Below are 56,214 nucleotides of genomic sequence, written 5' to 3' on the forward strand. Positions count from 1 at the left end.
GCGCACGACGCGCTGCGCGCCGCCGCGGTACGCCTCGCCGAGGCGGCCGGCTTCCGCAGCGGCATGCTGCACAGCGAGTGGATCCTCGCCGACGGCGTGCCGACGCTGGTGGAGTGCGCGGCCCGGATGCCCGGCGACATGATCACGGCGCTCATCTCGATCGCCTACGAGCGCGACGTCATCGAGGCGTACCTGCGGATCCTGCGCGGCGAACGGCCGGCGCTGCCGGCGCGGGCGACCGGCGCGGCGGCGATCGAGTTCCTGATCGCGCCGCCCGGCCGGGTCACCGCCGTGGACGGCAGGCGCGACGCGCTGCGCGTGCCCGGCGTGCTCGACGTGCAGGTGGAGACGAAGGTCGGGCAGACCGTCCCGGAGCTGCTCTCCTCCGCGCACCGCAGCGGGCACCTGATGGCCTGGGGGGCAACCCCGGACGAGGCCGCGAACGCCGCGCGCCGCGCCGCCGGGCAGATCCGCATCTCCGTCGACTAGAGCGTGCGGCCGTACGACAGGCAGCCCGGGGCGTCCTTGTAGAAGCCGAAGTTCGGGATCCGCTCGTAGCCCGCCGAGGTGTACATGGCGATCGCCTCGGGTTGCTTGTCGCCGCACTCCAGCACGATCCGCTTGCGGCCGTGGTCGCGGGCGGACCGCTCGACCGCGGCGAGCACCGAGCGGGCCACGCCCCGGCCCCGGGCCGCCGGGTCGGTGTACATCCGCTTCAGCTCGGCCGTGTCGCCGTCCTCGCCGTGGCTGCGCCAGCCGCCGCAGCCCACCGGCCGCCCGTCCAGGTGGCGACGAGGAACGTGCCCTCCGGCGGGGTGAACTCGGCCGCGTCGACCGGGGTCTCGTCGCCGCTGCCGCCGTACCGGGCGCCGAGGTCGGCCAGTGCCGCCCGGATCAGCGCCTGCGACTCGGGCGCGTCGAAGCGCCGCTCCCGGATCTCGATCTCGCTCACCGTGCCAGGTTACGACCGCCGCCGGTCCCGGCCCGGCCCGGCGGCCCGGGGTCGGACGCAGATCACTCCGGGCCGCTATTCCGCTCTGCGGAAGTGGTCCCAGCCGCGCGGGCCGCTGTAGGCGGCGCCGTCGACGGTGACCCCGGCGCCGGCCGCCACCCGCCCGACCGGCCGCCAGCCGTCCGGCAGCGCGGCGTCCGCCGGGAACGTCGCCGCCAGCGCGTGGTCCTCGCCACCGGCCAGGATCCAGGTGTACGGGTCGACGCCGAGCGCCTGCGCCGCGTCCCGCATCTGCCGGGGCACCTCGAACGCGTCCCGGCTCAGGTCGATCGCCACGCCGCTGGCGGTCGCCACGTGCCCGAGGTCGGCCAGCAGCCCGTCCGACACGTCGATCATGGCGGTGGCCCCTGCCGCGGCGGCAGCGGGTCCGGCGGCGTACGGCACCTCGGGGCGGCGGAACGCCTCGACCAGCAGCCGGGGCGTTCGGAAACCCCGGGACAGCACGGTGTAGCCGGCCGCCGACCAGCCGGTACGTCCGGCCAGCGCCACCACTTCGCCGGGGCGGGCGCCGGAGCGCACCACCGGGGCACGGCCGGCCAGGTCGCCGAGCGCGGTGACCGCGACGGTGAGCGTCGGGCTGCCGGACATGTCCCCGCCGACCACGCTCGCGCCGACGAGCGCGGCCTCCGCGCCCAGCCCGTCGGCCAGTTCCTCGGCCCAGGCCGGGTCCAGCTCGGCCGGCATGCAGAGCGCGACGAGCAGCGCGGTCGGGGTGGCGCCCATGGCGGCGATGTCGGCGAGGTTCGCCGCGGCGGCCCGGTGTCCCACGTCCCGCGCCGACGACCAGTCCCGGCGGAAGTGCCGGCCCTCCACCAGCACGTCGGTCGAGGCGACCACCCGCCGGTCCGGCGCCGCCACCACCGCGCCGTCGTCGCCGGGGCCGAGCAGGCAGCTCTGTCCCTGCGCCAGCCGGGCGGTCACCCGGTCGATCAGGCCGAACTCACCGACATCAGTGACCGTCATTCCGTCCCCTCGCTCCGCTGCGTCGTTCCGCACGTCCCACCCCTGTCCGCACCGGCGTGTGCTCGCTCACCGCGTCCGACCGGCGACCGATAGGGATCACGGCCGCTCAGTACGGTAGTTTCACCCTTCGGGTCGCCCGGAGGCGACGGACGGAGGTCGAGTCGTGGTACAGGCGTACATCCTCATCCAGACCGAGGTCGGCCGGGCGCGTGACGTGGCCGGTCTGATCGCGGACCTGGCCGGCGTGGTACGGGTCGACGCCGTCACCGGGCCGTACGACGTGGTCGTGCTCACCGAGGCGAACACCGTCGACGAGCTCGGCAAACTCATCGTCAGCAAGGTGCAGATGGTGCCCGGCATCACCCGCACCCTCACGTGTTCGGTGGTGCGGCTGTAAGTGGACGAGAAGGACACCTCCCCCCGCCGGGACGGCGCCACCCGCCGTGCCGCGCTCTGGGCGACGCTCGTCGCGGTGCCGGTGACCCTGGCGGTGGCCGGGTTCACGTTCGCCAAGCTGGCCCCGGAGTCGCCGAAGGCCGAGCCGAGCGCGTCGGCGAGTCCCCGGGCGCAGTCCAGCGCGCCGGTCGAGATGCCCGCCCCGGCGCTGGCCGAGCGCCCGACCATCCTCTGCCGGGCCCTGATGTCGCAGCTCCCGGACAGCGTGCGTGACCTGCCGCAGCGCCCGGTCACCGCGGGCCCGGAGCAGAACGCCGCGTACGGCGACCCGGCGCTGACTGTGGCCTGCGGCGGCAGCCCGGCGCAGTTCCCGCCCACCGACGAGGTGTGGACGGTCAACAAGGTCTGCTGGCACGCGGCCGAGGAGGCCGACGCCACGGTGCTGACCACCGTCGACCGGGAGACCCCGATCCGGGTCCGGGTGCCGAAGTCGTACGAGCCGCCGCTCCAGTGGGTGACCTCGATCTCCGACACGATCGTCAGCTCGGTCCCCTCGGCGAAGCAGGCCCCCTCGGGCTGCTCCGCCTGACGCCCGCCGGCTCAGCGGCCGGCGCGGCGGTGCAGGCGGTCAGCGGCCGGCGCGGCGGTGCAGGGCGGTACGGATCAGGCGGTTGACCAGCTTCGGGTACTCCAGCCCGCTGGCCGACCACATCCGCGGGAACATCGACGTCGGGGTGAAGCCCGGCATCGTGTTGATCTCGTTGAGGTAGACGTCCATCTGCGGGGTCACGAAGAAGTCGACCCGGGCCAGGCCGGAGCAGTCGAGCGCGGTGAAGGCCCGGGTGGCGTAGTCGCGCACCTGCCGGGCCACCGGCTCGGGCAGGTCGGCCGGTACGTCGTACTCGCAGACCTCGTCGGCGAAGATGTACTTGGCCTCGAAGTCGTACCAGTCGCGGTCGCCGATCATCCGCACCTCGGCGAGCACGGAGGCCTCCGGCGCGCCGCCGGCCTCACCCTCCAGCACGCCGCACTCGATCTCGCGGCCGACCACCGCGCCCTCGACGAGCACCTTGCTGTCGATCTCGCGTGCGGTGACGAGCGCGGCGTCCAGGTCCGCCCAGTCGTCGACCTTGGTGATGCCGAACGAGGAACCGGCCCGGGACGGCTTGACGAAGACGGGCAGCCCGAGGCGTTCCTTGTCCTCCTCGCTCAGCGACATCCCGGCGCGCAGCACCGCGTACGGGCCGACCGGGATGCCCTCGGCGGCGCAGAGCTTCTTGGTGAACTCCTTGTCCATGGCCGCGGCGGAGGCGAAGACGTTCGCGCCGACGTAGGGGATGTCGGCCATCTCCAGCATGCCCTGGATGGTGCCGTCCTCGCCGTACGCGCCGTGCAGCACCGGGAAGACGACGTCCACGTCGGCCAGCGCGACCGGCCCCTGGGCCGGGTCGAGCACCATCAGGCCGCCGACGGCGGGGTCGGCGCGCAGCACCAGTTCGGCGCCGGAGCCGGCGGTGATCTCGGGGAGCTTGCGGTCGGCGATGGCGAGCCCGCTCGGGTCGCCGCTGGCGAGCACCCACTGGCCCTGCCGGGTGATGCCGACCGGGACCACCTCGAACTCGTCGGGGTCGAGCGCGGCCAGCACGCTGCCCGCGCTGACGCAGGAGATGCCGTGCTCGGGGCTGCGGCCGCCGAAGACGATCGCCACACGGGTCTTGCCTGGGGTGGTCATGGTCACCTCATCGTTCGCGACTGCGGCTGGCCGTGCTCGCCGGTGGCGCTCACCCGACTGACCTTACTGTGCGTTGCCGCAAGCGGTGGTCGTTACCCGGGGAGACGCGGAGTCGCGTGGCAAACGGTCAAGGTGACATATACGGGGAGTAACGGAACGGTGTGCCTCAGAAGGCCGGGTGCCGGGGCCGGCGGCCGACCGCGATGACCTTCACCCGTTGCCGGCCGGCCCGCACCATGCCCAGCGCCATGAACGCGCCGGCGATCCGGTCGGCCGCCTCCCGGCTGCTCGCGCCGACGACCTGGCGGCGGCGTTCCGGGCTGGTCCGTTCGTCGCGCCGGGCGCCGTCCGGTGGACGCACGTCGGTCAGGACCACCAGGAACCTGGTCACCGCGGAACCCCTCCCCGTCTCGTGAACCGGCAGGGGCACGCGGCGGTCGGATCGTGGGGGAGTGAAGAATCCGACCACCGCGCGCCCCATCCCCTCCGGTCGCTCACCACCACCGTCGCCACGACAACCGGCGGTGAGGACGCCGTCACACATTGACAGGTTCACCGGCGTGAATGCAACTCTCATCGACTTTCTCTCATGCCCATTTTCCCGCGGGATGTGCGACCATCGATGCATGGCGCCGAAGACCGCCCGGGCCCGACGGCTCGGCATCGCCCTGCGGACCCACCGGGAGGCCGCCGGCCTCACCCTGGAGGCCGCGGCCGACGAGATCAACAGCACCCGGAGCACGCTGTCCCGCTACGAGAACGCGCAGACGCTCGTCAGTCCCGCCACCGTGCGTGCGCTGCTGACCAGCTACGGCGTGGGCCCGGCGGACATCGCCGCGGCGGTGCAGCTCGCGAAGGACGCCCGCAAGCCCGGCTGGTGGGTGTCCTACTCGTACCTGCTGGACCAGCGCACCATCGACTTCATCGCGCTGGAGGCCGAGGCCACCGGCATCGCGAACTTCGAGCCGTCGGTGGTGCCCGGTCTGCTCCAGACCGCCGACTACATCCGCGGGGTGATGCGCGGCGGGCCGCACACGCTCACCGACGAGCAGGTGGAGCAGCGGGTCCAGCTACGGCTGGACCGCCAGCAGCGGCTCTCCGGCGCCGAGCCGCCGATCCTCGACGCCATCATCGACGAGGGCGCGCTGCTGCGCCCGGTCGGTGACCGCTCGGTCATGTCCGGCCAGCTCCAGCACCTGCTGAAGATGGCCGAGCTGCCGAACGTCACGGTGCAGGTGATCCCGCTGGCCGCCGGCTACCACCGGGGCACGCGTGGATCGCTGCACATCCTGGAGTTCGCCGACCCGGAGGACCCGATCATCGCCTCGGTGGAGACCGTCGCCGGGCAGATGGTCCTCGACCGGCCGGGTGACCTGCGAACCTGCGCCAAGATCATGGAGCACCTGCGGACCGTGGCGCTGAGCCCGGCGGCCAGTCGGGACCAGCTCCTCCGCCTGCTGAACGAGAGGTGACCAGATGAACGGCACGAACCGCACGAACCCCGCACCGGCCGGCTGGCGCAAGAGCAGCCACAGTGGCGACGAGGGCGCATGCGTGGAGATGGCGCCGCTGCCCGGCGCGGTGGCGGTCCGCGACTCGAAGGACCCGGCCGGCCCGGTGCTGGTGTTCCCGCCGCACGCCTGGGCCGCGTTCACCGCGGCGCCGCCCCACGCCTGAGCGGCCCGTCGGCGGGCGGCGATCAGCCGAGTGGGGCGGCGGCGGCGACTGCGCCGCGCACCGCCTCCAGCGCCGCGATGGCCACCCCGCGCGCCCCGGCCATGTCCCGGTCCGGCACCAGCGCGAAGGTGGCCACCGCCCGCTGCTCCTCCCGGAGCACCGTGTGCTCGGCGACCGCGGCGAGGAACCAGTCCCGGAACTCCGGTGCCGCCTCCACCACGCCCCCGCCGACGAAGTACGCGTGCGGGTCGGTGAAGTTGGCCGCGATGGTGAACAGCCGGCCCAGCGCCTTGGCCTGCTGGGCGAACACCAGGCGGGCCAGCGGGTCGCCGCGTTCGCCGTAGCCGCGCAGCAGCTTCGCCGCCCGGTCCGGCTCCTCCGCCGCGAGCGGATGCTCCGGATGCCGGGCCAGCCAGTACGGCAGCAGGTTGCGCCGGATCGCGGTGAGCGAGGCGACGCTCTCCGCGTCCCCGGTGAAGCCGCAGGCGCAGACCGGCGCCGCCTGGTCCGGCTCGACCAGGCCGTCCAGCGGGATGTGCACGTGCCCGAACTCGCCGGCCATGCCGGCCGCGCCGCCGACCACCCGGCCGGACTCCACCACGCCGCCGCCGAGGCCGGTGCCGACGATCGCGGACACCGACGACCGGGCCATCGCCTCGGCGCCGAAGTGCACGTGGTGGGCGTAGAGCGCGGCGGCGTTGCCGTCGTTGGCGTAGACCACCGGCAGGCCCAGCCGCCGTTCCAGCGCGGTGCGCACGTCGAAGCCCCGCCAGGCGGGCTGGGAGAAGTTCGTCGAGCCGCGGGACGAGATCACGCCGGTGGCGCTGGCCGGGCCGGGCGTGTCCAGCCCGACCGCGCGGACCAGGTCACGCGGCACGCCGGTGTGGGCCAGGACGCCGTCGAACGCCCGCGACAGCGCCTCCACCGCCGCCTCCGGGCCGTCGCCGACCTCGCTCGGGATCTCCAGCAGCCCGTCCACCAGGAACCGGCCGTCGACGGTCAGCACGGTGGCGTTGTCGCTCGTGCCCCCGTTGTCCAGCCCCACCACCACCGGCACACCTGAGCCGCCCACCGCCACCGCCTCCCGCCGCGCCTGACCCGAGGCTAGTTCCCGCCCGGCCCACCCGCCACGCCCCCGCGTGGACTCCCCCGGCCTCGGTCAGCCGGGACGGCGGGCGGTCACCGCCGTGGCCTCCCGCTCCTCGTCGCGGACCACGGCCGGGTCCAGCCCGGCGGCGGTGAACACGGCCGACAGCTCCGGGGCCTGCGCGGCGCTCGCCTCGACCACGACGTGCCCGCCCGGCGCGAGCCACTCGGCCGCGCCGGAGGCGACCCGGCGCAGCACGGCCAGGCCGTCCGTGCCGCCGTCCAGCGCCACCGGCGCCTCGTAGAGACGCGCCTCGGCCGGCAACGAGGCCACCGCACCGGTCGGCACGTACGGCGCGTTCGCCACCACCAGGTCCAGCTCTCCGCGCCGCCCGGCCGGCAGCGCGTCGAACAGGTCGCCCTGGTAGACCGGGACGCCGAGCGGTTCGAGGTTGCGCCGGGCGCAGGCCACCGCCACCGGGTCGATGTCGGCGGCGGCCAGCCAGCGGGGCGCCAGCCGCTCGTGCAGCACCACGGCCGCGGCGCCGGAGCCGCAGCACAGGTCGAGCACCGCCGGCGCCGGCCCGGCCAGCGCCGTCGCCGCCTCGACGAGCAGCGCGGTCCGGCCGCGCGGCACGAAGACCCCCGGGTGTACGGCGATGCGCCGGCCGCAGAACTCGGCCCAGCCGAGCAGGTGCTCCAGCGGCAGGCCGGCGACGCGACGGTCGGCCAGCCGGGTCAGCGACTGCGCCGAGTCGGCGGCGGCGATCAGCAGTTCCGCCTCGTCCTCGGCGAAGACGCAACCGGCGGCGCGCAGCCGCCGGACGAGGGCGGGACGGTCGGGGGTGAACACGGTGGGTGCCATGGCAAGCCTTTCGGGAAGCGCTCGTCGGCGCCCCCGGCGTCGCCTCAGCCCCGAAGCGACGCGGACTCGGAGGGAGCGCCGGTCCTCTGCTGGTGGATCGGACTCACCTCCTCGGGTCGGGGCCGCACGGGCCGTGGCTGCCCGTCACGATAGCCCAGCGGGCGATACGCCGTCAGCCCGCCGCGTCCAGCGCCGCCGTCACGTCGGCGAGCAGGTCGGCGGTGTCCTCGACGCCGCAGGAGAACCGCACGAAGCCCGGCAAGGTGTCGTCGCCCCACTGGGCCCGCCGGTCGGCGGTGCTGTGCAGGCCGCCGAACGAGGTGGCGGCGGCCACCAGCCGGGAGGCGGCGAGGAACCGGGCCACCCGGCGCTCGTCACCCAGGTCGAACGAGAGCACACCCGGCACGCGCCGCATCTGGGCCGACGCGACCGGATACGCCGGGTCGTCCGGCCGTCCGGGCCAGCGCAGGCCGGTGACGTCCGGGCGGCCCGCGAGCACGTCGGCCAGCGCCCGCGCGTTCGCGGTCTGCCGGGCCAGCCGCAGGTCGAGCGTGGCCAGCGACCGGTGGGCCAGCCAGCAGTCGAACGCGCCCGGCACGCCGCCGGTGGCGTTGCGCCAGGTGGTCGTCGCGTCCCGCAGCCCGGCGTCGCGGGTGGCCAGGTAGCCCAGCAACAGGTCGGAGTGGCCGGTCAGCGCCTTGGTGCCGGAGGCGACCACCACGTCCGCGCCGAGGTCCAGCGGGCGCTGCCCGAGCGGCGTCGCGGTGGTGTTGTCCACCGCCACCAGCGCACCCGCGGCGCGCGCGGCGGTGGCCACCGCCCGCACGTCGACGACGTCCAGGCCGGGGTTCGCCGGAGTCTCCAGCAGCACCAGCCGGACACCGTCGAACGACGGGTACGGCCCGGCCGTCGGCACGAGCACCACGCGTACGCCGAGCTGCTCCAGCGCGCCGGAGGCGAACGCGCGCACCGAGTAGTAGCCGTCGGCGGGCAGCAGCACGGTGTCGCCGGGACGCAGCACGGTCAGCAGCAGCCCGGTGATGGCTGCCTGGCCGCTGGCGAAGACCCGGCAGTCACCGCCCTCCAGCTCGCCGATCGCGGTCTCCAGCAGCCGCCGGGTGGGGTTGTCGGGCCGCCCGTACCCGTCCACCGCCGCCGACGGGCCGCGCTCCGGGTCGAGGTGGTACGGCGCGGCGAAGACCGGGCCGGGCAGGAACGGCTGACCGGGTACCGCGTCCGGCAGACCGGCGTGCACGCTGCGCGTGCCGTCACCCCAGTGCTCGCTGCTCATCCCGGCTCCGCTCACTCGTACGACTCGGGCTTGGCGGTACGGCTCATCAGCGCGTCCACCGCCAGGCGCGGATCCATCCCCTCGTGGCAGATCCGCTCGATCTGCTCGGTGATCGGCATCTCCACCCCGTGCGCGCGGGCCAGGTCACGGATGGCCAGGCAGCTCTTGACGCCCTCGGCGGTCTGCCGGGTGGCCGCCTGGGCCTGCTCCAGCGTCTCCCCCCGGCCCAGGTGCTCGCCGAAGGTGCGGTTGCGGGCCATCGGCGACGAGCAGGAGGCGACCAGGTCACCCATGCCGGCCAGCCCGGCGAACGTGATCGGGTCGGCGCCGAGCGCCACGCCCAGCCGGGCGGTCTCGGCCAGGCCGCGGGTCATCAGCATGGCCCGGGTGTTGTCGCCGAAGCCCATCGCGGTGGCGATGCCGTACGCCAGCGCGATCACGTTCTTCACCGCCCCGCCCAGCTCGCAGCCGATCACGTCGTCGTTCGTGTACGGGCGGAAGTACGGCGTGCGGATGGACGCCTGCACCAGCGCGGTACGCCGGCTGTCGGTGCCGGCCACCACCGTCGCGGCCGGCTGCTCGGCGGCGATCTCCGGGGCCAGGTTGGGCCCGGAGACGACCACCACCCGGTCGGCGGGCACGCCGGCGGTCTCCGTGATCACCTGGCTCATCCGCTTGGTGGTGCCCAGCTCGATGCCCTTCATCAGCGACACGAGCGTGGCGTCCGGCGCCAGGTACGGCGTCCAGTCGGCGAGGTTGCCGCGCAGCGTCTGCGACGGCACCGAGAGCACCACCACCTCGGCGCCCTCGATCGCCTCGGCGGCGTCACCGGTGGCTGTCACCCGCTCGGGCAGGCGTACGCCCGGCAGGTACTCCGGGTTGTGCCGCCCGGTCCGGATCGCCTCGGCCACGGCGGCCCGGCGGGCCAGGACCGTCACGTCCCGCCCGGCGTCGGCGAGGATCTTGGCGAACGCGGTCCCCCAGGAACCGGCGCCCAGCACGGCGACGTGCCCGCTCATTCGGTGACCTCCCGGGTGCCGGTGCGGGCCGGCCGCTGCCAGAGCGGCGGTGGTGTGCCGCCGCGGATCTCCGCGACCAGATCCCGGATGCGCAGCATGATGGTGTCCGTCATCTCCTCCAGGATCGGCCGGGTCGGTGTGGCGCCGGCCCAGCGGCTCAGGTCCACCGGCGGCCCGGCGACCACAGTCACCGGGGTACGCGGGCGCAGCCCGAACCGGGCCGTACGCGGGTCGAACATCCGTTCCGGGCCGACCATGGCGATCGGGACCACCGGGGCGCCGGTGGCCAGCGCCAGCCGGGCCGCGCCGGTCTTGCCCTTCATCGGCCACAGGTCCGGCTCCCGGGTGGTGGTGCCCTCCGGGTAGATCACCACGGCGCCGCCCTCGGCCAGCGCGGCGATCAGCTTGTCCAGCGACTTGACCGCCTCGACGGTGCCGCGCTCGACCGGGATCTGCTGGCAGCGGTGCAGGATCCCGCCGACCACCGGCACCCGGAACACGCTGGCCTTGCCGAGGAAGCGCGGCCAGCGCCCGGCGTCGTAGATGTAGTGCGCGACCACGAGCGGGTCGGCGTGCGAGATGTGGTTCGGCACGAGGATCACGCCGCCGTCGCGGCGCAGGTGCTCCATGCCCCGCCAGGTGCGCCGGGTCCAGACCGTCATCAGCGGCTTCACCAGCACCACGGCGAGCCGTCGCCAGAACCCCAGCCTGCGCCGTGCCACAGTGCCTCCTCGATCCGCCCTCGCGCCCCGGCACAGAATCATGCCTGTTCGCCCCCGCTGCGGCCAGTGCGGGTACCGGCGCCCTCGCTGGCAGGATGGTCGGCGTGTCTGAGGCCCGCTGGACCGTGGTGATGCCGGTGAAGCGCCTTCCGGCGGCGAAGAGCCGTCTGCGGGGCGCGCTGCCTGGCGTACCCCACGAGGAGCTGGCGCTGGCCCTGGCGGCCGACACGCTGCGCGCGGTGCGGGCGTGCCCGGCGGTCGCCGGGGTGCTCGTGGTCACCGACGACCCGCGGGTGACCGCGGCGGCCGGCGCGGCGGGGGCCCGCGTCGCCGCCGACCCCGGCGGCGGGCTGAACGCGGCGTTCCGGCACGGCGCGGCCGTCGCCGGGCCGCGCGCCGCCGTGGCCGGCCTGACCGCCGACCTGCCGGCGCTGCGACCGGCCGACCTGGCCGCCGCACTGCGTGCCACCCAGGGGGTACGCGGGTTCGTGGCGGACGCACCGGGCGGAGGCACCGTGCTGCTCGCCGCGCCGGCCGGGGCGCCGCTGGCGCCGCAGTTCGGGCCGGGCTCGGCGGCGGCGCACGCGGCGAGCGGGGCGCTGCCGCTCGCCGGCGACTGGCCCAGCCTGCGCCGGGACGTGGACACCCCGGCGGACCTGGCCGACGCTGCCGGGCTGGGCGTGGGGCCGCGCACCGCCGCGCTGCTGGCCCGGGTCGCCGCAGCGGTGGAGTACGGTGCTGGCATGCAGGGGACGGTGGCGACCTACGACGCGTCGACCCGCAGCGGTGTGCTGCTGCTCGACGACGGCACCGAGCTGGCGTTCCCGGCCCGCGCGTTCGACGCCTCCGGGCTGCGGCTGCTCCGATTGGGGCAGCGTGTCCGGATCGAGCGGGACGCCGACGGCGAGGTGGTCCGGGTGACCTTGCCGACGATGGCGTGAACAACCTGGCCCGAGTTCATTTTCCGTTCACCCTTATCGGGGAATCATGAGGTGGTGAGCACCCCTCGCGAGCACCCCGACGGCCCGCCGCCGATCCTCGACCCCGGCACGCCCCGCAACGGCCGCCCCGCCCGCGGCCCGGACGGGCGGTTCCGCCAGCCCCGGCCTCCGGAGGAGCGCCTCGGCGCCGACCCGGACGCGGCCGGCGCGACCGGGCTGGACGAGCCGCTCGACCCGGTGGAGGGCCCCGGCCCGGCCGACGAGACAGCCGCGGACGCCGGGCCGCAGGCCGCGCCGCCGCTGCCGGAGGACCGCTTCCTCAACCGGGAGCTGTCCTGGCTCGACTTCAACGCCCGGGTCCTGGCGCTCGCCGAGGATCCGCGCACCCCGCTGCTGGAACGGGCGAAGTTCCTGGCCATCTTCGCCAGCAACCTGGACGAGTTCTACATGGTCCGGGTCGCCGGGCTGAAGCGGCGGCTCTCCGCCGGCCTGCCGGTACGCGGCGGTGACCGGCTGCCGCTGCGCACCCAGCTCGACCTCATCACCGAGAAGGGCGCCGGCCTGGTCGCCCGCCACGCCACCTGCCTGGTCGACGACGTGCTGCCGAAGCTCGCCGCCGAGGACATCCGCATACTGCGCTGGAGCGACCTGGACGACGCCGAGCGGGAGCGGCTGCGCACCTGGTTCCGGGAGCACATCTTCCCGGTGCTCACCCCGCTGGCGGTCGACCCGGCGCACCCGTTTCCGTACATCTCCGGCCGGTCGCTGAACCTGGCCGTGTCGGTACGCGACCCGGACGGCGGCTCGGAGCTGTTCGCGCGGGTCAAGGTGCCGAACAACGTGCCCCGGTTCGTCCGGGTGCACCGCGACCAGCCGGGTGTGCGGTTCCTGCCGGTCGAGGACCTCATCTCGGTGCACCTCGGCCAGCTGTTCTCCGGCATGCAGGTGGTCGAGTGCCACCTGTTCCGGGTGACCCGCAACGCCGAGGTGGAGGTGGACGAGGACCGCGACGAGGACCTGCTCCAGGCACTGGAACGGGAGCTGGCCCGCCGCCGGTTCGGCCCGCCGGTACGCCTGGAGGTCGCCGCCTCCATCTCCGACCACATGCTGGAGCTGCTGGTCCGCGAGCTGGACATGGACGGCCACGACGTGCTGCGCGTGCGGGGCCTGCTCGACCTGTCCGCGCTCTGGCAGGTCTACGGCGAGGCCGACCGGCCCGACCTGAAGGACCCGTCGTTCGTGCCGGCCACCCATCCGCGCCTGGCCGAGGGTGAGGTGCCGCGCAGCGTCTTCGCGACGCTGCGCGACGGCGACGTGCTGGTGCACCACCCGTACCACTCGTTCGCGACCAGCGTGCAGCGCTTCGTCGAGCAGGCGGCGGCCGACCCGAACGTGCTCGCCATCAAGCAGACGCTCTACCGCACCAGCGGCGACTCCCCGATCGTGGACGCGCTCGTCGACGCGGCCGCCGCCGGCAAGCAGGTGGTGGTGCTGGTCGAGCTGAAGGCGCGCTTCGACGAGGTGGCGAACATCGGCTGGGCCCGCACGCTGGAACGGGCCGGCTGCCACGTGGTGTACGGCCTGGTGGGGCTCAAGACGCACTGCAAGACCGCGCTGGTGGTACGCCAGGAGGGCAACCAGATCCGCCGCTACTGCCACATCGGCACCGGCAACTACCACCCGAAGACGGCCCGGCTCTACGAGGACTTCGGCATGCTCACCGCCGACCCGGAGATCGGGGCCGACCTGACCGACCTGTTCAACGTGCTCACCGGCTACAGCCGGCAGACCGCGTACCGGCGGCTGCTGGTGGCGCCGCAGGGCATCCGCAGCGGCCTGATCGAGCGCATCGACCGGGAGATCGAACACGTCCGGCTGGGCATGCCGGGGCTGGTGCAGTTCAAGGTGAACTCCCTGGTGGACGAGGAGATCACCGACGCGCTCTACCGGGCGTCGCGGGCCGGCGTGCACGTGGACCTGCTGATCCGCGGCATGTGCACGCTGCGGCCGGGCGTGCCGGGCCTGTCGGAGAACATCCGGGTCCGCTCGATCCTCGGCCGGTTCCTGGAACACTCCCGGATCTTCCGGTTCGGCAACAACGGCGACGCCGAGTTCTGGATGGGTTCGGCCGACCTGATGCACCGCAACCTGGACCGCCGGGTGGAGGCGCTGGTGCAGGTGAGCGACCCGGTGGCCCGGGCCGAGCTGGACCACGTCCTCACCGCCGCGTTCGATCCCGACGTGGACGCGTTCGAGCTGGCCGCCGACGGCACCTGGCACCGGCGTACCGGCGACGGCGACGTGCCGCTGACCCACCTTCAGGATCTGTTGCTGCGCCGGGTCGGCGGGCGGGCGGACTGACCGGGCCGTGGCGCGTGCCGGGCGGGCATACGGTGGGCGGGTGAGCGACGACGAACCGGTGCGGATCCGGGCCGCGGGTGGCGTGGTGTGGCGCCCGGGTCCGGCCGGCGTCGAGGTCTGCCTCGTGCACCGCCCCCGGTACGGCGACTGGTCGCTGCCGAAGGGCAAGCTCGACCGCGGCGAGCACCCGCTCGTGGCCGCCGTCCGCGAGGTGGCCGAGGAGACCGACGTCCGCGCCGTGCCGCAGGTACGCCTGCCCACCGTCCGCTACCGCAGCGAGGGTCTCGCCAAGGCGGTCGACTACTGGTCCATGCGGGCGGCGGGCACCGGCGGGTTCCAGCCCGGCACCGAGGTCGACGACGTGGCCTGGTTCCCGGTCGACGACGCGGTACGCCGGGTCAGCTACCCGCACGACGCCGAGGTGATCGCCGCGTTCGCGGCGCTGCCTCCGGTCACCGCGACGGTGCTGCTGGTCCGGCACGCGCACGCCGGCAAGCGCGGCACCTGGACCGGCCCGGACCACGGCCGCCCGCTGGACGAGCAGGGGTGGGCGCAGGCACGTCTGCTGGTCCCGCTGGTGGTGCTGGTCCGCCCGGCCCGCCTGTTCTCCGCCTCGGCCCGCCGGTGCGTGCAGACGCTGGACCCGGCGGCGGCCCTGCTGGACCTGCCGATCGAGGTCTGCGGCGACTTCGACGAACCGGCGCCGGGCCAGCAGGCGGAGGAGTGCGCGCTCGCCGCCGCGGCCCGGCTGACCGCGCTGGCACAGGCCGTCGGGACGGTCGCGGTGTGCAGCCAGGGCAAGGTGATCCCGGGCGCGCTGGAACGTCTCACCGGCCGCGTGGACGAGGACTTCACCACCGCCAAGGGCGGCGGCTGGCTGCTGCCGTTCTCCGGTGACCGGCTGGTCCTTCCCGACCGGTTGTAGTCGCGGCTCTCCCGCCGCCTGTGGCGTCCTCGCCGGACCGTGCGCTCAGGGCAGCGTGACGGTGAGCGTCACCGGGAGGTGGTCGCTGGCCTCGGTGCGCGGCGCGCGTACCTCGCCGGCGGTCAGCCCCGGAGACACGAAGACGTGGTCGATCTGGGTGCGCGGATCGTCGGCCGGGCTGGTCCGCAGCGGCCGGGCCGGGGCCAGCGCGTCCACCAGCCCGGAGCGGGTGAACTCGGCGAACGCCGGGTCGTCCGGCTCGGTGTTCAGGTCGCCGCCGAGCACCAGTGGACGGCCGTTCGCGTACCGGCCGGCGAATTCGGCCACCTCGCCCGCCTGCTCGACCGGATCCCGGCCGGGCGGCGGTTGCAGGTGCGTGGCCACCACCGCCAGCTCCCGGCCGCCGAGGTCGAGCGTGACGCCGAGGGCCTGCGCACCGGTCGGCGCGCCGTGCGCGGTCAGCCGCCGGGTCTGCCCGGAGCGCATCGGGAAGCGGCTGAGCACCGCGTCGCCCCAGACCGGGTCGGCGGCGGGCGCGAAGACGTACGGCATCCCCAGCCGCCCGGCCAGCAACGCCAGCGTGTCGTGGCCGCCGTTGAGCCACCAGCCCCGGTCGACCTCGCTGAGCAGCACCACGTCCGCGCCGCGCAACACCCGCGCCACCGCGTCCAGGTCCAGCCGGCCGTCCAGGCCGAACCCCATCCGGATGTTGTACGCGGCCACCCGTACCGCCGCCGGTGCGGTGGTGGCCCGGGCCTGCGCGGGCGGCACGTGCAGCGCGGCGGCGAGCCCGGCCAGCACGGTGAGCACCGCCAGGGCCGCGAGCCGGACCGTGGCGGGCAGCACCGGGCCGGGTGACGCCGCGCCGGACGGCGTCGGGGCGGGTGACGTCGGGGCGGGACCGAGTGGCGCGGTAGCCGCCACCAGAGCCACCAGGACGGCCGTGGCGACCGGTGCCCAACCGTTGGGGTACCCCAGGTCGTAGGCGGCGTAGTAGGCCACCGTGGCCACCGCGAACACCAGCATCCCGAGCACCGCCGCACGTCCGCGCCGCGCCCCCGCCCGCCCGCCGTCGCCGGTCCCGGCCGCGCCGGCGCCGGTTTCCCCTTCGGCGGCGGCCCGGTCGTCGTCGGCGGCCGTGTCGGTGAGCGCCAGGCAGCCACCGAGACCGGCGGCGGTGAGCAGGTACGCCGGGACGAGACGCCCGGTCACGAACAGCACCGACCCGGCCAGCAGCGCCAACGGCCACAGCGCCCGGGCCACGCGCGCCGGCGCCCGGAACAGCGCCGCCGCGAGGAACAGCAGCACCGCGAGCGCGCCCGGCAGGTAGCCGCCGGCCGGGCGGGCGAGGCCGGGGAAGTCAGGCGATCCGGTGCCGGCGGCGGCGCTCCAGATCGCCGGGGCGAGCGCCACCTGACCGGCAAGCAACAGCGCCGGCCCGCACAGCAACCAGGCTCTACGGCCCGGGGTGGGCACACGCGGCCCGGCGTCGCCGTCCCGCACACCAGCCACCGGGGCGGCCGTCCGCGCCGGGTCGCCGCTGCCCGGAGCGGCCGTCCGCTCCCTCCGGACCGCGGTTGAGGCGGCCAGGAACGCCGCCACCAGCAGGGCGCTCAGGCTCCAGGCGAGCACGCCGCCGCGCCACACCAGGTCCTCGGTGGCGAGCAGGGCGTGCCCGACCGCGTTCCCGGCCAGGCCGAGCGCCAGCCCGGCGACCGGCCGCGGCACGGACGCCGCGACGGCGGCGAGCCAGACCAGACCGGCGAGCAGCCCGGCGCAGGCCAGCCAGAGCTGGGCCGGGCCGCCGGGTTGCGCGGCGAGCGCCAGCCGGGCCACCGCCAGCACACCCGCGGCGACGAGTCCGACCGGGCCGGCACCGATGCGGCGTACGAGCGTGGGCGCGGCGAGGGCGAGCAGGAACCAGCCGAGCGCGAACGCGCCGAGCAGTTCGGCCGGTGTCTCGGCGGCCTGGCCGAACAGGGTGATGATCGACGGGAGCCAGACCCGCAGCACGTCCAGCAGAATCGCGATGCCCAGCGCGAGCGCCAGGGTGGAGAGGTGACGGTGCCGCACGGGGCGCCTCTTCTCGTGACCGACAGGGGTTTTCGGCACGGCGATTCTGCGGGGCGCGACGGTGGGCGGTCAACGCGTACCCATGCGAGAGGGCGCCCACCGCGAACGGTGGGCGCCCTCTCGTGGGCCGTCCGGTCAGCGCCGGGTGGCGGCCTTCTTGGCCGGCGCCTTCTTCGCGGGCGCCTTCTTCGCCGCCGTGGTCTTCTTGGCCGTGGCGGACTTCGCCGCGGTCGTCTTCTTGGCGGTGGTGGTCTTCTTCGCCGCGGTGGACTTCGCCGCGGTCGTCTTCTTCGCCGCCGTAGTCTTGGTCGCGGCGGCCTTCTTCGCCGGCGCGGCCTTCTTGGTCGCGGTGGTCTTGGTGGCCTTCGCCGCCGTGGTCTTCTTGGCGGCGGCGGTGGTCTTCGCCGCGGTGGTCTTCTTCGCGGCGCCGGTGGTCTTCTTCGCGGCGGCGGTGTCCTTCGGCACCTTGCCGCTGGCCACCATCTCCTTGAAGCCCGCGCCCGCCCGGAACGTCGGGACGGAGGTCTTCTTGACCTTCACCGCCTCGCCGGTCCGCGGATTGCGCGCTGTTCGGGCTCCCCGGACGCGCTTCTCGAACGCTCCGAAACCGGTGATCGCCACCTTCTCGCCCTTGGTGACCGCCGCCTGGACCTCAGCGAGAACCGCGTCGAGCGCGGCCGTCGCCGTCTTCCGGTCCCCCAGGCGAACGGCGAGCGCCTCGATGAGCTCGGCCTTGTTCACGACTTCCTCCCGATTGTGCAACTGACTCGACGCGAGCCATTCTGCGCGCACGGTATGCCCTGTGCTGCCTGGACACAAACATTCGGTGGAAAAAAGCCCTTGTGTCGCAACGGATTCGCCCCCACCGGATGCACCGGTGGGGGCGAATAGCGCTGGGAGTCAGGCGATCGAGGGCAGGAACGCCGGCCGGGCGGCCTCGTACGCGCTGATCTCGGCCTCGTGCCGGAGGGTGAGTCCAATGTCGTCCAAGCCTTCCATCAGCCGCCAGCGGCTGTGGTCGTCCAGCGGGAACGCCCAGGTGGCGTCACCGGCGTGGACCTGGCGGGCGGCGAGGTCGACAGTGATCGGCGTGGTCGGCTCGGATTCCACGAGATCCCACAGTTCTTCCACGGCTTTCAATTCCAGCTCGACCGGAAGGAGACCTTCCTTGAGCGCGTTGCCGCGGAAGATGTCACCGAAGCGAGGCGAGATGACGGCCCGGAAGCCCCAGTCCCGCAGCGCCCACACGGCGTGCTCCCGGGAGGATCCGGTGCCGAACTCGGGACCGGCGATCAGAATCGACGCACCCGAATGGACGGGATCGTTGAGGACGAATGACGGGTCCTCCCGCCACGCGTTGAACAGACCGTCGGCGAATCCGGTCCGGGTCACCCGCTTGAGGTACACGGCGGGGATGATCTGGTCGGTGTCCACGTTGGATCGGCGCAGCGGCACGGCCGTGCCGGTGTGGGTGGTGAACTTGTCCATCTGTCGGCTGCCCTTCTTACAGGTCTGCGGGGGCGGCCAGCCGGCCGACCACGGCGGTGGCGGCGGCGACCGGCGGGGACACCAGGTGGGTACGCCCGCCCCGGCCCTGACGGCCCTCGAAGTTGCGGTTGGAGGTCGAGGCGGAACGCTCGCCCGGCTTCAGCGTGTCCGGGTTCATGCCCAGGCACATGGAGCAGCCGGCGAAGCGCCACTCGGCGCCGGCGTCGGTGAAGACCTTGTCCAGCCCCTCGATCTCGGCCGCCTCGCGGACCGCGGCGGAGCCGGGGACCACGAGCATGCGTACGCCGTCGGCGACCCGCCGCCCGCGCAGCACCTCGGCGGCGGCCCGCAGGTCCTCCAGGCGGCCGTTGGTGCACGAGCCGACGAACACCACGTCCACCGCGAGGTCGCGCAGCGGGGTGCCCGGGGTGAGGTCCATGTACTCCAGCGCCCGGCGGGCGGCGACCCGCTCCGGCTCGGTGACGAACTCCTCCGGGTCCGGGACGGTGGCGCCCAGCGGCACGCCCTGCCCGGGGTTGGTGCCCCAGGTGACGAACGGCGTGATCCGGCTCGCGTCGAGCGTCACCTCGGTGTCGAAGGTCGCGCCCTCGTCGGTGGGCAGCGTCCGCCAGTACTCCAGCGCCGCGTCCCAGTCGTCGCCCTGGGGCGCGTTGGGCCGGCCCTTCAGGTACGCGAACGTGGTCTCGTCCGGCGCGATCATGCCGGCCTTGGCGCCCCACTCGATGGACATGTTGGCGATCGTCATCCGCCCCTCCATCGAGAGGTCGCGGATCGCCTCGCCCCGGTACTCGACGATGTGACCGCGCCCACCGCCGGTGCCTACCTGCGCGATCAGCGCGAGCACCAGATCCTTGGCGGTGACGCCGGGCGCCAGCTCGCCGACGACGTTCACGGCCATGGTCCTCGGGCGGGCCTGCGGCAGCGTCTGCGTGGCCAGGACGTGTTCGACCTCACTGGTGCCGATGCCGAACGCCAGCGCCCCGAACGCGCCGTGGGTGGCGGTGTGCGAGTCGCCGCAGACGATCGTCATGCCGGGCTGGGTGAGGCCGAGCTGCGGGCCGATGACGTGCACGATGCCCTGGTTCTCGTCGCCCAGCGGGTGCAGGCGGACGCCGAACTCGGCGCAGTTGCGACGCAGCGTCTCGATCTGGGTGCGGGAGGTGGGGTCCGCGATCGTGAGCAGGTCGCCGCGCCGGGAACGGAACGCCGGGTCGTCGTACCCGGTCGGGGTGTTGTGGTCCTCGGTCGCGATCGTCAGGTCGGTACGGCGGACCCCGCGCCCGGCCAGACGCAGCCCGTCGAACGCCTGCGGGCTGGTCACCTCGTGCAGCAGGTGCAGGTCGATGAAGAGCAGGTCCGGCTCGCCGGCGGCGGAGCGGACCACGTGTGCGTCCCAGACCTTCTCGGCCAGGGTCCTCGGTCGAGTGACTCCCACCATCTGGACATCCTAAATTCTGGGAGGTAAATTTCGGCTTGTGGGACACAGTATGAGCGGTGTCGGCGTTCTCGACAAGGCGGTGGTCATCCTGGCCGCCTGTGTCGACGGCGCCAGCCTGGCCGAACTCGTTGAACGCACCAAGCTGCCCCGGGCCACCGCGCACCGGCTGGCACAGGCGCTGGAGATCCACCGGATGCTCGTCCGGGACACCCAGGGGCGCTGGCGCCCGGGTCCACGCCTGGGCGAGCTGGCCAACGCGGCCCCGGACGTGCTCCTGACCGCCGCCGAGCCGCTGCTCGCCGCGCTACGGGACGCCACCGGCGAAAGCGCCCAGCTCTACCTGCGCCGCGCCGACGAGCGGATCTGCGTGGCCGCCGCCGAGCGTGCCAGCGGCCTGCGGGACACCGTCCCGGTCGGCTCGGTGCTGCCGATGACCGCCGGTTCGGCGGCGCAGATCCTGCTCGCCTGGGAGCCACCGGAGGCGGTCATGCCGCTGCTCCCCCGCTCCAAGTTCACCGGCCGCACGCTGGCCGAGGTGCGGCGGCGCGGCTGGGCGCAGAGCGTCGCCGAGCGGGAGGCGGGTGTGGCGAGCGTCTCGGCGCCGATCCGTGACCGGACCGGGCGGGTGATCGCCGCGATCAGCATCTCCGGCCCGATCGAGCGCCTCGGCCGCCGCCCCGGCGAACGCCACGCCATGGCGGTTGTCCGAGCCGGCCAACGCCTCTCCGGCCTCTGACCCACCCCAAGGCTGCGCCCGCCCACCCCCACCCCTCCGTTGATCATGAAGTTGGCGGCAATTTTGATCTCCCCGACTGCCGCCAGCTTCATGATCAACGGGGCGGGCACGGGGCGGGGCGGGGCGGGCACGGGGCGGGGAGAGGCGGGGAGAGGCGCGCAAGGGAATGACGAACGGCCCGCCTCGCGTGGCGAGACGGGCCGTTCGTGGGTGTAGCCCCGACCGGATTCGAACCGGCGCTACCGCCTTGAGAGGGCGGCGTCCTGGGCCGCTAGACGACGGGGCCAGGCACTTTTCCTGCTTCACCACCCTGCCGGGCGATGTGGCAGTAGTCTAGCGGCATCCCGTCCGGCACCACGGAGGGGGGTCACCCCCTGCGCACGTGGGCAGGACAGCAGAAAGCCCGCCCCGGAAGACGGGACGGGCTGTCGGTGCTGTAGCCCCGACCGGATTCGAACCGGCGCTACCGCCTTGAGAGGGCGGCGTCCTGGGCCGCTAGACGACGGGGCCAGAACCTTCATTGCACTCCGTCAGCGTGAGCTGCCGGAATCCAGCGTCCGAGGGTTCTCGCGAACCCTCGGTTGCGCTGGGGTACCAGGACTCGAACCTAGACTAACTGAACCAGAATCAGTCGGGCTGCCAATTACCCCATACCCCATTGGCCCCTTGCGGCGCCGGGAATGAACTTTACCCTCCCGGTGCCGACAGGCCAAATCCAACCCCTCGAAACCCCCCTGACCAGCGGAAACGAGACGCCGGAGCGAATCAGGCGACAGGGACGACCGGGTTGCTCAGCTCCCCGATGCCCTGGATCCGCACGGTGACCGTATCCCCCTCGGTGAGCGGGCTAACCCCCGCCGGCGTGCCGGTCAGGACCACGTCGCCGGGCAGCAGCGTCATCACGTGCGAGATGTACGACACCAGGCCCGGCACGTCGAAGACCATGTCCTTGGTCCGGCCGAGCTGGCGTACCTCCATCTCCTCCGGGTTGCGGCCCACCTCGCACCGGATCTCCAGGTCGCTGACGTCGAGCCCGGTGGTGATCCACGGCCCGATCGGGCAGAACGAGTCGAAGCCCTTGGCGCGGGTCCACTGCCCGTCGGAGCGCTGGAGGTCCCGCGCGGTGACGTCGTTGGCGCAGGTGTAGCCGAAGACGGCCCGCTCGGCGGCGGCCCGGTCGGCCCGGCGGGCGCCCGGGGCGCCGATCACCACGGCGAGTTCCGCCTCGTGCTCGACCTGCTTGGAGAAGATCGGCAGCCGGATGGCGTCGCGCGGGCCGATCACCGAGGTGGACGGCTTGAGGAAGAGCAACGGCTCCTTCGGCACCTCGCTGCCGTGCTCGGCGGCGTGCTCGGCGTAGTTACGGCCGACACACACCACCTTGCTGGGCAGGATCGGCGACAGCAGCCGGACGTCGGAGAGCGCCCAGCGGGCGCCGGAGAACTGGATCTGCCCGAACGGGTGGCCCTCGATCTCGGCGATGGTCAGGCCCTGCGGCCCGGCCTCCGGCTCGCCCTCGACGACCCCGAACGACATTCCCTTGGCATGAGCGAAACGAGCGATACGCACCCGGCCAATCTATCCCCGCCCGCGGGCCGACCGGCGGACACCGGCAGGCGGCACGCCCCGGCGGCCGCGCGACCCACCCTCGCGGGCCGCCGGAGGCGCCGGCCGGCAGGAGCCGCACAGGGTACGCGCGATCGCGCCGGACGGGGCGGGAATGGCGGCTTCGTACCCGCCCGGCGGTCCCCGGCCCATAGCTTCGGGTCCGGAGGTTCGTTGGTATGCCTGCATCGAGACGACACCACAGGGCCCTGGCAGTGTTCGTGAACTGTCTGGGCGTCATCGCCGCCGTACCGGCGCTGTCCCCGGCGACGCCCCGCGCGGCCGCCGCCCCCGCCCATCCGGCCCCACCACCGGCAGCCGCACCGGTCGCCCTGCCCGGTGCCGCGGCCACCCCGATCCCGACCGGCGTGCCGGCGGTGCCCCCGGCGGTGCCGACCACCGGCCCGGCCCCGGTCCGGCCGTCGATGCCCCCGGTCAGCGTGGCGGTGGGCGCGTCGGGCACCCCGGCGCCGGGTTACCGGATCGAGGTCCGCAACGCCGGCTCGGCACCCGTCGACACGATGGTCCGGCAGGAGCTGCCGAACGGGTCGCGGGCCACCACGGTGACCGGCGGTGGCCGGGCCAGCCGGCCCGCCGGGATGAGCGCCGGTGAGGTGACCTGGCGGCTGCGGCTGCCGGCCAAGAGCACCACCACGCTGCACACCGCGCTGTCGGTCCCCGGTCCCGACCGGTCGGTGACCGCACCCACCTGCGTCTACGGCACGGACGGCACCCGCCCGTTCGACTGCGCCACCGCCACCTGGGTGGGCGCCGCGACAGCCCCGGCGGCGCAGGTCACCGCCGCCCCGGCCTGGCGGCGGCCGCCGGTGCTGCTCGCCGCGTTCACCGCGCTGCTGGTGCTCACCGCCGGTGTGGTGTGGTGGGCGGTGTGGCGCCGCCGCCGGCGCACGGCCGCGGGAGGCGCCGCGCCCATGGCCCGCGGCGCAACCGGCGGGACGACGGCCGCCGGCGCCTCCGGAAGCGCCGCGACGCCCACGGGTACGCCGGGAGGCGGCGCCGTGCACACCGGCGCCCCCGAAGGCGGCGTGCCCGGCCTGGGCATGCCGGGCGGAGCCGGCCCCGTCCAGGGCGGACCGGGCCGAAGCGGGCCGGCCGAGCGCGGCACCGTCTATCCGCGTACGGCAGTGCCGTCGCCCGCGAGCCGCCGGCGCCGGCCGCCGGTCTGGCTCGTGGTCGGCGTCGCGGCGGCGGTGCTCGCCGGCGTGGTCGGCGCGGCGGCCTGGTCGGCCACGCAGCGGGTGGCCGCGATGGACACCACCAAGCAGCCGACGAGCGGCGCGTGGGTGGGCAGCAGCGTCACCGGCGCGCTGGGCCAGCCGCTGCGCGAGACCGCGTTCGAGTTCACCGTCTACCGGGTGAGCTGCGGCGCCGACGTCCTGCCGCCGTCGCCCGGGGGCGGCCGGCCGTGCCTGGCCACGGTCGGGGTGCGCAACCTCACCAACGAGGACCAGACCTGGCACGGGCAGTTGCAGCGGGCGTACCTGCCGAGCGGCAACTGGGTGGCAGCCGACGAGGACGCGACCCGGGTGGCGAACCTGGGCCGCGACGTCTTCTCCCAGCCGGTGGCCGCCGGGCGGCGGGTGCTGCTGCCGCTGGTGTTCACCATGCGCGGCGACGAGCCGCCGAAGCGGTTGGAGCTGCGCAGCGGCGTCTTCTCCGCGGGCGTGCGGGTGGACGTGGCGTGATCCGGGCACGGGCGGCGGTCGTACCCTGGGGTGTGTGACCGCCGCCCTCGCCCCCGCGCTCGACCTGGCCGACTGGCAGGCGCGTCGGCACGCCCACGAGGCGCGGGTGGACGCCTGGCTGACGCCGCACCTGGCCCGCCGCCGCACCGGGGTGAAGCATCCGGTGGAGGACTTCCTCTTCACCTACTACTCCCACCGCCCGGCGCAGTTGCGCCGCTGGCACCCGGGCGCGGGCGTGGTGCTGCGCGACGCCGACCCGGCCGGTTTCGGCCCGGACTACACAGCGGCCTCCGCCGGGCTCACTCTCGACACCGATCGGGTACGCGCGCGGCGCGCCGAGTCGATCGCCTGGATCCGTACGCTGCTCGCGGCGACCGCCGGGCGCCCGGCGCAGTTCGGCTGTTTCGGCATGCACGAGTGGGCGATGGTCTACCGGCAGACGCAGGAGCAGGTGCGGCACAACGCCTGGCCGTTGCGGCTGAGCCCGGCGGCGACGGCGGCGGTGGTCGAGGAGCGCGGCGTGCGGTGCAGCCACTTCGACGCGTTCCGGTTCTTCACCGCGCCGGCCCGGCCGCTCAACGTGCTCCAGCCGACCCGCGAGGGTCAGCACGCGCTGGAGCAGCCGGGCTGCCTGCACGCCAACATGGATCTCTACAAGTGGGCGTACAAGCTGTCGCCGCTGGTGCCGTCGGAGCTGGTGGCGGACTGTTTCGCGCTGGCCCGGGAGATCCGGGCGCTGGACATGCGGGCCAGCCCGTACGACCTGGCCGACCTGGGCTACCCGCCGGTACGGGTGGAGACGCCGGAGGGCCGGGCCGAGTACGCGGCCGCCCAGCGCGGGTTCGCCGAGCGCGCCGCCGGGTTGCGGGCCCGGCTGCTGGCCGCGCTGGACCTGGCCGCGCCGGCCCACAGGCGCTGAGCGCCGGACCGGGCCGCGCGGGTGACGCGGTGGTCGGTGACGGCCCCGAAGCTCCCGTACGCATTGAAGCGCTTCGACACCTCCGGCTCAACCCTCCGGGTGCCCCCGATGCCGGTTCCACTCCGGGGCGAGGATCGACATGACAGTGGCGTCGACCCAGTCGTCGCCGTCGCGCAGCACCTGCCGCAGCGTCCCCTCGGCGACGAAGCCCACCTTCTCGTAGGCGCGCCGGGCACGAGGGTTGAACGCGAACACCTCCAGGCCGATGCGGTGCAGGCCGAGCTGCTCGAAGCCGTACCCGACGATCAGCCGGACCGCCTCGGTGCCGAGGCCGCGGTCGCGGCCGCCGGGGCCGATGAGCGTGCGGAAGTTGCAGCTCGCGTTGGCCCGGTCCCACTCGTTGAGGACCACCTCGCCGACGCAGGCGCCGCCGGCCCGGTCCACCACCGCGAGGTCGAGCCGGTCGTCCTGGCTGTTGCGGGTGCCGTACCAGGCGCGCAGCCGGGACGGCTCGAACGTCTCTCCGGCCGGGCTGCCGGTCAGCCGGGCCACCTCCGGGTCGGCCAGGATCTCGGCGAGCGCCGGCAGGTCGTCGTCCTGGAACGGGCGCAGGACCACCCGCTCGCCGGTGAGCGTGGGCTTGACGGAGAAGTCGATCACGTGGCGGAATTCTCCGGGCGGCGCGCGTGGCGGCTCAACGGATTTTCGGTCAGTCGCCGTCCACCCGGCGGTCGCGTTTGCGCTGTGACTGGCGCTTCTTCTCGGCCAGGCGGCGCTCCTTCGCACCACGGGAGGGGCGGGTCGGGCGGCGCGCCTTCGGCGGCGGGGCGACGGCCTCGCGCAGCAGCGCGGCCATCCGCTCGCGTGCCGCCTCCCGGTTCGCCAGCTGGGCGCGGTGCTCGCTGGCGGTGACGGTGAGCACGCCGCCGACCAGGCGGCCGGCGAGCCGGGCCAGCGCCCGTTCCCGCAGCGTCTCCGGCACGCTCGGCGAGCCGCCCAGGTCGAAGCTCAGCTCCACCCGGGAGTCGGTGGTGTTCACTCCCTGCCCACCCGGCCCGGACGAGCGGGAGAACCGTTCCCGCAGCTCGGCGGCGGGCACCACGAACCGATCGGTGACCCGCAGTCCGTCGTCCACCCCCCGAGGCTAGCGCCCGGCGCGGTGACTCGGGGTGGGTGTGGCGCTCGGCGTGGGACCGGCCCGTTCCTCGCCGCCGCCGGACGCCGCGTACGCGGCCGCGCCGACGAGCAGCAGGGCGATCACCGCGAGCTTGACGACCACGCCCCGGATCGCGAGCCAGGCGTTGCGCCGGGCACCGGGGACGCTGGTCCGGATCGTCTGGTAATCCGTCCAGCCGCGTTTCGCACGCGCGTAGGACGCGCCGACACCGGCGCCGATGATCAGGCCCACCACGAGGAGGGCCGCAATGACAGCTTGCTCCACCTCCGCCAGTATCCATACTCAGCGTAATATTTCTATGCCCCAATGATCCCACGCCGGATATCCGACACTTCGCACCGATCTTGCGACGCTTGTGCAGGTCAGCGCCACGCCGGCGGCTCAGCCGCCCCGGCCGATGATGGTGTCGGCGGTCTGCTGGACCTGGTCGATCGGGATGGCGAAGCCGATGCCGATCGAGCCGTTGCCGTCGATGGTGGCGATCGCGGTGTTCACGCCGACCACCTCACCGCGCGCGTTCACCAGTGGCCCGCCGGAGTTGCCCGGGTTGATGGAGGCGTCGGTCTGCACCGCCGTGTGCCGGCCGTTGCCGATCCGTACCTGCCGGTTGAGCGCGCTGACGATGCCCGCGGTGACCGTCCCGGCGAGCCCGAGCGGCGACCCGACCGCGAGCACCGGCTCACCCACCCTGGTCGAGTTCGCCTTGGCCAGCGGCAACGGCGGCAACCCGGCCGAGGCGGGCACCTTCAGCACGGCCAGGTCGCTGGCCGGTTCCCGGCCCACCACCTCGGCCGGGAAACGCCGCCCGTCCGAGGTCTCCACCGTCACCGCGCCGGAACCGCCCCGGGCCAGAATGTGGTCGTTGGTGACGATGTGCTGTTCGTTGTCGATGGCGAACCCGGAGCCGGACGCGGACGCGCCGGAGCGGCCCCCGACCATCACCGACACCACCCCGGGCACCGTCTTGCCGGCGGCGGTGACCAGCTCGGCCGGCACCGGCGCGGCGGACGCCGCCGTCGGTCCCGGCGCGCCCCGGTCGGCCGCCCAGGTGCCGGCGGCCGCGCCGGAGACGGTGGACAGCGCCACCACCGCCGCCACGCTCAGCAGCCGGTGCCGCAGGCTGCGCCGCCCGGCCTCCGGCCCACCCCCGGGTACGTCCCGGTGGCCGCGCCCGTCCGGGTCCAGCTCCGGCGAGACGAACCACGGTCCGCGTGGCTCGCCGAGTCCGGTCTGCACTGCCATGCCTGGCTCCTCACATGTCGTGCGGTAGTGGTGTGCGGGTCAGGGCAGCCGGGAGAACCACCGCAGCGAGCCGGCCGCGGCGCCCATCGCCAGGACCAGCCCGAGGCCGATGAAGCGGGCCGAGACGTCCTGCCGCTCGGTGCGGTAGCCGACCGACGTGCCGATGTCCTCGTAGACGTCCTTCAGCTCGGCGGTGGTGGACGCCTCGTGGAAGCCGCCGCCGGTCTGCTCGGCGACCGCCCGCAGCGTCTGGCCGTCCACCGGCACCTGGATCGCCCGGCCGCCGCGGTCGACCGAGCCGCCGGGCGTGCCGAAGGAGATGGTGTGCACCGGCACCTTCGCGGCGACCGCCTGGTCGGCGGCCTCCATCGGGTCCATGCCGGAGGTGTTCGCGCCGTCGGAGAGGATGATGATCCGGGCCGGCGGCGGATCCTTGGCGGCGGTGGCGTCCAGGCTCTTGACCGCGCCGAGCGAGGTGCTGATCGCCTCGCCGATGGCGGTGCCCTGCACGCCGGTGATGCCCTCGGCCAGCCGCCCGATGCCGTCGTGCAGCGCCTCCCGGTCGGTGCTCGGCGGCACCAGCACCGCCGCGCTGCCGGCGAACGCGACGAGGCCGACGTTGAACTCGTCCGGCAGCCCGTCGACGAACCGCCGGCCCGCCTCCTTGGCCGCCGTCAACCGGTCCGGGTCCACGTCACCGGCGAGCATCGAGGTGGAGACGTCCACCGCGACCATCACCGTGGCCCGTTCCCGGGGCACCCGCACCTCCGCCTCGGGCCGGGCGAACCCGACCACCAGCAGAGCGAGCATGGCGAGGAACAGGCCCGCCGGGACGTGCCGCCGCCAGGCCGGGCGGCGCGGGGCCACCCGGTCGAGCAGGCGCAGGTTGGTGAAGCGCACCGCGTACCGGCTCTGCCGCCGTTGCAGCACCAGATAGCCGACGACCAGGGCGACGACCGCGAGCAGCAGCCAGAGGCGGGCGGGTGACTGCCAGGTCATGCGACACCTCCGCGGGCGGCGGCCGGCACCATGGCCAGCCGGCGCTGCTCGTGCACGTACCGGACGACGTCCGCGCACCAGTCCCGGTCGGTGCGCAGCGCCAGGTGGGTCGCGCCGGCCCGGCGCAACGTGCGGCGTACCTGGTCGCGCTGCTCGGCGGCGGCGCGCGCGTACCGCTCGCGCAGGCCCGGGTCGCCGGTCCACACCTCGCGACGCCGGCCGCTCTCCGGGTCGACGAGCGTGATCAGGCCGACGTCGGGCAGTTCCAACTCGCGCGGGTCGGTCACCTCGACCGCGAGCACCTGGTGCCGTACCGCGAGGCGGCGCAGCGCCGCGGCCCAGGGCGGCGGCGCGGCGTCCGGGTCGTCGGGCAGCTCGTCGAGGAAGTCGGAGACGATCACCACGAGGCCACGCCGGGTGGCGACGCGCTGGAGGCCGTCCAGCCCGTCGACCAGGCCCGGCACAGCGTCCCGCGGGCCCGCGGCGGCCGCGCCCGCGCCGTCGGAGTCCGGCAGACCGCCGGTACGCGGGGCGCCGAGCAGCGCGCGGAGCAGACCGAGCAGGTGGGTACGCCCGCTGCGGGCCGGGAACCGGCGCAGCCCGTCCGGCGTGAGCACCTGGGCGCCGAGCCGGTTGCCGACTCCGGCGGTGAGGAAGCCGACCGCCGCCACGGCCGCCACCGCCAGTTCCCGTTTGTCCAGCGTGGACGTGCCGTACTCCATGCTGGGGCTGGCGTCGACGAGCAGCCAGGTGGTCAGTTCCCGGTCCGCGTCGACCTCGCGGACGTGCGGGACTGTGGTCCGGGCGGTGACCGCCCAGTCCATCCGGCGTACCTCGTCCTCGCCGGGGCGGTACTCGCGGCTGCCTGCCGCCTCGCTGCCGGGTCCGGGCAGGAGTCCGCGGTAGCGGCCGTGCAGCAGGCCGTCGAGCCGTCGGGTTACTGTCAGCTCCAGCCGGCGCAGCCGCTGGTCCGGGGCGAGGTCGGCGAGCCCGGGTTCGGCTGCGCCGGTCATGCCGCCGCCAGGTCGTTCACCGTCTCGGTGGGCCCGTTCACCAGCCGGGGCGGCGGCACCGCCTCGATCACGCGGCGCACCACGTCCTCGCCGGAGATCCCGTCGGCGATCGCGTCGAAGGAGAGCACGAGCCGGTGCGCCAGCACGTCCACCGCCAGTTCCCGGATGTCCTCGGGGAGCACGTAGTCCCGTCCGTGGATGAGCGCCTGCGCGCGGGCGGCGGCCACCAGGCCGAGCGTGGCCCGGGGGCTGGCCCCGTACGCCAGCAGGGGCGCGACGTCGGGCAGGCCGAAGCGCTCCGGGTCACGGGTGGCGAGGATGAGGCGGACCACGTACTCGGCGAGCGCGTGGTGGACGAACACGTCGGTGGCGCGGCGCTGGAGTTCGCGCAGCCGGACCGGGTCGAGCACGGTACGCGCGGTGGGGCGCTCGGTGCTCATCCGGTAGAGGATGGCCAGCTCGTCGGCGTCGCTCGGGTAGTCGACCACGACCTTCATCAGGAAGCGGTCGCGTTGCGCCTCGGGGAGCTGGTAGACGCCCTCGGACTCGATCGGGTTCTGGGTGGCCAGGACCAGGAACGGGTCCGGTACCGGCCAGCTCCGGCCGGCGATGGAGACCTGCCGCTCGGCCATCGCCTCGAGCAGCGCCGACTGCACCTTGGCCGGGGCCCGGTTGATCTCGTCGGCGAGCACCAGGTTCGCCATGATCGGCCCCAGCTCCACGTCGAACTGCTCGGTGGAGGCGCGGTAGATGCGTGTGCCGACGATGTCGGAGGGGACCAGGTCGGGGGTGAACTGGATGCGGGAGAACGTGCCACCGACCACTGTGGCCAGCGTCTGCGCGGCCAGCGTCTTGGCCACCCCCGGTACGCCCTCCAGCAGGCAGTGCCCGTCGGCGATCAGGGCGGTGAGCAGGCGGTCGACGAGCCGATCCTGCCCGACGATCACGCGTTTGACCTCGACGAGGGTCTGTTCCAGCTCGACGCCGCTCGCGTCGGCGTCGACCGGGCTGAGCACGCTGGCCGGGGTGTCCGAGATGTCCGTCACGGTGCTTGCTTCCCGTGCCGGACCGGCGACAAACGTCGGATTATCGGCCCCTGGACGGTGGTGCGCGGGCCGGACCGGCAGCATCTCCCCAGCCGGGCGGGAACGTCACGAAGCGGCGCGGCACCGGCCGGACCGGTACGGAACACGACACCGGCCCCCGCCGGAGCGGGGGCCGGTGCGGGCCGGACGGGTCAGTTGGCGACCAAGATGTGGAACGGCCGGTCCGAGGCGCCGCCGGTGGAGTTGCGCGTCTGCACGAAGACCGCGTTCGGGGTCAGTGTGCGCGGCGCGGCCGAGATCTCGCCGCCCGGCGGGACGTTCGCTGAGTCGTTCGTGCCGATGGACACGTGGTACGCCTTGGCGGAGACGTTGTAGTCGAACAGCACCTGGTACTGCCCGGCGGTGACGCCGGTGCCCGGGGTGAACCGGAACGAGGACACCACGTTGCCGGAGTGCTGCAACAGCGTCCCGTTGGCCGCCACGACAGCCCAGGCGACCTGGCCGGGTGCCGGTGGGGCCAGGGTGGCCCGCATGGCGGTCCGGGCGGCCTGCCGCTCGGCGGCGGTCACCGGCGGCTGCGCCGTCGAATGCCGGGCGCCGGGCTGCGGTCTCGCCTCCGACTGGGCGGCCGCGGCGATCCCGCCACCGGCCAGGCTGAGCGACAGCGCGGCGAGCGCCACCACCGTCGCCTTGCGCTTGAGGAATGTGGCCATGAGTTCTCCCTTGGTAGACCGTGGTGATACGGCGACTGCGCGCGTCAAATTGCGGATCATCGGGTATCCGCCGGGAGCGCACCGCTCGTGAGCTGGCCTTACTACAGAGAGTCGCGACGTCTCAACCAGGTGGAACCTAGCACCGGAAAATGGGGGCGGTCAATAGTGTTATTGCGTGTCCGACCGATTCGCAAAGATGCCCGAAAACTGCGAGGAACAATTCACGAAATTGTTTCGGAGGGCATCATGCCACCCCGGATCCGGGTAGCCTCACCGCCATGATCACCCTGCCACGCCTGCCCCGGACCGGCACCCGGGGCGGCCGTCCGGCCACCGTCGCGTGCTGGCTCGCGGTCGCGCCGGTCGCCGCGTGGGCGCTCGTGCGCCTGACCGGCCTCGAACGCGGCCCGCTGGTACAGGCGATCGCGTTCACGCCGTACGCCGCCGCCGTGGCGCCGGTCGTGGCGGTGACCGCGCTCGCCCTGCGGCGCCGCGCCCCGGCGGTGGTCGCGGCCCTTGCCGCGGTGGCGCTGATCGGCGCGGTGGCGCCCCGCGCGATTCCCGGCGACCGGCCCGCCACCGACGGGCCGGCGCTGCGGCTGCTCACCGCCAACCTGCGCCTCGGCTCGGCCGACCCGGCGGCGCTGGTCGACCTGGTCCGGACGCGGCGGGTGGACGTGCTCACGGTGCAGGAACTCACCCCGCCGCTGGCCGCCGAGCTGGACCGGCTCGGCCTGGCCACGCTGCTGCCGCACCGGTCGCTGACCCCCGAGGTCGGCTCCACCGGCTCCGGTGTGTACGCCCGGCACCCGCTGCGCGACACCGGTCACCGGCGCAACCGGGGGTTCTTCTTCACCCAGGCGTACGCGACGGTGACGGTGCCGGGGGCACCGCCGCTGCGGGTGGAGTCGGCGCACCCGGCCGCGCCGTACGCCCTCGACGTGGTGCCGGACTGGTGGACCGACCAGCGCGCCCAGCCGCCGGCCACCCCGGACGGCGCGCTGAGCGTGCTGGCCGGCGACTTCAACGCCACGCTCGACCACGCGGCGCTGCGGGACCTGATCGCCACCGGCTACACCGACGCGGCGGACGCGGCCGGAGCCGGCTTCGGCGGCACCTGGGGCCCGTACGACGGCGACCCGATCCCGCCGGTCACCATCGACCACGTCCTGGTGGACCGGCGCATCGCGGTGCGCGCCGCCGGAACCTTCCCGGTGCCGGGCAGCGACCACCGCGCGCTGCTGGCCGAACTGCGCCTGCCGGCCGGCTGAGTCAGGCCGCCGTCCCGCCCGGCACCCGGGCCCGGTCCAGGCCGTAGGTGAGCGCGTCGACAAGCGCGTGCCAGCTCGCCTCGACCACGTTCGGGTGCACGCCCACTGTGGTCCAGTCGCGGCCGGCGCCGGCGGTCTCCACGAGCACGCGCGTCACAGCGCCGGTGCCGTGACTGCCCTCCAGGATGCGGACCTTGTAGTCGGCCAGCTCGAACTCGCGCAGCTCCGGGTAGTGCCGGGCCAGTCCCACCCGTAGCGCCTCGTCCAGCGCGTTGACCGGGCCGTTGCCCTCGGCGGTGGCGATCACCCGCTCGCCGCGTACCCGGATCTTCACGGTCGCCTCGGAGACCACGGAGCCGTCCTCGCGGTGCTCGACGATCACCCGGTACGACTCCAGCGCGAACGGCCGGGCCGGCGCGGCGTCCGGCAGCTCGGAGCGGACCAGCAGCTCGAACGAGGCGTCGGCGGCCTCGAACGACCAGCCGTCGGCCTCCAGCTCCTTCACCCGCCCGGTGACCCGGGACAGGGCGTCCGGATGGCCGGCCAGGTCCAGACCGAGCTCACGGCTCTTGAGCTCGATGCTGGCCCGGCCGGCCATCTCGGTCACCAGGATCCGCATGTCGTTGCCCACCACTGTGGGTTCCACGTGGTTGTAGAGCAACGGGTCGACCTTGATCGCGCTCGCGTGCAGCCCCGCCTTGTGAGCGAAGGCGGCGGCCCCGACGTAGGCCTGGTGGGTGTCGGGGGCGATGTTGGCGATCTCGGCGATGGCGTGCGAGACCCGCACCATCTGCTCCAGGCAGCCCTCCGGTAGGACGGGCATGCCCAGCTTGAGCTGGAGGTTGGCGACGATCGCGAAGATGTCGGCGTTGCCGGGGCGCTCGCCGTACCCGTTGGCGGTGCCCTGCACGTGCCGGACGCCGGCCTCGACCGCGGCGATCGTGTTCGCCACGGCGCAGGCGGTGTCGTTCTGCGCGTGCATGCCGAGGCGTTCCGGCGCGATGCCGGTCCGCGCCACCAGTCCCTCGATCACGGCGGTGACCTGGGAGGGCAGCATGCCGCCGTTGGTGTCGCAGAGCACGAAGCGCTCGGCGCCGGCGGCCAGCGCGGTCTCCGCCACGGCGGAGGTGTAGCCGCTGTCGAACCGGAAACCGTCGAAGCAGTGCTCCCCGTCGACGAAGACGCGCCGCCCCTGCGCCACCAGGTACGAGACGGTGTCCCGGATCATGGCGAGGTTCTCCTCGGCGGTGGTGCGCAGCGCCCGTTCCACGTGCCGCAGGTCCGCCTTGGCGACCAGGGCCACGGCCGGGGTCTGCGCGTCGAGCAGGCCGCGCACCTGCGGGTCGTCCTCGACCGCGAGGCCGGCCTTGCGGGTGGCGCCGAAGGCGACCAGGATCGCGTGCCGCAGCTCCAGCTCGGTACGGGCGCGGCGGAAGAACTCGGTGTCCTTGGGCACCGCGCCGGGCCAGCCGCCCTCGACGAAGCCGACTCCGAGGTCGTCCAGCAGGCGGGCCACCGCCAGCTTGTCGACCACCGAGTACGTGAGCCCTTCGCGCTGCGCGCCGTCGCGCAGCGTCGTGTCGTACACCTGGAACGTCATCGGAGTCCTCTTCTCGTGCCCTGGGGGAGCAAACAAAAAGACCCCCCGCGGATGCGGGAGGTCTGCGCGCTCGGCGAGGGAAGGGCCGGCGCGCTAGCTGCTAATGATCAGGACGAAGCTGGTCACGACCCGTACTCTGCCACCCCGCCCCCGGTTTTGGGAGGCGAAACCCATATTCCGGGACGACGACCCGCCTGGTGATCGTCTTCACACCCGGGCACGCCCGCCACGAGCGCAAACGGGGCTACGGAAGAATCTTGAACAGATCCAGTTACTGGCCCGGCGGTGTTGCCGGGTCACACTCAAGGAGGACCCGTGCTCACTGTCGGTGACCACTTCCCCGAGTACGAACTCACCGCCTGCGTGTCGCTCGACGCCGACAAGGCGTTCGAGACGATCAACCACAAGTCCCACGAGGGCCAGTGGCGCGTCGTGTTCTTCTGGCCGAAGGACTTCACCTTCATCTGCCCGACCGAGATCGCCGAGTTCGGCCGCCTCAACGGCGAGTTCGCCGACCGGGACGCCCAGGTGCTCGGCGTCTCCGTCGACAACGAGTTCGTCCACTACGCCTGGCGCAAGGACCACCCGGACCTGCGCGAGCTGCCCTTCCCGATGCTCAGCGACATCAAGCGCGAGCTGACCTCCGCCTGCGGCGTGCTGGGCGAGGACGGTGTCGCGCAGCGGGCCACCTTCATCGTGGACCCGAACAACGAGATCCAGTTCGCCATGGTGACCGCCGGTTCGGTCGGCCGCAACGTCTCCGAGGTGCTGCGGGTGCTCGACGCGCTCCAGACCGACGAGCTGTGCCCGTGCAACTGGAACAAGGGTGCGGCGACGCTCGACGCCAACGCGCTCCTCGCCGGCGCCGGGGCCTGACCATGGGCCTGGACGCGATCAAGGCGGGCCTGCCCGAGTACGCCAAGGACATCCGGCTCAACCTCGGCTCCACCATCACCACCTCGACGCTGAAGCCGGAGCAGGCGTGGGGCACCGCGCTGGCCTGCGCGGTGGTGGCCCGCAACCCGGTGGTCCTGCGGGAGATCGCCGCCGAGGCGGCCGGTCACCTCGCGCCCGAGGCGGTCGAGGCGGCCAAGGGCGCCGCGGCGGTCATGGCGATGAACAACGTCTACTACCGGGCCAAGCACCTGATCGGCGACGAGCAGTACGCGTCGCTGCCGGCCCGGCTGCGGATGCAGATCATCGCCCGCCCCGGCGTGGAGAAGACCGACTTCGAGCTGTGGTGCCTCGCCGTCTCGGCGATCACCGGCTGCGGCGTCTGCCTGGAGTCGCACGAGAAGACGCTGCGCGCCGCCGGGTTCAGCCGCGAGCAGGTGCACGAGGGGCTGCGGATCGCCGCCGTCGTACACGCCGCCGCGGTGACCCTGGACGCGGAGGCCGCGCTGGCCTGATCCACCGGCCCGCGCGGGCCCGACCGGTACCGCGCGGGCCGACGACCCGAGGGGCCGGCGTCACCACCGTGGCGCCGGCCCCTCGGCGTCGGCGGGCCGGCGCCCGGCCCTTCGGCGATTGGCCCCCGGACAGGGTGGGTAACCGTCCCGACTGATGACGGCGCCGCGACGGCCGCGGCCCTGGAGGACGGGAGGCGGCACATGGACGGACTGGACCCGCGCGCCACGCACGGCGGCACCGAGCCGATCCTCGACGACGGCCGGGGCACGGTCGCCGGCGGCGCTCCGGCGGGCGCCTTCGACCCGTGGCGTTACCGCGACGAGGCGGGCGTGGCGAGCGCCGACCTGACCGGATACAAGGTCGAGGCCACCGACGGCGCCATCGGCAAGATCGACCGGGCCAGCCACGAGGTGGACGACAGCTACCTGGTCGTGGACACCGGGCCGTGGATCTTCGGCAAGAAGGTCATGCTCCCGGCCGGCACCGTCAACCACGTCGACCACGACGCCCGCACCGTGCACGTCGACCGGGAGAAGGACCAGATCAAGGCCGCCCCGGAGTACGACGAGTCCAGCCACGCCGACCCGGGCTACCGGGACCGGCTGGGCGGCTACTACGGCGAGAACCACTCGGCGCTGCCGCCGGACGTACCGCCGCGCATCTGACAACCCGGCGACGGCCGGCGGGGACGTGCGAACGCCCCGCCGGCCGTTACCGTGTCAGCTGTGGACGCCCCGGAGAGCCCCTTCCCCACCCTGTTCAACTTCCGCGACGTCGGCGGGTACGCCGCTCGCGACGGACGCACCGTCCGCCGCGGCCGGCTCTACCGGTCCGACTCGCTGCACCGCATCGACGACACCGACCGGGCGGCGTTCACCGCGCTCGGCATCCGCACCGTGATCGACCTGCGCCGGCCGTCCGAGGTGGAACGAGACGGGCGGGTGCCCGACTACGACGGCCTGACCTACCGGCACATCCACCCCGAGCACGCCGACTGGGGCGCGAACCGGTTCGACTCCTCCGGCGTCAGCCTGGCCCGCTACCTGGCCGACCGCTACGCCGACCTGGCGCGTACCGGCACCGCAGGGCTCGCCGAGGCGGTCGGGTTGATCGCGGACAGCGCCAACGCCCCGGTGGTGGTGCACTGCGTCGCCGGCAAGGACCGCACCGGCATCGTCTGCGCGCTCACGCTCTCCGTGCTCGGGGTGCCCGACGAGAATGTGGTCGCCGACTACGCGCTCAGCACCGCCGCGTCGCGGCGCTTCGCCGAGTGGGTCCGCGCCACGCTGCCGGACGCGGAGGAACCCCCGCCGCCGTTCCTGGAGTCACCGGCCGAGACGATGGAGCTGTTCCTCGCCGAGCTGCGCACCGGCTACGGGTCCGTCGAGGGTTACCTGACCCACGCCGGCGTCACCGAGGCGCAGCTGGAGTCCCTCCGCACCCACCTTCTGGACTGACTGCCCCGCCCCGCCCCGGCCCTGCCCGGCGGTGATCAAGGAGTTTGTGTCCTCGTCCGCGCCGGAACCGGACGCGAACTCCTTGATCACCGCGGGCGGGCCGTCAGAGGACTCGGGTCACCCAGCCGTGGGGGTCTTCGGCACGGCCGCGCTGGATGTCGACCAGCTTCTGGCGCAGCGCCATGGTGGCCCGGCCCGGCTCGCCGCCGCCGATGAGGAACTCGCCGTCCGGGAAGCGCACGCCGCCGATCGGGGTGATCACGGCGGCCGTGCCACAGGCGAACACCTCGCGCAGCCGCCCGCTCGCCGCGTCCGCCTGCCAGTCGGCGAAGGCGACCGGCGCCTCCCGCACCTCGTGCCCGGCCTCGGCCGCGAGCGTGAGGATCGCGTCGCGGGTGATGCCCGGCAGGATCGTGCCGCCCAGCGGCGGGGTGACGATGCTGCCGTCGTCGTAGACGAAGAAGACGTTCATGCCGCCCAGCTCGTCGACGTACCGCCGCTCGACCGCGTCCAGGAACACCACCTGGTCGCACCCGGCCTCGATCGCCTCCGCCTGGGCCGCCAGCGACGCGGCGTAGTTGCCGCCGCACTTGGCGGCGCCGGTGCCGCCGGGCGCGGCCCGGGTGTAGTCCGGCGAGACCCACACAGTCACCGGCTTCACACCACCGGCGAAGTACGCACCGGCCGGCGAAGCGATCACGCAGTAGAGATATTCGTTGGCCGGGCGGACACCGAGGAAGACCTCGCTGGCGAACATGAACGGACGCAGGTAGAGGCTGGCGTCCTGTTGCTCGGGAATCCACGCCTGGTCGATCTCGACCAGGCGGCGCAGCGACTCCACGAACGTCTCCTCCGGCAGCTCCGGCATGGCCAGCCGACGGGCGGAGGCGTTGAACCGGGCCGCGTTGGCCTCCGGGCGGAACATCGTCACCGCCTCACCCGTGCGGTACGCCTTCAGCCCTTCGAAGATCTCCTGCGCGTAGTGCAGAACCGCCGCGGCCGGGTCCATCGGAATCGGCGCCCGCGCCTCCAGGCGGGCGTCGTACCAGCCCTTGCCCTCGGCGTACCGGATGGTGACCATGTGATCGGTGAAGACCCGGCCGAAGCCCGGGTTCGCCAGCAGGGCGGCCCGGTCGGCGGCGGTTACCGGCGCGGGATTCGGACGGATCTCGAAATCGAGCTTGTCACCACCGCTCATCGCGCTGACCTCCCTGCGGGTTCACGGCATGCGGGATCGCACGCCGACGTCACTGGTGCCAGAAACTTACCCCGAACGGTCGTTCAGCGGATAGCTCCGCTCCGGCGGATGCGACGCGCCGGACGGTCGGGTGGGCCCGGTGACGGGTCTGGCGGCCCGGTACCGGGCCGCCAGGAGGGTCGGCCCGGTCAGGCTACGGCGAGCGCGGCGAGCCGGTCGCCGACCTCCTCGGTGCGCACCGGCGCTCCCGGCGTACGCCCGGCCAGCTCGGTGCCGACCGCGGCGGTGACCCGGGCGGCGGCGTCGGCGTGGCCGAGCTGGTCCAGCAGCAGCGCGGCGGACAGCACCGCGGCGACCGGGTCGGCGACGCCCTGGCCGGCGATGTCCGGCGCCGAGCCGTGCACCGGCTCGAACATCGACGGGTAGCGCCCCTCGGGGTTGATGCAGCCGCTGGCCGCCAGCCCGATGCCACCGGTCACGGCGGCGGCGATGTCGGTGAGGATGTCGCCGAAGAGGTTGTCGGTGACCACCACGTCGTAGCGCGACGGGTTCGTCACCAGGAACATCGCGGCGGCGTCGATGTGCTGGTACTCCGTGGTCACGTCCGGGTGCTCGGCGGCCACCGCGGCGAAGGCGCGCGCCCAGAGCGACCCGGCGTGGGTGAGCACGTTGGTCTTGTGCACGAGCGTGACCTTGCGCCGCTCCCGGCGGCCGGCCCGGGCGAACGCGTCGCGGATCACCCGCTCGACGCCGTGCCGGGTGTTCAGGCTCTCCTCGGTGGCCACCTCGGCCGGGGTGTCCCGGTGCAGCGCGCCGCCGGCGCCCGCGTACAGACCTTCGGTGCCCTCGCGGACCACCACGAGGTCGACCTCGCCGGGCTTGACCGCGGCGAGCGGACCGGCCACACCGGGCCAGAGCCGGGACGGGCGCAGGTTGACGTACTGGTCGAAGGCGAACCGCAGCTTGAGCAGCAGACCGCGCTCCAGCACACCCGGCGGCACGGTCGGGTCGCCCACCGCGCCGAGCAGGATGGCGTCGTGACCGGCCAGCTCGTCGAGGACGGAGTCGGGCAGCACCTCGCCGGTGCGGTGGTAGCGTGCCGCGCCCAGGTCGTACTCGGTGGCCTCGATTCCGGGCACCACCGCGTCGAGGACCTTGCGGGCCTGCGCGACCACCTCGGGTCCGATGCCGTCGCCGGCCACCACCGCGATGTGTGCCACCTGACGCTCCTCGTCTCGTCGTTAGGCGCAACCGTACGTCGCCGTCCCGGCCCCCGGTACGAATCTTCCATCATCCGGGACGGTGAATCACAGGATGCTCCCAGCCGACATTCATGGTGCGGTCATCTCCACTGCTTAGGGTCGGGGTCACGGGCCGACGGGGGCCCGGAACCGGCACCGCCGCGACGCGGCGGCGACCACCGAGGGGGCAGGTGTCATGCGGACCGAGCATCGGCGGGCCCACTGGGCGGACGAACAGCCACGTACCCGCTGGGTCGACCAGTCCGCGTTCCGCCCGGCCCGCCCGGACCTGCACCTGGGCGCCACGAACCACCGCGTCGAGCGCTCCGGCGCCGCCGCGTCCGGCCGGATCAGCGTCCGCCACACCGTCACCACCTCGACGGCCGACTACACCATGCTGCTCAACGCGCCGGAGTGGTTCGGCCACCGGGCGGTCGGCGAGGCGCTGCGCGACGCCGTCGCCGAGCTGCGCGCCGTCGACCTCACCTACGGCCCGAACCGGCCGGACAGCCTCGTCTCGCGGTTGCGCCGCGACGAGATCAGCCCCGACTCGTACCCCCCGCTGGCCGACCTGATCGACCTCTGCGCCGCGATGCGGGCGGCCACCGACGGCTGGTTCGACGCCTGGGCCGTGCCCGGTGGCTTCGACCCGGGCGGCCTGCTCGGCGGCTGGGCGGTGGAGCGGGCGGCGGCGCGGTTGCGCGCCGCCGGCATCCACGACTACGCCGTGCTCAGCGGCGCCGACCTGACGGTACGCGGACACGCGGCGCACGGCGCGCCGTGGCGCGTCGCGGTGCACCACCCCACCGACACCCGCCGGACACCGGTCGTGCTGGAGATGACGACCGGCGCGGTCGGCACCTCCGGTGTCACCGGCCGGCGGGGACACGTCGTCGACCCGCACACCGGCGAGCCGACCGACCGGCTGGTGGCCGCCACCGTGGTCGGCCCGAACCTCGCCGTCGCCGACGCCTACGCCACCGCCCTGTACGCCGCCGGACCGGCCGGGCTGGCCTGGTTCCGCCACGACGCGGACTACCGTCCCCTGTTCGCGCACCACCGGCGCTGAGCCGTCCCCTGTTCGCGCACCACCGGCGCTGATCTGCTGCCCGGCGCGGAGCGCGATCGGCCCCCACGGTCTCGGCAACGACCGTGAGGGCCGGTCAGCGACGAGTGCGCGTGGCTCGCGCAATCGAGGGGTGCGGGCCGAGGGGCCGGGCGCCCGACCGCGCCACCCGAAGACGGGCCGGGGATCGACTCAGCGGAAACCGCATCGGTACGCTAGCGAATCGACGCAACTCGACGCAAGAGTCTCCACAGCGGACGCCGGGTGAACGATGTCGGCAATCAGCGGTGAACGCACGGTGGGGCAGAGGTGACGGGCCGGGCCCGGGATGGCACGCTGTCCGCCGTGAGTTTCGATCTGAGCGTGTGGGCCCTGCCGAACGGGGCGACACCGGAGCAGGTGCGGGCGGCGGTGCAGCAGTGCCGCGAGGGCCGGCACGGCGAGCAGCACCCCGACCCGCGACTCGTCGCCTTCTACCGGGCGATCACGGCGAGCTACCCGGACCGGCCGGCCCGGCCCGGTACGCCGTGGGAGGTGGCGCCGCTGCACACGGCGGCCGACCACATCGAGATGAACCTGTACCCGACCTGCCCGGACCAGGTGCTGCTGGACATCGAGCGGCTGGCCGGCGAGCACGACCTGATGCTCTTCGACGCGCAGGACGGCTCGGTCTACCCGCCACCGGCCCGCGTCCGTTCCTGACCCACCGGGACGACGAAGGGCCCGGCCGATCCGGCCGGGCCCCGATGTGTCCTGTCCGGACTACACGTCGCGCAGGTCGGCCGCGCTGGCCGCGACCGCGCCGATCGAGTCGGCGGCTGAGGTCAGCAGGTCGGCGCCGAGCGCCTGGTCGACGGTGAGCGTCATCAGCGTCTCGCCACCGGCCTCGCGGCGGGCCACCTGCATGGCGGCGATGTTGACGCCGGCCTCGCCGAGCAACGTGCCGACGGTGCCGACCACGCCGGGCCGGTCGGCGTAGCGCAGGAAGACCAGGATGCCCTCCGCGCCGATCTCCACGTCGAAACCGTCCACCTCGGTCAGCTTGAACACGTCCCGGGTGCCGGTGTGCGCCACGGTGCCGGAGACGCGGACGGTACGGCCGTCCGGCAGCGCCCCGCGTACGGTCACCAGGTTCGGGTGGTCGACGGTCTCGCCCGGCGTGGCGAGCGTGACCTCGACGCCCCGCTCGGCGGCCAGGTGCGGCGCGTTGACGTAGGTGACCTGCTCCTCCACCACGGAGCTGAACAGGCCCTTGGTCGCGGCGAGCTTGAGCACCGACACGTCGTGGGCGGCGATCTCGCCGCGCACCTCGACGGTGACGCTGGCGGCCACCCCGCCGGCCAGGGCGGTGAACGCCCGGCCCAGCCGCTCGGCCAGCGGCAGCAGCGGGCGGACGTCCTCGGCGACCACGCCGCCGGCCTGCACGTTCACCGCGTCCGGGACGAACTCGCCCTGGAGCGCGAGCTTGACGCTCCTGGCCACCGCGAGACCGGCCTTGTCCTGCGCCTCGTTCGTGGAGGCGCCCAGGTGCGGGGTGGCCACCACGTTGTCGAAGGCGAACAGCGGCGAGGAGGTGCACGGCTCCTTGGCGTACACGTCGACACCGGCGCCGGCGACCCGGCCCTCCGCGATCGCGTCGGCGAGCGCCTGCTCGTCGACCAGCCCGCCGCGGGCGGCGTTGACGATCCGGACGCCCGGCTTGACGATCGCCAGCTCCTTCTCGCCGATCAGGCCGACCGTCTCCGGCGTCTTCGGCAGGTGGATCGAGATGAAGTCGCTCTCCCGCAGCAGCTCCTCCAGCCCGACCAGGCGGACGCCGAGCTGCGCGGCGCGGGCCGGCTGGATGTACGGGTCGTACGCGATCAGCCGGGTGCCGAACGCGGCGATGCGAGACGCGAAGAGCACGCCGATACGGCCGAGGCCGACCACGCCCACGGTCTTGCCCTGGATCTCGACGCCGGTGTACTTGGACCGCTTCCACTCCCCCGCCTTGAGCGCTGCGCTGGCGCTGGCGGTGTTGCGGGCCACCGCGAGCAGCAGCGCGACGGCCTGCTCGGCGGCGGAGACGATGTTCGAGGTGGGCGCGTTGACGACCATGACGCCACGCGCGGTGGCGGCCGGCACCTCGACGTTGTCCAGGCCGACGCCGGCCCGGGCGACCACCTTCAGCCGCGGCGCGGCGGCGATCGCCTCGGCGTCGATCTGGGTGGCGCTGCGTACGATCACCGCGTCGGCCTCGGAGAGGGCGGAGAGCAGAGCGGGGCGGTCGGTGCCGTCCACGTGGCGCACGTCGAAGTCGTGCGCGAGCACCTCGATGGCGGCGGGGGCGAGTTCTTCGGCGATCAGTACGACAGGATTCATCGGTCCTCGTAGACGCTCGGTAATGGTTCGGCCTGGGGCGCCGGGACGCCGCGCTGCGCCCTGCGCCGATCCGTGCCACGGCCGTCGGGTGCGCTCGGGCACCACACCAAGGATGGTAGGTGGCCGCCCGCCCGGCGTGTCCCGGACTACGGGGTGAGGGCCCTCACACAGGCCCGTCGCACGCCTGTCATCCCCTGTTCACCGGACGCGGCGACTGGCGGGCTCCCCGTACAACGGAGGCAGCACCCGCACGGGGAGGGAGCCGCTGATGTCGGTAATGGTCCGGATCGCGCTGTTACGGCCGATGGCCCGGCTGGGCCCGCACCGGTGGGGGCCACGGTTGGCCGAGGTCCTGGTCACCCGGTCCCAGGTGGTGAGCGGGCTACCGGGTTCGACCGCCCGGCGCACGGCGGCGGCCGAGGAGGCGGTGACGCTCTGCCGGCGGCTGGCCGCCGAGCGGCCGGACCAGCACCGGGTCGCCCTGGCCCGGGCCCTGGTGGCCCGGGCCGCCGCGCCCGACACCGTCCCCGTCGCCGAGGCGATCGGCCAGCTACGGGAGGCCATCGGGTACGTCGAGGACACCGACGACCGGTCGGAACTGGTGGTGCTCGCCACCGCCCGCGGGCTCCTCGCACTGAACCTCCACCTGTGCGGGGAGGTGCGGGAGGCGCTCAGGCTGGCGCTGCGGGCGCGAGCGACCTGGCGCGCCTGCGGGTCGTTGCGTCCGCCGGAGCGGATGCGGTTGGCGCGGGCCCTGCTGACGATCGGTGAGGTCAAGGAGTCGCTGGGCCGGACGGAGGAGGCGAACACGGTCCGGCGAGAGGCGCTGGAACTGCATCGCGGTCTTTCCGCCTATCGGCGGATCCAGTGGACAGGCGTCGGCGCGTCCGCCGCGACGGACCTCGCCCGGGGCTTGGCGGTCACCGGTGCGGCACGCGAGGCCTTCGAGTTGATCAAGGAGTCCCGGGTCGACGTGGAACTGTGGAGCCGGGTCCAGCCCCGGTCGGGGCGGCCGCTGCTGGCCCGGGCCATGCTGATCGAAGCGGAGTGCCGGGCGCAGCTGGACGATCCGGAGGCGGCCGTGCGGCTGGCGGAGCAGGCCGTCGGCCAGCAGCGGGCGATGGTGACGGCCGGAACGCCGCACTCCGGGGTCGCGCTGGCCCACGGGCTGCTCGTCCTCGGCAACCTGACCGCCCGGGTCGGCCGGCCGGACGACGCGGCCGCGCACCTGACCGAGGCGGCGGCGCTCGCCCGCGACGGCCACGACGACGTGCTCGCCCGGGCCCTGTCGGACATGCTCGAGCTGCGGGCCGCGGCCGGAGACCGGGCCGCGGTCGGCGTCCTGCTGGCCGAGTTCCTTCCGCTCGGCCGGGCGAACGCCGGGCGGCTGCCGGAGGTCTGGCGTCCCCGGCTGGCCCACGCCCTGCTGATCCGCTGCGCGCTGACCGTGGACGAGTTGACGACGGGCTCCGGCGGTTCGCCGGCAGCCGCACCAGGCCGGTGCGGGACAGCACCGCCGGACGGACCGGCCGCGGACGGCCTGGCGGGCGGAGGCGCGACGGGCGCCGGGCGGGACGGGGACGGCCTGGCGGCCGGACGGGAGGCGGTCGAGCTGGCCCGGTTGCTGGCCGGCGGCGACCCGGCGTACCGGGACCTGCTCGGGCGGTGCCTCTTCACGCTCGCGGGCGCGGTCAACCTGGCCGGTGACGCGCGCGGGTCGGCCGAGCTGCTGCGCGAGTGCGTGACCGTGCGCCGGGAGCTGTTCGGCGTCGACCCGGCGGCGATCCGGCTCGGGTTGGCGGAGGCCCTGTGCAACCTGGGCAACCGGATGCACGCCCTCGACCGGCTGGAGGAGGCGGTGGAGATCTACCGGGAGTGCCTCGACCTGCTGCGCGCCGACCCGGACCGGATCGACCGGGCGGAGCTGCTCACCCCACTGCGCAACCTCGGGCTCACGCTGTCGCGTCTGGACCGCAGGGCCGAGGCGGAGCGGGTCCGGGACGAGGTCGCGGCCGTTCAGGAGACGGTCGACGCCGGTCGCTCCGATCCGTCGTGACGGCCCGTGGCCCGGCGCCGGGGAGAGCGTCGGGCCACGGGCCGCACGAGGGGAGAGATCAGGCGGTCTCGGTGATCGGCCGGTCGACCCAGCTCATCATGGCCCGCAGCTTCTGCCCGGTCTCCTCGATCGGGTGCGCCGCACCTTCGGCCCGCCACTTGGCGAAGTTCGGCCGGCCGGCCTCGTCCTCGGCCACCCACTCGCGGGCGAACTCGCCGGACTGGATCTCGCCGAGGATCTTGCGCATCTCCTCCTTGACCCGCGAGTCGATCACGCGCGGGCCACGGGACAGGTCGCCGTACTCGGCGGTGTCGGAGATGCTGTAGCGCATCCGGGCGATGCCGCCCTCGTACATCAGGTCGACGATGAGCTTCAGCTCGTGCAGGCACTCGAAGTAGGCCACCTCGGGCGCGTAGCCGGCCTCGGTGAGCACCTCGAAACCGGTCTGCACCAGCGCCGCCGCGCCGCCGCACAGCACCGCCTGCTCGCCGAACAGGTCGGTCTCGGTCTCCTCGGTGAACGTGGTCCGGATCGCCCCGGCCCGGGTGCCGCCGATCGCCTTGGCGTACGCCAGGGCCAGGCCGAACGCGTTGCCGCTGGCGTCCTGCTCGACCGCGACCAGGCAGGGCACGCCCTTGCCGTCGACGTACTGGCGGCGGACCAGGTGACCGGGGCCCTTCGGGGCGACCATCGCCACGTCCACGTCGGCCGGGGGCTTGATCAGGCCGTACCGGATGTTGAAGCCGTGCCCGAAGAACAGCGCCTTGCCCGCGGCCAGGTTCGGCGCGATGGCCTCGGCGTAGAGACCACGCTGGGCGGTGTCCGGCGCCAGGATCATGATCACGTCGGCCTCGGCCGCCGCCTCGGCGGGCGTGAGCACCCGCAGGCCCTGCTCCTCGGCCTTCGGCCGGCTCTTCGACCCGGCGGGCAGGCCGATCACCACGTCGACGCCGGAGTCGCGCAGCGACAGCGCGTGCGCGTGGCCCTGGCTGCCGTACCCGATCACGGCGACCTTGCGGCCCTGGATCAGGCCCAGGTCGGCGTCGTCGTCGTAGAACACCTCAACGCTCATTGACTTCCCTTTCGTACGGCGGTGCCCGTCGGCCCGTCGAGAAACTTGTGGGTACGGATCAGGCGGCGCGCAGGGCCGGGCCGGCGGTGATGGCCCGCGAACCCCGCCCGATCGCCACGGTGCCGGACTGGACCATCTCCTTGATGCCGAACGGCTCCAGGTCGCGCAGCAGCGCGTCGAGCTTGTCCGGCGTGCCGGTCGCCTCGATGGTCAGCGTGTCCGGCGCGACGTCGACCACCCGGGCGCGGAACAGGCCGACCGTCTCCAGCACCTGGGCGCGGGCCGTGCGGTCCGCGCGGACCTTGACCAGCAGCAGCTCGCGCGCCACCGACACCTGCGGGTCCAGTTCCACGATCTTGAGTACGTTGACCAGCTTGTTGAGCTGCTTGGTCACCTGCTCCAGCGGCGAGGACTCGGCGTTGACCACGATGGTGATGCGGGAGACGTCCGGGTTCTCGGTCTCCCCCACGGCGAGACTGTCGATGTTGAACCCGCGACGGGAGAACAGCCCGGAGACCCGGGCCAGGACACCCGGCTTGTTCTCCACGAGCACGGACAGCGTGTGCATGGTCATTGCTGAGCCTTCCTCGTCATGCCCTCATGGCCCTCGCTGCGCTCGGTGCATTCGGTCATGACCGGCACCTTCCTCGTCATGCCCTCATGGCCCTCGCTGCGCTCGGTGCATTCGGTCATGACTACAACTCGTCCTCGTCGAACGCGGGGCGCACGCCCCTGGCGAACATGATCTCGTCGTTGCTGGTGCCGGCGGCGACCATCGGCCAGACCATCGCGTCCTTGCCGACCACGAAGTCGATGACCACCGGCGCGTCGTTGATCGCCATGGCCGCCTCGATGGTCTTGTCCACGTCGGCGGCGTTCTCGCAGCGCAGTCCGACGCAGCCGAGCGCCTCGGCGAGCTTGACGAAGTCCGGGATGCGGTGCTTGTGCGTGCCCAGCTCGGTGTTGGAGTAGCGCTCCCCGTAGAACAGGGTCTGCCACTGCCGCACCATGCCCAGGTTGCCGTTGTTGATCACGGCGACCTTGATCGGGATGCCCTCCAGGGCGCAGGTGGCCAGCTCCTGATTGGTCATCTGGAAGCAGCCGTCGCCGTCGACCGCCCACACCGTGGTGTCCGGCTTGCCGACCTTGGCGCCCATCGCGGCCGGGACGGCGTAGCCCATGGTCCCCAGGCCACCGGAGTTGAGCCAGGTGTGCGGCTTCTCGTACGAGATGAACTGGCTGGCCCACATCTGGTGCTGGCCGACGCCCGCCACGTAGACCGCGTCCGGGCCGGCGATCTCGCCCAGCCGCTTGATCACGTACTGCGGGGAGAGCGTGCCGTCGGCCGGCTCCTCGAAGCCGAGCGGGTACCGCTCGCGCAGGTCGTCGAGCTGGGCCCACCAGTCGGTCAGGTCCACCGACGGGTGCGCGGCCTGCTCGGCGGTGACCGCCGCGATCAGCTCGTCGATCACGTGCCGCGCGTCACCCACGATCGGGACGTCGGCGTGCCGGTTCTTGCCGATCTCGGCCGGGTCGATGTCGGCGTGCACCACAGTCGCGTCCGGCGCGAACGAGTCGAGCCTGCCGGTCACCCGGTCGTCGAAGCGGGCGCCCAGCGCCACGATCAGGTCGGCCTTCTGCAGGCCGTAGACCGCGGCGACGGTGCCGTGCATGCCGGGCATGCCCAGGTGCTGGCGGTGCGAGTCGGGGAACGCGCCCAGCGCCATCAGCGTGGTCACCACCGGGATGCCGGTCTGCTCGGCCAGCTTGCGCAGCCCTTCGGTGGCGCCGGCCTTGAGCACGCCGCCGCCGACGTAGAGGACCGGACGGCGGGCCGAGGTCATCAGCCGGGCCGCCTCCCGGATCTGCTTGCCGTGCGGGTGCAGCGTCGGCCGGTAGCCGGGCAGGTCGAGCGTGGGCGGCCAGGAGAAGGTCGCCGGCGCCTGGAGCACGTCCTTGGGGATGTCGACCAGCACCGGGCCGGGGCGGCCGGTCGCGGCCAGGTGGAACGCCTCGGCCAGCACGCGGGGGATCTCGTCGGCGGTCTGCACCAGGAAGTTGTGCTTCGTGATGGGCAGCGTGATGCCCTGGATGTCGGCTTCCTGGAAGGCGTCGGTGCCGATCGACGGCCGGGCCACCTGCCCGGTGATCGCCACCATCGGGACCGAGTCCATGTACGCGTCCGCGATCGGGGTCACCAGGTTCGTCGCGCCCGGGCCGGAGGTGGCGATGCAGACGCCGACCCGGCCGGTGGCCTGCGCGTAACCGGTGGCCGCGTGCCCGGCGCCCTGCTCGTGCCGGACCAGGATGTGCCGGACCGTGGAGTCGTAGAGCGGGTCGTAGGCGGGCAGGATCGCGCCGCCCGGAATGCCGAAGACCACGTCGACGCCGAGCGCCTCGAGCGACCGCACGAGCGAACCGGCGCCCGAGACCTGCGCGGTGGCGGGCTCCCGTACGGGCGCCTCGGTGGTGGCAGCCGCCGGGACGGTACGGCCGGGGCGGGCGGCGGGGTCGGAGTCACCGGCCGCGCCGGTGCCGGAGCGGGCACGGCGGGCGGAGTGGGCGAGGGTCTCTGGCGTGGGTCTCGTCATGGCGGTTCAAGCCTTCGGAAGTGAGTGGGTGACGCGCTTCTCAGGATGGGACGGCAAGGTCCCGGCGATGGTCCGACGGCAACAAAAAAGCCCACGTGCAGGATGCACGGGGCCAGCGCACTCTCGGTGGGAGAGTGCGCTCAGGTAAGTACTCGCGGCGACCGGTTCGACGACATGCGGCTAAGCCTGACGCATCTCACGCGATGAGTCAACTGATCCCACATTCTGGTTCACGGACGTGGGCGTGTCGGCCGCCGGCACCCCCTGCGCGCCCGGCGCCACCTGCGAAGATCCCTCCATCGGGGGACGCTGGGCGGGCACCGCGGCGGGCGGATTGTTGCGCAGCCGGGGCAGCAGCGGCGACGGGGCGCGCGCCGGCGCGGGCGGCGGCACCGGCGGCATCGCGGTGTGCCGGTTGCCGGGCGCGGTGGCCGCCTCCAGCATCGCCTCCAGGTGCTCGGCCGGTACGCCCCAGCCGAACAGCGCGCCCTGGCCGAACCGGCAGCCGGCGGCCACCACCGCGGCCAGCTCGGTCGGGTTGGTGACGCCCTCGGCGATCACCTCCAGGCCGAGCTGGTGCCCCAGACGCATGACGATGTCCACCATCGGGGCGAACGCCGGGCCGTCGCGCCCCACCGGGCGCACCGGCTCGTGCTCGGCGACCAGGCTGTGGTCGATCTTGAGAATGTCGATCGGCAGCCGCCGGAGCTGGCCGAGCGAGGAGTAGCCGGCGCCGAAGTCGTCCAGCGCGATCCGGACGCCGGTCAGCCGCAGCGCGGTGAGCCGCCGGATCAGCTCGTCCAGGTCGGTGGCGACCGCGTGCTCGGTGACCTCCAGCACCAGCCGCTGCGGCGGCACGTGGTGCGCGCGCAGCGCGTCGGCGACCTGGACGACGTACTCCGGGGCGTGCAGCTCGCGCGGCGACACGTTCACCGACACCCACACGTCGTGCCCGTCGGCCAGCCAGCGGGAGAGCTGGTAGCAGGCCTGGTGCAACACCCACGCGCCGAGCTTGGCGATCATCCCGCACTCCTCGGCCAGCGGGATGAACTCGTCCGGCCGGACGTTGCCCAGCTCCGGGTGCCGCCAGCGCAGCAGCGCCTCCGCGCCGACCGGTCGCACCGACGGCAGCGAGGCCACCGGCTGGAAGACCAGCCGCAGCTCGTCGCGCTCGATCGCGCCGCGCAGCTCGTGCTCCATCCGGGTACGCCGGCTCAGCAACTGGTCGTACGTGGCGTCGTAGCGCTCGATCCGGTTCTTGCCCCGCTGCTTGGCGTAGCGCAGCGCCAGGTCGGCGTTGCGCAGCAGCAGCTCGACGTCCTGCTCACCGTGCCCGGCGGCCACCCCGATGCTCACCGACAGGAAGACCGGCCCGTCCCCCTGCTCGTACGGGCGGCCGAGCACCCCGAGCAGGCGGTCGGCGACCGGGCCGGGGTCGGCCGGCCCGTGCATCAGCACCGCGAACTCGTCGCCGCCGAGCCGGGCGGCCAGGTCGCCCGGGCGCAGGTTGCCCCGCAGCCGCCGCCCCACCTCGACCAGCACCGCGTCGCCGACGTCGTGCCCGCGCATGTCGTTGACGTTCTTGAAGCCGTCGAGGTCGAGCCCGAGCAGCACGCACGGCACGCCCGCCTCGGCACTGCGGTGCAGGGCGCGCAGCAGCCCGCGCCGGTTCGCCAGCCCGGTCAGCGGGTCGGTGTGCGCCAGCTCGCGGAAGTGCGCCTCCCGCTCGGCCAGCCGGATGGCGTAGCCGCGCACGTCGTTGAGGGCAAGATACTGCCGGGTCACCAGGGCGAACCCCTCGACGGTGCCGGCCACGATGGCGTACCCGTCGAATCCGCCGCCCTGCACCAGGTGGTACATCGCGGAGGCCGCGATGGCGAACATCGGCACGAAGGCGTACTCGCCGTCGCGGCGGATGAAGTCGACGTCGAGCTGCGTGAGGTCGGCCCGGCGCCCGGCCACGGCGGTGGCCAGCAGACCGGCGGCGGTCAGCACCGCGCCGGTGAGCACCATGCCGGGGCCGGCCTGGCAGAGCCCGGCGGACACGGTCAACCCGCCGGCCGTCACCGCTATCGCGCCCGCGGCGAGCAGTGTCAGCCACCCGCGTGGCGGCGCGACCCGCAGCACGACGATCACGGTGAGCCCGGTGGTGAGCGCCGCACTGACGGTGGCCAGCACGATCGGCAGGCAGGCGACCGGGGTGGCGTCGCCGAGCACCCGGGTCGGCTCGCTGAACGCCACCCAGCCGACGAACCAGAGCGCGCTGCCCATGATCAGGCCGTCGAGCAGCAGCCGGGCGGTGGCGGCCCGGGTCGCGGCGGCGCCGGGCAGCCGCAGGACGGCGGCGCCGAGGCCGAGCGCGGCGAGCGTCGTACCGGCGGAGACGAGGACCGCCCACCCGGTCCGCTGGCCCTGCCGGTGCGCCCAGTGGTCACCGGCGGCCAGCAGGCCGCCGAGACCGACCAGGAGGCTGAACAGGGCGGCCCCGGCGGCGACCGCGAGCAGCAGGTGGGCCGGCCGGCGGGGGCCGGTGCGGCGCCGCACCGACGCGGTGAGCAGCACGGCGGCACCGGCCGCGACGATGCCGCTCAACACCGCGACGGTGACCATCCCCGGGGACGACTGCACGCGTCAACTCTGCCGGATGAGCGCCTCCCGTGGGGCACCGGGTGTGCAACTGTTGGGACACAGGGTGCGCGCCGCGGGATCGCCGCGCGGATGGTGTCAGACTGGTTGTCATGCCTGAGCTGCGGTCGAGGACCTCCACCCACGGTCGGACGATGGCCGGCGCCCGGGCCCTGTGGCGGGCCACCGGGATGACCGACGACGACTTCGGCAAGCCGATCGTCGCCATCGCGAACAGTTTCACCCAGTTCGTACCCGGTCACGTCCACCTCAAGGACCTCGGCGGCCTGGTCGCCGACGCGGTGGCCGAGGCCGGCGGCGTCGGCCGGGAGTTCAACACGATCGCCGTGGACGACGGCATCGCCATGGGCCACGGCGGCATGCTCTACTCCCTGCCCAGCCGGGAGCTGATCGCCGACGCGGTGGAGTACATGGTCAACGCGCACTGCGCGGACGCCCTGGTCTGCATCTCCAACTGCGACAAGATCACCCCGGGCATGCTGCTGGCCGCGCTGCGGCTCAACATCCCGACCGTCTTCGTCTCCGGCGGCCCGATGGAGGCCGGCAAGACGGTGGCGATCGAGGGCGTGGTGCACTCCAAGATCGACCTGATCGACGCCATGATCGCGTCCTCGAACGAGGCGGTCACCGACGACCAGCTCGGCGAGATCGAGCGCTCCGCGTGCCCCACCTGCGGCTCCTGCTCCGGCATGTTCACCGCCAACTCGATGAACTGCCTCACCGAGGCCATCGGCCTGGCGCTGCCCGGCAACGGGTCGACGCTCGCCACCCACGCCGCGCGGCGGTCGCTGTTCGTCGAGGCCGGGCGCACCGTCGTCGAGATCGCCAAGCAGTGGTACGCCAACGACGACGCCTCGGTGCTGCCGCGCTCGATCGCCGGCCGGGAGGCGTTCGAGAACGCGATCGCCCTCGACGTGGCGATGGGCGGCTCCACCAACACCGTGCTGCACCTGCTGGCCGCCGCCCGCGAGGCGGAACTGGACTTCGGCGTCGCCGACATCGACGCGATCTCCCGCCGGGTGCCGTGCCTGGCCAAGGTCGCCCCCAACTCGCCGCAGTACCACATGGAGGACGTGCACCGGGCCGGCGGCATCCCCGCCATCCTCGGCGAACTGGACCGCGCCGGGCTGCTGCACCGCGACGTGCGCGCGGTGCACTCCCCCAGCCTCGACGAGTGGCTGGCCGACTGGGACGTCCGGGGCGGCTCGGCCACCCCGGAAGCGGTCGAGCTGTTCCACGCCGCGCCGGGCGGGGTGCGCACCACCGAGCCGTTCTCCACCACCAACCGCTGGTCGTCGCTCGACACCGACGCGGCCGACGGCTGCATCCGCGACCGGGAGCACGCGTACAGCGCGGACGGCGGCCTGGCCATCCTGCACGGCAACCTCGCGCCGGCCGGCTGCGTGGTGAAGACCGCCGGGGTGCCCGAGGAGTGCCTGACGTTCCGCGGCCCGGCCAAGGTCTACGAGTCGCAGGACGACGCGGTGACCGCCATCCTCGCCAAGGAGATCGTCGCCGGGGACGTGGTGGTGATCCGGTACGAGGGCCCGAAGGGCGGCCCCGGCATGCAGGAGATGCTCTACCCCACCTCGTTCCTCAAGGGCCGCGGGCTGGGCCGTTCCTGCGCGCTGCTGACCGACGGCCGGTTCTCCGGCGGCACCTCCGGCCTGTCCATCGGGCACGTCTCGCCGGAGGCGGCCTCGGGCGGGCTGATCGCGCTGGTGCGCGACGGCGACGAGATCGTCATCGACATCCCGGGCCGGTCGATCGAGCTGAACGTGCCCGCCGACGAGCTGGAGGCACGCCGGGTGGCCGAGGAGAAGCGGGACCGCCCGTACACCCCGGTCGACCGGCAGCGTCCGGTGTCGGCGGCGCTGCGCGCGTACGCGTCGATGGCGACCTCGGCCAGCGACGGCGCCTACCGCCGCGTCCCCGAGTGAGCGGCGCGGGGCCCGGCGACGGGGCCCCGCCTCACGCCCGCCGCCGGTAGGGTCCGGCGGCGTGGAGACGACGGTGAGCTACGCGCGACTGGTCCGGCCCGCGATCGACCGGGTCTACGTGGGCGCCCGCTGGGGAGCCCGCGCCCGGATGGAGGCGTTCTACGCCGAGCGGGGCTGCACACTCGGCGCGGAGAACAGCTTCTTCTCCGGTGTGCTGGCCCGCCCGATGCCCGCCGAGGCACTTGCCGACGGTCTGGTCTACACCTCCGGCAGCATGGACGAGGAACTGGCGCAGGGTGTCGTCGTCCGGGACGCCGAGGGCGCCTGGCACCTCACCGACCTCGGCCGCGAGCTGACGCTGTTCGCCCAGCGGGCGACCGGTGAGGCCGCCGAGGAACTGTGGACCATGCTGCCCGGCGTCCTGCCGGGACTGAGCATCGTGCCCCGCCTCGCCGACCTGGTCGGCCGGGTGCTGACGCACGCGCAGGCCACCGGGGGGCCGGTGTTCCGGGCGATGTCCCCGCCGTACGAGCCGGAGGGCGCCTCCCCGGCGCTGCTGCTCGTCACCCGGCTGGGCTCGCTGCGCCACCACCGCGCCGACGCGCACCGGGCCGCGTGGCGGGCCGCCGGGCTGACCGCCGACGAGATCCGCGCGCTGCCGGACGGCCCGGAACGCGCGGCGATCGAGGCGGACACCGACCGCCGCGACGAACCCGCGTACGCGGTGCTCACCGAGGCCGAGCGGTGGGAACTGCTGGCCGGCCTCGCCGCCCTGCCCAACTAGCGCTCGCGGCCCGCACAACCGCTGAGTGGAACGGGGCCGTAGACACCCATGACGTTCCACCCACGGCGCAGCGGCGCGTCAGGACTGGGAGGGGTCCTCCTCGGCGGGGGCGGTGCCGTCTATCGGCAGGCCGAACTCCGCCGGTGAGTTCTCGTCGGTCCCGTCCAGGTCCGCGTGCGGCTCGTCCGGGGTGACGTCGTCGGGGTCCGCGCCCTCGGCGTGCAGTTCGGACAGCTCAACCGGATCAGTCATGCCGTCCTGGTACCCGTCGGGCGCGGCCCGAACCCGCCAGGTGTCGCTCCAGGCCGTCGAAGAGCAGGTCGAGGGTGAACTCGAACTCGGTCTGACTGTCGCACCATCCGAGCGTCGGATCCGCCGCGTCGTGCGTCTCGGCGGCGACCATCGCGGCCAGGTGCGGCAGCCGTTCGGCCAGCGCCACCAGCTCGGCCTCCGCGGCCGCCGCGTCCGCCACCCCGCCCGCGTCCGGCCGGAACACCTCCTGCGCGAAGCCGAGCGCCAGGCTGCCGAAGGCGTGCAGCGCCCGGTGGGCGATCCGGTACGAGAAGCCGCCGTCGACGAGGGTGGCGAGGATGCCGTCGTAGTAGGCGTACACCCCGGCGGGGACGGTCGGGCGGGAGCTGAGCAGCGCCGGGGCCCACGGGTGCCGCAGCATGACTGCACGCGCGGCGAGGAAGCGCAGCCGCAGCCGGGTTCGCCAGTCGGCGCCGGGCGCGTCCGCCTCGGCCCGCTCGGCGGCTGAGGTGATCTCCGCGGCGACGGCGTCCACGAGGCCGTCGAGAAGTCCGGCCTTGCCGGGCAGGTGGTGGTAGAGCGACATGGCCTCGACGCCGAGTTCCGCGGCGAGCCGGCGCATCGTGAGCGCCGCCATCCCCTCGGCGTCCACCAGGGCGATCGCGCTGGCCAGGGCTCGCTCGCGGCTCAGCGGCTCCCGCGGTTTCCTCGCTCCCATCCGGCTTCCCATCCCCCTTGACCTTACAACGTATGGTTGGCCTTACGACGTAAGGCAGCGCAGCCAAGGCACGTCGACCACCCCCGAGGAGCCGCCATGCACCAGCTGATCCGTACCGCCCGCGTGACCGGGCTGTTCTACCTCGGGCTCGCCGTCACCGGCGCGCTGGGGTTCCTCACCGTCCGCCCCATGATCTTCGACGCCGACGACGCGGGCACGACGCTCGCCAACCTGGTCGCCCACGAGCCGCTGGCACGCGCCGGCATCGCGCTCGAACTGCTGGTCGTCCTCACTCAGACGCTCACCGCCGTCTGGTTCTACCGGCTGTTCCGTACCGTCGACGGCACCGCCGCGGGCAGCATCGCCGCCTTCGGGCTGGTCAACGCCGTCGCGATCCTCGGCAGCGCCGCCGTCCTCGCGACGGCTCTGCAGGTCGCGACCGGCGGGCCGGGCGACGCCGGCACCGTCCAGTTGCTCTATCTGGTCAACGGGAACCTGTGGGAGGTGGGCGGCCTCTTCTTCGGTCTCTGGCTGGTGCCGATGGGCTGGTGCGTGCTCCGGTCGGGCTGGCTGCCCCGGCCGCTGGGCTGGGTCCTCGTCGCCGGCGGCGTCGGCTACGTGCTCATGACGTTCGTCGCCTACCTCGCCCCCGACGCCGGCATCGCCGGTGACCTGCTGGTGGTGCCCGCCACGGTGGGCGAGGTCTGGATCCTCGGCTACCTGATCGTCTTCGGCGTGCGCGGGCGGGCGCTCGAAAGGGCCGAAGCCTAGGCGGGGCTCGCGGCGAGGGCGACGCCCCGGGCGTACCGGATGGCGGCCGGGGTGTCCGGGAACACCAGGCCCTCGCGGCGCAGCTCGTCGGCGACGCCGAGCGTGCTGAGCACCTGGTCGTGGCCCGGGGTGATGCCGGAGAGCAGCACCGTGATCCCCCGGGCGCGCAGCCGGGCGACGGCGTCGCCGAGCACCTGCGCGCCGGTCGCGTCGATGGTGGAGACCCGGGACATCCGCAGGATCACCACCCGCACGTCGGCCACCTCGGCCAGCTCCAGCAGGAAGGTGTGCGCGGCGGCGAAGAAGAGCGGCCCGTCCAGCCGGTACGCGACGATGTGCTCGGCGAGCAGCGCGTGCTCCTCGTCGCTGTGCTCGCCGGTGTCCAGCGGCACCTGTTCCAGCTTGGCGCTGCGGGCCACCGCGCGCAGCGCCAGGACCACAGCGACGGCGAGCCCGACGACCACTGCGGTCACCAGGTCCCAGATCACCGTGACGGCGAACGTCAGCACCAGCACCACCGCGTCGGCGCGGGTGGCCCGCATCAGCGCCAGCAGGGAGGCCGCCTCCACCATCCGGACCGTGGTGGCGAGCAGCACCCCGGCCAGCGCGGCCAG

General features: G+C 73.9%; 54 protein-coding genes, 3 tRNA genes and 2 pseudogenes (2 of these 59 cut by a window edge). 22 read left to right on the forward strand and 37 right to left on the reverse strand.

Annotated elements, in window-relative coordinates; genetic code table 11:
• On the forward strand, positions 1-489 hold the final stretch of the coding sequence (locus V6U82_RS04635; RefSeq protein ID WP_334459374.1) for an ATP-grasp domain-containing protein. 768 nt of this gene lie to the left of the window's left edge; only the last 489 of its 1,257 coding nucleotides appear in the window; its start codon lies off the left edge, out of view; it ends in the stop codon at positions 487-489.
• On the opposite strand, the pseudogene V6U82_RS04640 reads toward V6U82_RS04635, so the two are convergent.
• Both V6U82_RS04640 and V6U82_RS04645 read right to left on the reverse strand, forming a co-directional pair.
• Positions 486-952: pseudogene (locus tag V6U82_RS04640) on the reverse strand (GNAT family N-acetyltransferase). The gene V6U82_RS04635 and the pseudogene V6U82_RS04640 sit on opposite strands and share 4 nt — an antisense overlap.
• 75 nt (positions 953-1,027) lie before the next feature.
• Positions 1,028-1,975: a thiamine-phosphate kinase gene (locus V6U82_RS04645; RefSeq protein ID WP_334459376.1), complete on the reverse strand. Its 948-nt coding sequence runs from the start codon at positions 1,973-1,975 to the stop codon at positions 1,028-1,030.
• Between the two features lie 163 nt (positions 1,976-2,138).
• Here V6U82_RS04645 and V6U82_RS04650 point away from each other — a divergent pair, with 163 nt between their 5' ends.
• Both V6U82_RS04650 and V6U82_RS04655 read left to right on the forward strand, forming a co-directional pair.
• Complete coding sequence (locus tag V6U82_RS04650) at positions 2,139-2,372, forward strand: Lrp/AsnC ligand binding domain-containing protein (protein ID WP_013284547.1); 234 nt, start codon at positions 2,139-2,141, stop codon at positions 2,370-2,372.
• Complete coding sequence (locus V6U82_RS04655) at positions 2,373-2,960, forward strand: DUF3515 domain-containing protein (protein WP_334459377.1); 588 nt, start codon at positions 2,373-2,375, stop codon at positions 2,958-2,960.
• Positions 2,961-2,999: 39 nt separating this feature from the next.
• Here V6U82_RS04655 and V6U82_RS04660 read toward each other — a convergent pair whose 3' ends face one another.
• The gene (locus V6U82_RS04660; RefSeq protein WP_091420221.1) at positions 3,000-4,103 is read right to left on the reverse strand and encodes a D-alanine--D-alanine ligase family protein; all 1,104 of its coding nucleotides are present in this window, start codon (positions 4,101-4,103) and stop codon (positions 3,000-3,002) included.
• Between the two features lie 166 nt (positions 4,104-4,269).
• Positions 4,270-4,494, reverse strand: coding sequence for a hypothetical protein (locus V6U82_RS04665; RefSeq protein WP_013284544.1), 225 nt, complete (start codon positions 4,492-4,494; stop codon positions 4,270-4,272).
• Positions 4,495-4,729: 235 nt separating this feature from the next.
• On the opposite strand from V6U82_RS04665, the gene V6U82_RS04670 reads away from it, so the two are divergent.
• Both V6U82_RS04670 and V6U82_RS04675 read left to right on the forward strand, forming a co-directional pair.
• A complete protein-coding gene (locus tag V6U82_RS04670) occupies positions 4,730-5,575 on the forward strand; it encodes a helix-turn-helix domain-containing protein (RefSeq protein ID WP_013474343.1) in 846 nt (281 codons plus the stop codon).
• 4 nt (positions 5,576-5,579) lie between these two features.
• Positions 5,580-5,780, forward strand: coding sequence for a DUF397 domain-containing protein (locus V6U82_RS04675; RefSeq protein ID WP_334459378.1), 201 nt, complete (start codon positions 5,580-5,582; stop codon positions 5,778-5,780).
• A gap of 22 nt (positions 5,781-5,802) precedes the next feature.
• On the opposite strand, the gene V6U82_RS04680 is transcribed toward V6U82_RS04675, so the two are convergent.
• The 5 genes from V6U82_RS04680 to V6U82_RS04700 all read right to left on the reverse strand — a co-directional run bounded on the left by V6U82_RS04680 (position 5,803) and on the right by V6U82_RS04700 (position 10,763).
• A complete protein-coding gene (locus tag V6U82_RS04680; protein WP_334459379.1) occupies positions 5,803-6,852 on the reverse strand; it encodes an ROK family protein in 1,050 nt (349 codons plus the stop codon).
• Between the two features lie 87 nt (positions 6,853-6,939).
• Complete coding sequence (locus V6U82_RS04685) at positions 6,940-7,731, reverse strand: putative protein N(5)-glutamine methyltransferase (protein WP_334459380.1); 792 nt, start codon at positions 7,729-7,731, stop codon at positions 6,940-6,942.
• A 172-nt stretch (positions 7,732-7,903) separates the two neighbouring features.
• On the reverse strand, positions 7,904-9,022 hold the full coding sequence (locus V6U82_RS04690) for a cystathionine gamma-lyase (RefSeq protein ID WP_334459381.1): 1,119 nt from the start codon (positions 9,020-9,022) through the stop codon (positions 7,904-7,906).
• 11 nt (positions 9,023-9,033) lie between these two features.
• Positions 9,034-10,041 carry an NAD(P)H-dependent glycerol-3-phosphate dehydrogenase gene (locus V6U82_RS04695; RefSeq protein WP_120571211.1) on the reverse strand — a complete coding sequence of 336 codons (1,008 nt, stop codon included), beginning with the start codon at positions 10,039-10,041 and terminating at the stop codon, positions 9,034-9,036.
• A complete protein-coding gene (locus V6U82_RS04700; protein ID WP_334459383.1) occupies positions 10,038-10,763 on the reverse strand; it encodes a lysophospholipid acyltransferase family protein in 726 nt (241 codons plus the stop codon). Before V6U82_RS04700 ends, V6U82_RS04695 begins: the two co-directional genes overlap by 4 nt.
• A 95-nt stretch (positions 10,764-10,858) precedes the next feature.
• Here V6U82_RS04700 and cofC point away from each other — a divergent pair.
• The 3 genes and pseudogenes from cofC to V6U82_RS04720 form a co-directional block, all read left to right on the forward strand.
• Positions 10,859-11,482: pseudogene (gene cofC / locus V6U82_RS04705) on the forward strand (2-phospho-L-lactate guanylyltransferase); the annotation flags it as partial.
• A gap of 276 nt (positions 11,483-11,758) precedes the next feature.
• Complete coding sequence (locus V6U82_RS04715) at positions 11,759-14,065, forward strand: RNA degradosome polyphosphate kinase (RefSeq protein WP_436837011.1); 2,307 nt, start codon at positions 11,759-11,761, stop codon at positions 14,063-14,065.
• Between the two features lie 7 nt (positions 14,066-14,072).
• A complete protein-coding gene (locus tag V6U82_RS04720) occupies positions 14,073-14,990 on the forward strand; it encodes an NUDIX hydrolase (protein WP_334459384.1) in 918 nt (305 codons plus the stop codon).
• A 45-nt stretch (positions 14,991-15,035) separates the two neighbouring features.
• Here V6U82_RS04720 and V6U82_RS04725 read toward each other — a convergent pair whose 3' ends face one another.
• From V6U82_RS04725 to leuC, 4 genes are all read right to left on the reverse strand, one after another.
• Positions 15,036-17,063 carry an endonuclease/exonuclease/phosphatase family protein gene (locus V6U82_RS04725; RefSeq protein WP_334459385.1) on the reverse strand — a complete coding sequence of 676 codons (2,028 nt, stop codon included), beginning with the start codon at positions 17,061-17,063 and terminating at the stop codon, positions 15,036-15,038.
• Positions 17,064-17,198: 135 nt separating this feature from the next.
• Entirely contained in the window at positions 17,199-17,804 is a 606-nt protein-coding gene (locus V6U82_RS04730; RefSeq protein ID WP_030270029.1) for an HU family DNA-binding protein, read from the reverse strand.
• A 159-nt stretch (positions 17,805-17,963) separates the two neighbouring features.
• The gene (gene leuD, locus V6U82_RS04735; protein WP_047894760.1) at positions 17,964-18,551 is read right to left on the reverse strand and encodes a 3-isopropylmalate dehydratase small subunit; all 588 of its coding nucleotides are present in this window, start codon (positions 18,549-18,551) and stop codon (positions 17,964-17,966) included.
• 16 nt (positions 18,552-18,567) lie between these two features.
• Positions 18,568-20,010 (reverse strand): 3-isopropylmalate dehydratase large subunit, encoded by a 1,443-nt coding sequence (leuC, locus tag V6U82_RS04740; RefSeq protein WP_334459387.1) that lies wholly within the window; start codon positions 20,008-20,010, stop codon positions 18,568-18,570.
• A gap of 49 nt (positions 20,011-20,059) precedes the next feature.
• Between leuC and V6U82_RS04745 the strand changes: the two genes are divergently transcribed.
• A complete protein-coding gene (locus V6U82_RS04745) occupies positions 20,060-20,746 on the forward strand; it encodes an IclR family transcriptional regulator (protein WP_013284529.1) in 687 nt (228 codons plus the stop codon).
• A gap of 213 nt (positions 20,747-20,959) precedes the next feature.
• Here V6U82_RS04745 and V6U82_RS04750 read toward each other — a convergent pair.
• From V6U82_RS04750 to V6U82_RS04765, 4 genes are all read right to left on the reverse strand, one after another.
• Positions 20,960-21,032 (reverse strand) — tRNA-Glu (locus V6U82_RS04750).
• Positions 21,033-21,183: 151 nt separating this feature from the next.
• Positions 21,184-21,256 (reverse strand) — tRNA-Glu (locus tag V6U82_RS04755).
• A 76-nt stretch (positions 21,257-21,332) separates the two neighbouring features.
• Positions 21,333-21,404, reverse strand: a tRNA-Gln gene (locus V6U82_RS04760).
• A 107-nt stretch (positions 21,405-21,511) separates the two neighbouring features.
• Positions 21,512-22,315 carry a fumarylacetoacetate hydrolase family protein gene (locus V6U82_RS04765; protein ID WP_334459391.1) on the reverse strand — a complete coding sequence of 268 codons (804 nt, stop codon included), beginning with the start codon at positions 22,313-22,315 and terminating at the stop codon, positions 21,512-21,514.
• Between the two features lie 215 nt (positions 22,316-22,530).
• Here V6U82_RS04765 and V6U82_RS04770 point away from each other — a divergent pair, with 215 nt between their 5' ends.
• Together V6U82_RS04770 and V6U82_RS04775 are read left to right on the forward strand one after the other, a co-directional pair.
• Positions 22,531-24,057, forward strand: coding sequence for a hypothetical protein (locus V6U82_RS04770; protein ID WP_334459392.1), 1,527 nt, complete (start codon positions 22,531-22,533; stop codon positions 24,055-24,057).
• A 34-nt stretch (positions 24,058-24,091) separates the two neighbouring features.
• A complete protein-coding gene (locus V6U82_RS04775; RefSeq protein WP_334459393.1) occupies positions 24,092-24,976 on the forward strand; it encodes a 3-methyladenine DNA glycosylase in 885 nt (294 codons plus the stop codon).
• An 87-nt stretch (positions 24,977-25,063) separates the two neighbouring features.
• Here V6U82_RS04775 and V6U82_RS04780 read toward each other — a convergent pair whose 3' ends face one another.
• The 8 genes from V6U82_RS04780 to V6U82_RS04815 form a co-directional block, all read right to left on the reverse strand.
• A complete protein-coding gene (locus V6U82_RS04780; protein WP_334459395.1) occupies positions 25,064-25,636 on the reverse strand; it encodes a GNAT family N-acetyltransferase in 573 nt (190 codons plus the stop codon).
• Positions 25,637-25,685: 49 nt separating this feature from the next.
• Entirely contained in the window at positions 25,686-26,111 is a 426-nt protein-coding gene (gene arfB / locus V6U82_RS04785) for an alternative ribosome rescue aminoacyl-tRNA hydrolase ArfB (RefSeq protein ID WP_334459397.1), read from the reverse strand.
• A gap of 9 nt (positions 26,112-26,120) precedes the next feature.
• On the reverse strand, positions 26,121-26,417 hold the full coding sequence (locus V6U82_RS04790; protein ID WP_013284522.1) for a hypothetical protein: 297 nt from the start codon (positions 26,415-26,417) through the stop codon (positions 26,121-26,123).
• 117 nt (positions 26,418-26,534) lie between these two features.
• Positions 26,535-27,395 (reverse strand): S1C family serine protease, encoded by an 861-nt coding sequence (locus V6U82_RS04795; RefSeq protein ID WP_302903791.1) that lies wholly within the window; start codon positions 27,393-27,395, stop codon positions 26,535-26,537.
• 39 nt (positions 27,396-27,434) lie between these two features.
• Positions 27,435-28,394, reverse strand: coding sequence for a VWA domain-containing protein (locus V6U82_RS04800; RefSeq protein ID WP_334459402.1), 960 nt, complete (start codon positions 28,392-28,394; stop codon positions 27,435-27,437).
• A complete protein-coding gene (locus V6U82_RS04805) occupies positions 28,391-29,407 on the reverse strand; it encodes a DUF58 domain-containing protein (protein ID WP_334459405.1) in 1,017 nt (338 codons plus the stop codon). Before V6U82_RS04805 ends, V6U82_RS04800 begins: the two co-directional genes overlap by 4 nt.
• Positions 29,404-30,453, reverse strand: a complete 1,050-nt coding sequence (locus V6U82_RS04810) for an AAA family ATPase (protein ID WP_334459407.1) — start codon at positions 30,451-30,453, stop codon at positions 29,404-29,406. The genes V6U82_RS04805 and V6U82_RS04810 overlap by 4 nt, the downstream gene beginning before the upstream one ends.
• Positions 30,454-30,644: 191 nt before the next feature.
• Positions 30,645-31,166 carry a hypothetical protein gene (locus tag V6U82_RS04815; RefSeq protein ID WP_334459408.1) on the reverse strand — a complete coding sequence of 174 codons (522 nt, stop codon included), beginning with the start codon at positions 31,164-31,166 and terminating at the stop codon, positions 30,645-30,647.
• 296 nt (positions 31,167-31,462) lie between these two features.
• On the opposite strand from V6U82_RS04815, the gene V6U82_RS04820 reads away from it, so the two are divergent.
• The gene (locus V6U82_RS04820) at positions 31,463-32,437 is read left to right on the forward strand and encodes an endonuclease/exonuclease/phosphatase family protein (protein WP_435121191.1); all 975 of its coding nucleotides are present in this window, start codon (positions 31,463-31,465) and stop codon (positions 32,435-32,437) included.
• A gap of 1 nt (position 32,438) precedes the next feature.
• Here the strand turns inward: V6U82_RS04820 and cimA are convergent, their stop codons facing one another.
• Entirely contained in the window at positions 32,439-34,037 is a 1,599-nt protein-coding gene (gene cimA, locus V6U82_RS04825; RefSeq protein WP_128138779.1) for a citramalate synthase, read from the reverse strand.
• 315 nt (positions 34,038-34,352) lie between these two features.
• Between cimA and V6U82_RS04830 the strand changes: the two genes are divergently transcribed.
• From V6U82_RS04830 to V6U82_RS04845, 4 genes are all read left to right on the forward strand, one after another.
• Positions 34,353-34,913, forward strand: coding sequence for a peroxiredoxin (locus tag V6U82_RS04830; protein WP_128138778.1), 561 nt, complete (start codon positions 34,353-34,355; stop codon positions 34,911-34,913).
• A gap of 2 nt (positions 34,914-34,915) precedes the next feature.
• On the forward strand, positions 34,916-35,446 hold the full coding sequence (locus V6U82_RS04835) for a carboxymuconolactone decarboxylase family protein (protein ID WP_334459412.1): 531 nt from the start codon (positions 34,916-34,918) through the stop codon (positions 35,444-35,446).
• Between the two features lie 201 nt (positions 35,447-35,647).
• A complete protein-coding gene (locus V6U82_RS04840) occupies positions 35,648-36,112 on the forward strand; it encodes a PRC-barrel domain containing protein (protein WP_120571231.1) in 465 nt (154 codons plus the stop codon).
• Positions 36,113-36,163: 51 nt separating this feature from the next.
• A complete protein-coding gene (locus V6U82_RS04845; protein ID WP_128138595.1) occupies positions 36,164-36,904 on the forward strand; it encodes a tyrosine-protein phosphatase in 741 nt (246 codons plus the stop codon).
• Positions 36,905-37,007: 103 nt separating this feature from the next.
• On the opposite strand, the gene V6U82_RS04850 is transcribed toward V6U82_RS04845, so the two are convergent.
• Both V6U82_RS04850 and V6U82_RS04855 read right to left on the reverse strand, forming a co-directional pair.
• Positions 37,008-38,102 (reverse strand): branched-chain amino acid aminotransferase, encoded by a 1,095-nt coding sequence (locus tag V6U82_RS04850; protein ID WP_334459415.1) that lies wholly within the window; start codon positions 38,100-38,102, stop codon positions 37,008-37,010.
• 188 nt (positions 38,103-38,290) lie between these two features.
• On the reverse strand, positions 38,291-39,322 hold the full coding sequence (locus V6U82_RS04855; protein WP_334459417.1) for a 3-isopropylmalate dehydrogenase: 1,032 nt from the start codon (positions 39,320-39,322) through the stop codon (positions 38,291-38,293).
• A 217-nt stretch (positions 39,323-39,539) separates the two neighbouring features.
• Here V6U82_RS04855 and V6U82_RS04860 point away from each other — a divergent pair, with 217 nt between their 5' ends.
• Positions 39,540-40,412 (forward strand): FAD:protein FMN transferase, encoded by an 873-nt coding sequence (locus tag V6U82_RS04860; protein WP_334459419.1) that lies wholly within the window; start codon positions 39,540-39,542, stop codon positions 40,410-40,412.
• Between the two features lie 342 nt (positions 40,413-40,754).
• On the forward strand, positions 40,755-41,111 hold the full coding sequence (locus tag V6U82_RS04865; protein WP_181726741.1) for a hypothetical protein: 357 nt from the start codon (positions 40,755-40,757) through the stop codon (positions 41,109-41,111).
• A gap of 60 nt (positions 41,112-41,171) precedes the next feature.
• On the opposite strand, the gene serA is transcribed toward V6U82_RS04865, so the two are convergent.
• Positions 41,172-42,770, reverse strand: coding sequence for a phosphoglycerate dehydrogenase (gene serA / locus V6U82_RS04870; RefSeq protein ID WP_334459422.1), 1,599 nt, complete (start codon positions 42,768-42,770; stop codon positions 41,172-41,174).
• Between the two features lie 268 nt (positions 42,771-43,038).
• On the opposite strand from serA, the gene V6U82_RS04875 reads away from it, so the two are divergent.
• Positions 43,039-44,826, forward strand: a complete 1,788-nt coding sequence (locus V6U82_RS04875) for a tetratricopeptide repeat protein (protein ID WP_334459424.1) — start codon at positions 43,039-43,041, stop codon at positions 44,824-44,826.
• Positions 44,827-44,884: 58 nt separating this feature from the next.
• Here the strand turns inward: V6U82_RS04875 and ilvC are convergent, their stop codons facing one another.
• The 5 genes from ilvC to V6U82_RS04900 all read right to left on the reverse strand — a co-directional run bounded on the left by ilvC (position 44,885) and on the right by V6U82_RS04900 (position 51,117).
• Positions 44,885-45,898, reverse strand: a complete 1,014-nt coding sequence (gene ilvC, locus V6U82_RS04880) for a ketol-acid reductoisomerase (RefSeq protein WP_128138621.1) — start codon at positions 45,896-45,898, stop codon at positions 44,885-44,887.
• Between the two features lie 58 nt (positions 45,899-45,956).
• The gene (ilvN, locus tag V6U82_RS04885; protein ID WP_018786257.1) at positions 45,957-46,472 is read right to left on the reverse strand and encodes an acetolactate synthase small subunit; all 516 of its coding nucleotides are present in this window, start codon (positions 46,470-46,472) and stop codon (positions 45,957-45,959) included.
• Positions 46,469-46,591, reverse strand: coding sequence for a hypothetical protein (locus tag V6U82_RS04890; RefSeq protein WP_258545305.1), 123 nt, complete (start codon positions 46,589-46,591; stop codon positions 46,469-46,471). Before V6U82_RS04890 ends, ilvN begins: the two co-directional genes overlap by 4 nt.
• A 2-nt stretch (positions 46,592-46,593) precedes the next feature.
• A complete protein-coding gene (locus V6U82_RS04895) occupies positions 46,594-48,489 on the reverse strand; it encodes an acetolactate synthase large subunit (RefSeq protein ID WP_128138620.1) in 1,896 nt (631 codons plus the stop codon).
• Positions 48,490-48,669: 180 nt separating this feature from the next.
• A complete protein-coding gene (locus V6U82_RS04900) occupies positions 48,670-51,117 on the reverse strand; it encodes a putative bifunctional diguanylate cyclase/phosphodiesterase (RefSeq protein ID WP_334459429.1) in 2,448 nt (815 codons plus the stop codon).
• A 110-nt stretch (positions 51,118-51,227) separates the two neighbouring features.
• Between V6U82_RS04900 and ilvD the strand changes: the two genes are divergently transcribed.
• Positions 51,228-53,075 (forward strand): dihydroxy-acid dehydratase, encoded by a 1,848-nt coding sequence (gene ilvD / locus V6U82_RS04905; protein ID WP_334459431.1) that lies wholly within the window; start codon positions 51,228-51,230, stop codon positions 53,073-53,075.
• Positions 53,076-53,136: 61 nt separating this feature from the next.
• Positions 53,137-53,859: a hypothetical protein gene (locus tag V6U82_RS04910; protein ID WP_334459433.1), complete on the forward strand. Its 723-nt coding sequence runs from the start codon at positions 53,137-53,139 to the stop codon at positions 53,857-53,859.
• A gap of 78 nt (positions 53,860-53,937) precedes the next feature.
• On the opposite strand, the gene V6U82_RS04915 is transcribed toward V6U82_RS04910, so the two are convergent.
• Both V6U82_RS04915 and V6U82_RS04920 read right to left on the reverse strand, forming a co-directional pair.
• Entirely contained in the window at positions 53,938-54,111 is a 174-nt protein-coding gene (locus V6U82_RS04915; RefSeq protein ID WP_334459435.1) for a hypothetical protein, read from the reverse strand.
• Positions 54,104-54,841 carry a TetR/AcrR family transcriptional regulator C-terminal domain-containing protein gene (locus V6U82_RS04920; protein ID WP_334459436.1) on the reverse strand — a complete coding sequence of 246 codons (738 nt, stop codon included), beginning with the start codon at positions 54,839-54,841 and terminating at the stop codon, positions 54,104-54,106. The genes V6U82_RS04915 and V6U82_RS04920 overlap by 8 nt, the downstream gene beginning before the upstream one ends.
• A gap of 84 nt (positions 54,842-54,925) precedes the next feature.
• Here V6U82_RS04920 and V6U82_RS04925 point away from each other — a divergent pair, with 84 nt between their 5' ends.
• Positions 54,926-55,600, forward strand: coding sequence for a DUF4386 domain-containing protein (locus tag V6U82_RS04925; RefSeq protein ID WP_334459438.1), 675 nt, complete (start codon positions 54,926-54,928; stop codon positions 55,598-55,600).
• Here the strand turns inward: V6U82_RS04925 and V6U82_RS04930 are convergent.
• Positions 55,597-56,214, reverse strand: the 3' end of a protein-coding gene (locus tag V6U82_RS04930) for a SulP family inorganic anion transporter (RefSeq protein WP_334459439.1). Its footprint extends 1,071 nt past the window's final position; 618 of the gene's 1,689 nt are visible here — the last part of the coding sequence; its start codon lies off the right edge, out of view; its stop codon occupies positions 55,597-55,599. The genes V6U82_RS04925 and V6U82_RS04930 overlap by 4 nt on opposite strands.

Source organism: Micromonospora sp. CPCC 205554, assembly GCF_036902745.1.
In the GTDB taxonomy this organism is placed as follows: domain Bacteria; phylum Actinomycetota; class Actinomycetes; order Mycobacteriales; family Micromonosporaceae; genus Micromonospora; species Micromonospora tulbaghiae.

Excerpts from the sequence above, each read along its gene's own strand:
- V6U82_RS04645 (WP_334459376.1), bottom strand. The coding sequence starts at position 1,975 with ATGACGGTCACTGATGTCGGTGAGTTCGGCCTGATCGACCGGGTGACC.
- V6U82_RS04660 (WP_091420221.1), bottom strand. The coding sequence starts at position 4,103 with ATGACCACCCCAGGCAAGACCCGTGTGGCGATCGTCTTCGGCGGCCGC.
- V6U82_RS04670 (WP_013474343.1), top strand. The coding sequence starts at position 4,730 with ATGGCGCCGAAGACCGCCCGGGCCCGACGGCTCGGCATCGCCCTGCGG.
- V6U82_RS04675 (WP_334459378.1), top strand. The coding sequence starts at position 5,580 with ATGAACGGCACGAACCGCACGAACCCCGCACCGGCCGGCTGGCGCAAG.
- V6U82_RS04685 (WP_334459380.1), bottom strand. The coding sequence starts at position 7,731 with ATGGCACCCACCGTGTTCACCCCCGACCGTCCCGCCCTCGTCCGGCGG.
- V6U82_RS04690 (WP_334459381.1), bottom strand. The coding sequence starts at position 9,022 with ATGAGCAGCGAGCACTGGGGTGACGGCACGCGCAGCGTGCACGCCGGT.
- V6U82_RS04695 (WP_120571211.1), bottom strand. The coding sequence starts at position 10,041 with ATGAGCGGGCACGTCGCCGTGCTGGGCGCCGGTTCCTGGGGGACCGCG.
- leuD (WP_047894760.1), bottom strand. The coding sequence starts at position 18,551 with ATGGACAAGTTCACCACCCACACCGGCACGGCCGTGCCGCTGCGCCGA.
- leuC (WP_334459387.1), bottom strand. The coding sequence starts at position 20,010 with ATGGTGGGAGTCACTCGACCGAGGACCCTGGCCGAGAAGGTCTGGGAC.
- V6U82_RS04745 (WP_013284529.1), top strand. The coding sequence starts at position 20,060 with ATGAGCGGTGTCGGCGTTCTCGACAAGGCGGTGGTCATCCTGGCCGCC.
- V6U82_RS04770 (WP_334459392.1), top strand. The coding sequence starts at position 22,531 with ATGCCTGCATCGAGACGACACCACAGGGCCCTGGCAGTGTTCGTGAAC.
- V6U82_RS04795 (WP_302903791.1), bottom strand. The coding sequence starts at position 27,395 with ATGGCAGTGCAGACCGGACTCGGCGAGCCACGCGGACCGTGGTTCGTC.
- V6U82_RS04800 (WP_334459402.1), bottom strand. The coding sequence starts at position 28,394 with ATGACCTGGCAGTCACCCGCCCGCCTCTGGCTGCTGCTCGCGGTCGTC.
- V6U82_RS04805 (WP_334459405.1), bottom strand. The coding sequence starts at position 29,407 with ATGACCGGCGCAGCCGAACCCGGGCTCGCCGACCTCGCCCCGGACCAG.
- V6U82_RS04815 (WP_334459408.1), bottom strand. The coding sequence starts at position 31,166 with ATGGCCACATTCCTCAAGCGCAAGGCGACGGTGGTGGCGCTCGCCGCG.
- cimA (WP_128138779.1), bottom strand. The coding sequence starts at position 34,037 with ATGACGTTCCAGGTGTACGACACGACGCTGCGCGACGGCGCGCAGCGC.
- V6U82_RS04835 (WP_334459412.1), top strand. The coding sequence starts at position 34,916 with ATGGGCCTGGACGCGATCAAGGCGGGCCTGCCCGAGTACGCCAAGGAC.
- V6U82_RS04840 (WP_120571231.1), top strand. The coding sequence starts at position 35,648 with ATGGACGGACTGGACCCGCGCGCCACGCACGGCGGCACCGAGCCGATC.
- V6U82_RS04850 (WP_334459415.1), bottom strand. The coding sequence starts at position 38,102 with ATGAGCGGTGGTGACAAGCTCGATTTCGAGATCCGTCCGAATCCCGCG.
- V6U82_RS04860 (WP_334459419.1), top strand. The coding sequence starts at position 39,540 with ATGCGGACCGAGCATCGGCGGGCCCACTGGGCGGACGAACAGCCACGT.
- serA (WP_334459422.1), bottom strand. The coding sequence starts at position 42,770 with ATGAATCCTGTCGTACTGATCGCCGAAGAACTCGCCCCCGCCGCCATC.
- V6U82_RS04875 (WP_334459424.1), top strand. The coding sequence starts at position 43,039 with ATGTCGGTAATGGTCCGGATCGCGCTGTTACGGCCGATGGCCCGGCTG.
- ilvC (WP_128138621.1), bottom strand. The coding sequence starts at position 45,898 with ATGAGCGTTGAGGTGTTCTACGACGACGACGCCGACCTGGGCCTGATC.
- ilvN (WP_018786257.1), bottom strand. The coding sequence starts at position 46,472 with ATGACCATGCACACGCTGTCCGTGCTCGTGGAGAACAAGCCGGGTGTC.
- V6U82_RS04890 (WP_258545305.1), bottom strand. The coding sequence starts at position 46,591 with ATGACCGAATGCACCGAGCGCAGCGAGGGCCATGAGGGCATGACGAGG.
- V6U82_RS04895 (WP_128138620.1), bottom strand. The coding sequence starts at position 48,489 with ATGACGAGACCCACGCCAGAGACCCTCGCCCACTCCGCCCGCCGTGCC.
- ilvD (WP_334459431.1), top strand. The coding sequence starts at position 51,228 with ATGCCTGAGCTGCGGTCGAGGACCTCCACCCACGGTCGGACGATGGCC.
- V6U82_RS04915 (WP_334459435.1), bottom strand. The coding sequence starts at position 54,111 with ATGACTGATCCGGTTGAGCTGTCCGAACTGCACGCCGAGGGCGCGGAC.
- V6U82_RS04920 (WP_334459436.1), bottom strand. The coding sequence starts at position 54,841 with ATGGGAAGCCGGATGGGAGCGAGGAAACCGCGGGAGCCGCTGAGCCGC.
- V6U82_RS04925 (WP_334459438.1), top strand. The coding sequence starts at position 54,926 with ATGCACCAGCTGATCCGTACCGCCCGCGTGACCGGGCTGTTCTACCTC.